General features: G+C 42.7%; 42 protein-coding genes, 2 rRNA genes and 5 pseudogenes (1 of these 49 running past the window's edge). 31 read left to right on the forward strand and 18 right to left on the reverse strand.

The window, feature by feature from the left end; all coding sequences use genetic code 11:
- A 23S ribosomal RNA gene (locus BDE27_RS18540) occupies window positions 1-2,338 on the forward strand; the annotation flags it as partial.
- 79 nt (window positions 2,339-2,417) lie between these two features.
- Window positions 2,418-2,533 (forward strand): 5S ribosomal RNA (gene rrf, locus BDE27_RS18545).
- A gap of 365 nt (window positions 2,534-2,898) precedes the next feature.
- On the opposite strand, the gene BDE27_RS18555 is transcribed toward rrf, so the two are convergent.
- Window positions 2,899-3,081: a hypothetical protein gene (locus BDE27_RS18555; RefSeq protein WP_099133997.1), complete on the reverse strand. Its 183-nt coding sequence runs from the start codon at window positions 3,079-3,081 to the stop codon at window positions 2,899-2,901.
- Between the two features lie 74 nt (window positions 3,082-3,155).
- Here BDE27_RS18555 and metA point away from each other — a divergent pair, with 74 nt between their 5' ends.
- Complete coding sequence (gene metA / locus BDE27_RS18560; protein ID WP_099133998.1) at window positions 3,156-4,097, forward strand: homoserine O-acetyltransferase MetA; 942 nt, start codon at window positions 3,156-3,158, stop codon at window positions 4,095-4,097.
- A 1,246-nt stretch (window positions 4,098-5,343) separates the two neighbouring features.
- Here the strand turns inward: metA and BDE27_RS18570 are convergent.
- Window positions 5,344-6,324 carry a hypothetical protein gene (locus BDE27_RS18570; protein WP_143707544.1) on the reverse strand — a complete coding sequence of 327 codons (981 nt, stop codon included), beginning with the start codon at window positions 6,322-6,324 and terminating at the stop codon, window positions 5,344-5,346.
- Window positions 6,325-6,892: 568 nt separating this feature from the next.
- Window positions 6,893-7,474: pseudogene (locus BDE27_RS18575) on the reverse strand (tyrosine-type recombinase/integrase); the annotation flags it as partial.
- A 304-nt stretch (window positions 7,475-7,778) separates the two neighbouring features.
- Between BDE27_RS18575 and aceB the strand changes: the two are divergent.
- The 5 genes and pseudogenes from aceB to BDE27_RS18600 form a co-directional block, all read left to right on the forward strand.
- Window positions 7,779-9,374 (forward strand): malate synthase A, encoded by a 1,596-nt coding sequence (gene aceB, locus BDE27_RS18580; RefSeq protein WP_222941659.1) that lies wholly within the window; start codon window positions 7,779-7,781, stop codon window positions 9,372-9,374.
- A gap of 57 nt (window positions 9,375-9,431) precedes the next feature.
- Window positions 9,432-10,739, forward strand: coding sequence for an isocitrate lyase (gene aceA, locus BDE27_RS18585; protein ID WP_099134000.1), 1,308 nt, complete (start codon window positions 9,432-9,434; stop codon window positions 10,737-10,739).
- A gap of 85 nt (window positions 10,740-10,824) precedes the next feature.
- Window positions 10,825-12,555 (forward strand): bifunctional isocitrate dehydrogenase kinase/phosphatase, encoded by a 1,731-nt coding sequence (aceK, locus tag BDE27_RS18590; RefSeq protein WP_099134001.1) that lies wholly within the window; start codon window positions 10,825-10,827, stop codon window positions 12,553-12,555.
- Between the two features lie 158 nt (window positions 12,556-12,713).
- Window positions 12,714-13,274, forward strand: a complete 561-nt coding sequence (locus BDE27_RS18595; protein WP_099134002.1) for a hypothetical protein — start codon at window positions 12,714-12,716, stop codon at window positions 13,272-13,274.
- 156 nt (window positions 13,275-13,430) lie between these two features.
- A pseudogene (locus BDE27_RS18600) lies at window positions 13,431-13,623 on the forward strand (IS1 family transposase); the annotation flags it as partial.
- A gap of 100 nt (window positions 13,624-13,723) precedes the next feature.
- Here the strand turns inward: BDE27_RS18600 and BDE27_RS18610 are convergent.
- A pseudogene (locus tag BDE27_RS18610) lies at window positions 13,724-14,124 on the reverse strand (IS1 family transposase); the annotation flags it as partial.
- Between the two features lie 186 nt (window positions 14,125-14,310).
- On the opposite strand from BDE27_RS18610, the pseudogene BDE27_RS18615 reads away from it, so the two are divergent.
- Together BDE27_RS18615 and BDE27_RS18620 are read left to right on the forward strand one after the other, a co-directional pair.
- A pseudogene (locus BDE27_RS18615) lies at window positions 14,311-14,795 on the forward strand (IS6 family transposase).
- Window positions 14,796-15,191: 396 nt separating this feature from the next.
- Window positions 15,192-15,758: a hypothetical protein gene (locus BDE27_RS18620; RefSeq protein ID WP_099134005.1), complete on the forward strand. Its 567-nt coding sequence runs from the start codon at window positions 15,192-15,194 to the stop codon at window positions 15,756-15,758.
- A gap of 79 nt (window positions 15,759-15,837) precedes the next feature.
- Here the strand turns inward: BDE27_RS18620 and BDE27_RS18625 are convergent, their stop codons facing one another.
- On the reverse strand, window positions 15,838-16,401 hold the full coding sequence (locus tag BDE27_RS18625) for an IS6 family transposase (protein ID WP_099134006.1): 564 nt from the start codon (window positions 16,399-16,401) through the stop codon (window positions 15,838-15,840).
- Between the two features lie 787 nt (window positions 16,402-17,188).
- Between BDE27_RS18625 and BDE27_RS20245 the strand changes: the two genes are divergently transcribed.
- Both BDE27_RS20245 and BDE27_RS20250 read left to right on the forward strand, forming a co-directional pair.
- Entirely contained in the window at window positions 17,189-17,737 is a 549-nt protein-coding gene (locus BDE27_RS20245; RefSeq protein WP_274540015.1) for a 3-phosphoshikimate 1-carboxyvinyltransferase, read from the forward strand.
- The gene (locus BDE27_RS20250) at window positions 17,715-18,200 is read left to right on the forward strand and encodes a 3-phosphoshikimate 1-carboxyvinyltransferase (RefSeq protein WP_208638617.1); all 486 of its coding nucleotides are present in this window, start codon (window positions 17,715-17,717) and stop codon (window positions 18,198-18,200) included. Before BDE27_RS20245 ends, BDE27_RS20250 begins: the two co-directional genes overlap by 23 nt.
- 163 nt (window positions 18,201-18,363) lie before the next feature.
- Here the strand turns inward: BDE27_RS20250 and BDE27_RS18635 are convergent.
- From BDE27_RS18635 to lysC, 4 genes and pseudogenes are all read right to left on the reverse strand, one after another.
- Window positions 18,364-19,061, reverse strand: a protein-coding gene (locus BDE27_RS18635; protein WP_244208842.1) for an IS1 family transposase whose coding sequence is annotated in 2 segments (ribosomal slippage) — window positions 18,364-18,812 and window positions 18,812-19,061 — 699 coding nt in all. Because the reading frame shifts where the segments join, the coding sequence is not laid out codon by codon here.
- Window positions 19,062-19,177: 116 nt separating this feature from the next.
- Window positions 19,178-19,405, reverse strand: a pseudogene (locus tag BDE27_RS18640) (dihydroxy-acid dehydratase domain-containing protein); the annotation flags it as partial.
- Window positions 19,406-19,437: 32 nt separating this feature from the next.
- On the reverse strand, window positions 19,438-20,268 hold the full coding sequence (iclR, locus tag BDE27_RS18645) for a glyoxylate bypass operon transcriptional repressor IclR (RefSeq protein ID WP_099131477.1): 831 nt from the start codon (window positions 20,266-20,268) through the stop codon (window positions 19,438-19,440).
- A gap of 207 nt (window positions 20,269-20,475) precedes the next feature.
- Entirely contained in the window at window positions 20,476-21,849 is a 1,374-nt protein-coding gene (gene lysC / locus BDE27_RS18650; RefSeq protein ID WP_099131478.1) for a lysine-sensitive aspartokinase 3, read from the reverse strand.
- Window positions 21,850-22,125: 276 nt separating this feature from the next.
- On the opposite strand from lysC, the gene pgi reads away from it, so the two are divergent.
- The 3 genes from pgi to ubiA all read left to right on the forward strand — a co-directional run bounded on the left by pgi (window position 22,126) and on the right by ubiA (window position 25,364).
- Window positions 22,126-23,772, forward strand: coding sequence for a glucose-6-phosphate isomerase (gene pgi / locus BDE27_RS18655; protein WP_099131479.1), 1,647 nt, complete (start codon window positions 22,126-22,128; stop codon window positions 23,770-23,772).
- A 183-nt stretch (window positions 23,773-23,955) separates the two neighbouring features.
- Complete coding sequence (ubiC, locus tag BDE27_RS18660) at window positions 23,956-24,462, forward strand: chorismate lyase (RefSeq protein WP_099131480.1); 507 nt, start codon at window positions 23,956-23,958, stop codon at window positions 24,460-24,462.
- A gap of 47 nt (window positions 24,463-24,509) precedes the next feature.
- Window positions 24,510-25,364, forward strand: coding sequence for a 4-hydroxybenzoate octaprenyltransferase (gene ubiA / locus BDE27_RS18665; protein WP_099131481.1), 855 nt, complete (start codon window positions 24,510-24,512; stop codon window positions 25,362-25,364).
- A 64-nt stretch (window positions 25,365-25,428) separates the two neighbouring features.
- Here the strand turns inward: ubiA and plsB are convergent, their stop codons facing one another.
- A complete protein-coding gene (gene plsB / locus BDE27_RS18670; RefSeq protein WP_099131482.1) occupies window positions 25,429-27,897 on the reverse strand; it encodes a glycerol-3-phosphate 1-O-acyltransferase PlsB in 2,469 nt (822 codons plus the stop codon).
- Between the two features lie 136 nt (window positions 27,898-28,033).
- On the opposite strand from plsB, the gene BDE27_RS18675 reads away from it, so the two are divergent.
- Together BDE27_RS18675 and lexA are read left to right on the forward strand one after the other, a co-directional pair.
- The gene (locus BDE27_RS18675) at window positions 28,034-28,405 is read left to right on the forward strand and encodes a diacylglycerol kinase (RefSeq protein WP_099131483.1); all 372 of its coding nucleotides are present in this window, start codon (window positions 28,034-28,036) and stop codon (window positions 28,403-28,405) included.
- Window positions 28,406-28,523: 118 nt separating this feature from the next.
- Window positions 28,524-29,138, forward strand: coding sequence for a transcriptional repressor LexA (gene lexA / locus BDE27_RS18680; protein ID WP_099131484.1), 615 nt, complete (start codon window positions 28,524-28,526; stop codon window positions 29,136-29,138).
- 149 nt (window positions 29,139-29,287) lie between these two features.
- Here the strand turns inward: lexA and zur are convergent, their stop codons facing one another.
- Window positions 29,288-29,800 carry a zinc uptake transcriptional repressor Zur gene (zur, locus tag BDE27_RS18685; RefSeq protein ID WP_099131485.1) on the reverse strand — a complete coding sequence of 171 codons (513 nt, stop codon included), beginning with the start codon at window positions 29,798-29,800 and terminating at the stop codon, window positions 29,288-29,290.
- A 560-nt stretch (window positions 29,801-30,360) separates the two neighbouring features.
- Between zur and BDE27_RS18690 the strand changes: the two genes are divergently transcribed.
- The 3 genes from BDE27_RS18690 (at window position 30,361) to dusA (ending at window position 33,671) form a co-directional block, all read left to right on the forward strand.
- Window positions 30,361-31,419, forward strand: a complete 1,059-nt coding sequence (locus BDE27_RS18690) for a DUF1266 domain-containing protein (protein WP_244208843.1) — start codon at window positions 30,361-30,363, stop codon at window positions 31,417-31,419.
- Window positions 31,420-31,491: 72 nt separating this feature from the next.
- Window positions 31,492-32,505, forward strand: coding sequence for a PDDEXK family nuclease (locus BDE27_RS18695; protein WP_099131487.1), 1,014 nt, complete (start codon window positions 31,492-31,494; stop codon window positions 32,503-32,505).
- A 191-nt stretch (window positions 32,506-32,696) separates the two neighbouring features.
- Window positions 32,697-33,671: a tRNA dihydrouridine(20/20a) synthase DusA gene (dusA, locus tag BDE27_RS18700; RefSeq protein WP_099131488.1), complete on the forward strand. Its 975-nt coding sequence runs from the start codon at window positions 32,697-32,699 to the stop codon at window positions 33,669-33,671.
- Between the two features lie 25 nt (window positions 33,672-33,696).
- Here dusA and BDE27_RS18705 read toward each other — a convergent pair whose 3' ends face one another.
- Complete coding sequence (locus tag BDE27_RS18705) at window positions 33,697-34,680, reverse strand: quinone oxidoreductase (protein WP_099131489.1); 984 nt, start codon at window positions 34,678-34,680, stop codon at window positions 33,697-33,699.
- Between the two features lie 182 nt (window positions 34,681-34,862).
- Between BDE27_RS18705 and dnaB the strand changes: the two genes are divergently transcribed.
- The 5 genes from dnaB to BDE27_RS18730 all read left to right on the forward strand — a co-directional run bounded on the left by dnaB (window position 34,863) and on the right by BDE27_RS18730 (window position 41,012).
- Window positions 34,863-36,272, forward strand: a complete 1,410-nt coding sequence (dnaB, locus tag BDE27_RS18710) for a replicative DNA helicase (protein WP_099131490.1) — start codon at window positions 34,863-34,865, stop codon at window positions 36,270-36,272.
- 102 nt (window positions 36,273-36,374) lie between these two features.
- Entirely contained in the window at window positions 36,375-37,454 is a 1,080-nt protein-coding gene (gene alr / locus BDE27_RS18715; protein WP_099131491.1) for an alanine racemase, read from the forward strand.
- Between the two features lie 65 nt (window positions 37,455-37,519).
- Window positions 37,520-38,716, forward strand: coding sequence for an amino acid aminotransferase (locus BDE27_RS18720; protein ID WP_099131492.1), 1,197 nt, complete (start codon window positions 37,520-37,522; stop codon window positions 38,714-38,716).
- A gap of 440 nt (window positions 38,717-39,156) precedes the next feature.
- A complete protein-coding gene (locus BDE27_RS18725) occupies window positions 39,157-39,888 on the forward strand; it encodes an RNA ligase family protein (RefSeq protein WP_099131493.1) in 732 nt (243 codons plus the stop codon).
- Entirely contained in the window at window positions 39,885-41,012 is a 1,128-nt protein-coding gene (locus BDE27_RS18730; protein WP_099131494.1) for an AAA family ATPase, read from the forward strand. Before BDE27_RS18725 ends, BDE27_RS18730 begins: the two co-directional genes overlap by 4 nt.
- Before the next feature lie 124 nt (window positions 41,013-41,136).
- On the opposite strand, the gene BDE27_RS18735 is transcribed toward BDE27_RS18730, so the two are convergent.
- The 3 genes from BDE27_RS18735 to uvrA form a co-directional block, all read right to left on the reverse strand.
- Window positions 41,137-41,703 (reverse strand): disulfide bond formation protein B, encoded by a 567-nt coding sequence (locus tag BDE27_RS18735; protein WP_099131495.1) that lies wholly within the window; start codon window positions 41,701-41,703, stop codon window positions 41,137-41,139.
- Between the two features lie 12 nt (window positions 41,704-41,715).
- The gene (locus BDE27_RS19550) at window positions 41,716-41,874 is read right to left on the reverse strand and encodes a DUF5993 family protein (RefSeq protein WP_167450638.1); all 159 of its coding nucleotides are present in this window, start codon (window positions 41,872-41,874) and stop codon (window positions 41,716-41,718) included.
- Between the two features lie 256 nt (window positions 41,875-42,130).
- A complete protein-coding gene (gene uvrA, locus BDE27_RS18740; RefSeq protein ID WP_099131496.1) occupies window positions 42,131-44,962 on the reverse strand; it encodes an excinuclease ABC subunit UvrA in 2,832 nt (943 codons plus the stop codon).
- Between the two features lie 249 nt (window positions 44,963-45,211).
- Here uvrA and BDE27_RS18745 point away from each other — a divergent pair, with 249 nt between their 5' ends.
- Window positions 45,212-45,727, forward strand: coding sequence for a single-stranded DNA-binding protein (locus BDE27_RS18745; RefSeq protein ID WP_099131497.1), 516 nt, complete (start codon window positions 45,212-45,214; stop codon window positions 45,725-45,727).
- Window positions 45,728-45,838: 111 nt separating this feature from the next.
- On the opposite strand, the gene BDE27_RS18750 is transcribed toward BDE27_RS18745, so the two are convergent.
- Together BDE27_RS18750 and glk are read right to left on the reverse strand one after the other, a co-directional pair.
- The gene (locus BDE27_RS18750) at window positions 45,839-46,621 is read right to left on the reverse strand and encodes an aminoglycoside adenylyltransferase family protein (RefSeq protein ID WP_208638618.1); all 783 of its coding nucleotides are present in this window, start codon (window positions 46,619-46,621) and stop codon (window positions 45,839-45,841) included.
- A gap of 187 nt (window positions 46,622-46,808) precedes the next feature.
- Complete coding sequence (gene glk / locus BDE27_RS18755; protein WP_099131499.1) at window positions 46,809-47,777, reverse strand: glucokinase; 969 nt, start codon at window positions 47,775-47,777, stop codon at window positions 46,809-46,811.
- A gap of 742 nt (window positions 47,778-48,519) precedes the next feature.
- Here glk and BDE27_RS18760 point away from each other — a divergent pair.
- The 3 genes from BDE27_RS18760 to BDE27_RS18770 all read left to right on the forward strand — a co-directional run bounded on the left by BDE27_RS18760 (window position 48,520) and on the right by BDE27_RS18770 (window position 52,733).
- Window positions 48,520-49,866: an NCS2 family permease gene (locus BDE27_RS18760; RefSeq protein ID WP_099131500.1), complete on the forward strand. Its 1,347-nt coding sequence runs from the start codon at window positions 48,520-48,522 to the stop codon at window positions 49,864-49,866.
- Window positions 49,867-50,162: 296 nt separating this feature from the next.
- Window positions 50,163-51,812 carry a Na+/H+ antiporter gene (locus BDE27_RS18765; protein WP_099131501.1) on the forward strand — a complete coding sequence of 550 codons (1,650 nt, stop codon included), beginning with the start codon at window positions 50,163-50,165 and terminating at the stop codon, window positions 51,810-51,812.
- Window positions 51,813-51,833: 21 nt separating this feature from the next.
- A complete protein-coding gene (locus tag BDE27_RS18770) occupies window positions 51,834-52,733 on the forward strand; it encodes a carboxylate/amino acid/amine transporter (protein WP_099131502.1) in 900 nt (299 codons plus the stop codon).
- Here BDE27_RS18770 and metR read toward each other — a convergent pair.
- Window positions 52,618-53,574: an HTH-type transcriptional regulator MetR gene (gene metR, locus BDE27_RS18775; RefSeq protein WP_120211394.1), complete on the reverse strand. Its 957-nt coding sequence runs from the start codon at window positions 53,572-53,574 to the stop codon at window positions 52,618-52,620. The two genes, BDE27_RS18770 and metR, sit on opposite strands and share 116 nt — an antisense overlap.
- 108 nt (window positions 53,575-53,682) lie before the next feature.
- Here metR and metE point away from each other — a divergent pair, with 108 nt between their 5' ends.
- Together metE and BDE27_RS18785 are read left to right on the forward strand one after the other, a co-directional pair.
- Window positions 53,683-55,962: a 5-methyltetrahydropteroyltriglutamate--homocysteine S-methyltransferase gene (metE, locus tag BDE27_RS18780; RefSeq protein WP_099131503.1), complete on the forward strand. Its 2,280-nt coding sequence runs from the start codon at window positions 53,683-53,685 to the stop codon at window positions 55,960-55,962.
- Window positions 55,963-56,353: 391 nt separating this feature from the next.
- Window positions 56,354-57,671, forward strand: partial view of a GntP family permease gene (locus BDE27_RS18785; RefSeq protein ID WP_099131504.1) — the 5' portion only. Its footprint extends 68 nt past the window's final position; the window shows 1,318 of its 1,386 coding nt (coding positions 1-1,318); its start codon is at window positions 56,354-56,356; its stop codon lies off the right edge, out of view.

A 57,671-nucleotide genomic window follows, 5' to 3' on the forward strand; every position in this document is an offset into this window, starting at 1 on the left:
TGGGTCAGCGACTTATATTCTGTAGCAAGTTAACCGCATAGGGGAGCCGCAGGGAAACCGAGTCTTAACTGGGCGTTAAGTTGCAGGGTATAGACCCGAAACCCGGTGATCTAAGCCATGGGGGCAGGTTGAAGGTTGGGTAAACACTAACTGGAGGACCGAACCGACTAATGTTGAAAAAATTAGCGGATGACTTGTGGCTGGGGTGAAAGGCCAATCAAACCGGGAGATAGCTGGTTCTCCCCGAAAGCTATTTAGGTAGCGCCTCGTGAAGTCATCTTCGGGGGTAGAGCACTGTTTCGGCTAGGGGTCCATCCCGACTTACCAACCCGATGCAAACTGCGAATACCGAAGAATGTTATCACGGGAGACACACGGCGGGTGGCTAACGTCCGTCGTGAAGAGGGAAACAACCCAGACCCGCCAGCTAAGGTCCCGAAGTCATGGTTAAGTGGGAAACGAAGTGGGAAGGCTCAGACAGCCAGGATGTTGGCTTAGAAGCAGCCCATCATTTTAAAGAAAGCGTAATAGCTCACTGGTCGAGTCGGCCTGCGCGGAAGATGTAACGGGGCTAAACCATGCACCGAAGCTGCGGCAGCGACACGAATGTGTTGTTGGGTAGGGGAGCGTTCTGTAAGCCGGTGAAGGTGAACTGTGAGGTTTGCTGGAGGTATCAGAAGTGCGAATGCTGACATAAGTAACGATAAAGCGGGTGAAAAACCCGCTCGCCGGAAGACCAAGGGTTCCTGTCCAACGTTAATCGGGGCAGGGTGAGTCGACCCCTAAGGCGAGGCTGAAAAGCGTAGTCGATGGGAAACAGGTTAATATTCCTGTACTGGCCATAATTGCGATGGGGGGACGGAGAAGGCTAGGCAAGCCGGGCGACGGTCGTCCCGGTTTAAGTGTGTAGGTGGGATAACTTGGCAAATCCGGTTATCCAAGACACTGAGGCACGATGACGAGGCATTACGGTGCTGAAGTTGCTGATGCCCCGCTCCAGGAAAAGCCCCTAAGCGTCAGATTATGGTCAATCGTACCCCAAACCGACACAGGTGGTCAGGTAGAGAATACTCAGGCGCTTGAGAGAACTCGGGTGAAGGAACTAGGCAAAATGGTGCCGTAACTTCGGGAGAAGGCACGCTGGCGTTAGGTGAAGAAACACGCTTTCGGAGCCGAGGCCAGTCGCAGATACCAGCTGGCTGCAACTGTTTAATAAAAACACAGCACTGTGCAAACACGAAAGTGGACGTATACGGTGTGACGCCTGCCCGGTGCTGGAAGGTTAATTGATGGGGTTAGCCGCAAGGCGACGCTCTTGATCGAAGCCCCAGTAAACGGCGGCCGTAACTATAACGGTCCTAAGGTAGCGAAATTCCTTGTCGGGTAAGTTCCGACCTGCACGAATGGCGTAATGATGGCCAGGCTGTCTCCACCCGAGACTCAGTGAAATTGAACTCGCTGTGAAGATGCAGTGTACCCGCGGCAAGACGGAAAGACCCCGTGAACCTTTACTATAGCTTGACACTGAACCTTGAGCCTTGATGTGTAGGATAGGTGGGAGGCTGTGAAATGTGGACGCCAGTCTGCATGGAGCCATCCTTGAAATACCACCCTTGAATGTTTGATGTTCTAACGTCGGCCCGTTATCCGGGTTGCGGACAGTGTCTGGTGGGTAGTTTGACTGGGGCGGTCTCCTCCCAAAGCGTAACGGAGGAGCACGAAGGTTAGCTAATCACGGTCGGACATCGTGAGGTTAGTGCAATGGCATAAGCTAGCTTGACTGCGAGAGTGACGGCTCGAGCAGGTGCGAAAGCAGGTCATAGTGATCCGGTGGTTCTGTATGGAAGGGCCATCGCTCAACGGATAAAAGGTACTCCGGGGATAACAGGCTGATACCGCCCAAGAGTTCATATCGACGGCGGTGTTTGGCACCTCGATGTCGGCTCATCACATCCTGGGGCTGAAGTAGGTCCCAAGGGTATGGCTGTTCGCCATTTAAAGTGGTACGCGAGCTGGGTTTAGAACGTCGTGAGACAGTTCGGTCCCTATCTGCCGTGGGCGTTGGAAGATTGCAAGGGGCTGCTCCTAGTACGAGAGGACCGGAGTGGACGCACCACTGGTGTTCGGGTTGTCATGCCAATGGCACTGCCCGGTAGCTAAGTGCGGAAGAGATAACCGCTGAAAGCATCTAAGCGGGAAACTTGCCTTAAGATGAGTCTTCCCTTGTCCCTAGAGGACACTGAAGGAACGTTCGAGACGAGGACGTAGATAGGCCGGGTGTGTAAGCGTTGCGAGACGTTGAGCTAACCGGTACTAATGACCCGTGCGGCTTAACCTGACAACACCGAAGGTGTTTTGGGGTTTGAGAGAGAAGTTTCAGAGAAAGCAGGCTTGTTCGGGATTGAAAACAGAATTTGTCTGGCGGCAACAGCGCGGTGGTCCCACCTGATCCCATGCCGAACTCAGCAGTGAAACGCCGTAGCGCCGATGGTAGTGTGGGGTCTCCCCATGTGAGAGTAGGACACTGCCAGACATTCAATCAGTCAGAGAAGCCATCCGTTACCGGATGGCTTTTTTGCGTTTAATTTTTTTAGGGTATTTGGTTATTTTTACGTGTATAAGCGGCCAATATCGCCCTTTCTGATAATTTCAGGTAATCTTTCATTGTCTTGGCGGCTTGTTCATTTTTTCCTGAATTATCTGCTATCGTTCCAGCTATATCATAAGCAATATCATGCCAATTCCAGTCTGTTCCTGATGAGCGACTATCACCGTTATAGATAATTTCATGAGTTGGTTGTCTTAAGTTATCCTGAACAACTCAGGGAACAGAATTATCAGGTGTTTAAAGATTGTCTAAATTATCAAGTTATGAATCTTGCCTATCTTTAATTTTATTTATGAAATATTGATATTGATATTGATATTGATATTGATATTGATATTGATATTGATATTGATCACGATATTTATCACATCGTATTGTGACGATACCACCTTAATTTTTTCTTCCTTATTCTGATTACCATTTTCTATATAATAAAATGAAATAATTTCAATTTGAGTACAATAACTCGACATTTACCTTCCGTTTGGGGTAAATTTGGCTATCTAGAAGTCTAAATGCATAAGTTAAATAGTCGAGGTTTTAAGCAATGCCAATTCGTGTACCAGATGAATTACCTGCGGTGAACGCTCTTCGCAATGAAAACATTTTTGTTATGACGTCAACACGGGCCAATATTCAGAATATTCGTCCATTGAAGGTATTGCTCCTCAACCTAATGCCAAAGAAGATAGAAACAGAAAACCAGTTTATTCGGCTATTATCTAACACACCGCTTCAAATCGACATTCAATTGCTACGTATTGATAGCCGCCAATGTAAAAATACGCCTGCTGAACATTTAGATACCTTTTATTGTGATTTTGATTCAATAAAAGATCAAAATTTCGATGGACTGATTGTCACGGGCGCCCCTTTAGGACTCGTTGAATTTGAGGATGTGGTTTATTGGAGTGAAGTTGAAAAAGTAGTGACTTGGGCAAAAGAACATGTTACCTCGACACTTTTTGTCTGTTGGGCGGTTCAAGCTGCGTTAAAAGTGCTTTATCATCTTCCTAAATATACACTGAAAACTAAACTATCTGGTGTTTATCTCCATTCAACTTTAGATTCTTTAGCATTATTAACCCGTGGCTTTGACGAAACATTTTTTGCCCCTCACTCGCGTTTTGCCGATTTTCCTGAGTCTCTAATTCGTGAACATACGGATTTAGATATTTTAGCCAGTTCAGAAGAGGCAGGAGCTTATTTATTTGCCAGTAAAGACAAACGATTAGTATTTGTGACAGGGCACCCTGAATATGATGTAGGTACATTAGCTGCGGAATATTGGCGTGATCGTAATGCTGGTTTGGAACCAAAGTTGCCAGTCAATTATTTTCCAAATAACGATCCAGCAAATAAACCAGTTGCGTCTTGGCGTAGTCATGGTCATTTACTATTTTCAAATTGGTTGAATTATTATGTTTACCAGATTACGCCATATGATCTAACTATAAAGGATATAATACTAACTAATTCATATGATTAGGTTGATTTATATTTGCTTAAATATGTGAATATTTATACAAGTTTTTATACATAATTCGCTAAACAAATACATAAGCTCGTTATAAGGTGAGAACATTAAGAACGCTGTGAAGAGACTGATAACAAATTTCGTCGGTAGTGAGTGGGTTAGTACGTTTAACGCTCCGAGCTATAGAGGGTTGCGACGTATTTCGTCGGAAGCTATTGAGGTAACAGCCAACTGATAGCCCTGCCAGTAAGAAGATGTCCCCGTTACTGTGATCACCTGACCTTTCTGTAACAACATCACCGATAGCGCCATCTCATCAAAGCCCACAACACGCAGCGGGTAATCACTGCGCTTATCGCTCTGTAGCGACTATCGAGGGTGTATTCTTCTTCTGTCTTCGTGCCATTTTCCACCGCCTATAGATGAACTGGTTTTTCAACCATGATAATAATCAATAAGTTAAATCACTGCGAACGTAATACGTATGGAGTCAGTTACATTCAGCAAAAGGTATCATCGAAATGGTGATACCCACTTTAAAGATGGTCACGATTTTGACCATGTTGTTTTATAAGGCCTTTACTATGACGGCTTAAATTCAAGCCCTCCTGTGTTGTGATTTCCACCATAGTTGGCTAACTCATTGATTTATCCGAGGCCGTCACTTTGACACAACCATTGCGGAAATCCCAATGGTTAATTTATGTGCTGGGCAAACGTTATAAATTCATTGTTTTTCAGCGTATTACTTGGACATAACGGGCTGTGCAAGCAAACGCAAAATCTGGCGTCTGATTAAATATCAATGGGTTATCACCTAAGCCCGAATTCGGGCTTTGCTCTGCCGTCAGATTGGTCAGTAGCCATTAAGTTACATCAGGAAAAATCCCGCATGTACCAAAATCAGAGCCACCTGCATAGCGGGTGGTTTGCTCTAGCCCTATAAGGGCATGTTACCGACTGCGCCTAAATGACGCGGCTTTCTCTTCGTTCAAGCTAAGTGTCTTTGCTTCTTTGGCTTACCCCTTGATATCTCTTATTTCTGTCAGAGAACCAGAATTCCATTGCGGGATAGAAAAAGATGGTTTGAATTTAAATTATGATAAAAATCAATATGTTATGATAAATTGGATTTGAAATCCCTTTTAACCCCTTGAAAGTATTTCCTGCCTGGTGCAGGTTTAGTTATATGTCATCGTTCCGTTTGAAACGGAGTCAGCGGAAACGAACTCAGAGACTCATAGAGTTGCGAAATACCTTAACGCCGTGGACTTGGTGTTCTGACATGAGAACGAAGAGTCTCCAAAATATCATCAATATCCTCACTGCTGGGATTATCGTATACAGGACGTATGGGTGAAACTGGCCGTTGTAGTGACAGTGGAGTTTGTGGCCTGGATGGTGGCCTCGGAGCACCCGGTGGTTGTATAGATAGTGGTGGTCGTTCATAAGGATAAGGAGATAAACTTCTTTGTCGTGTATTCAAACCAGATGGATCGGGCTGGGAAGATGTATTTTCTAATAGAGAATGTAATGTTGAGAAGCTTTCTTGAGTAGCAGGTTGCTGATATGGGGTAGGACGTTGTGAAGTCGAAGAAGGCTGTCTCCTAATAGGGCCACTAGGTTGAAGTTGAACGGTTTGTAAAAAATTCGAAGTCCCCGGCATATCCCCATGTTGATAAGCCGTAATGCGGCTCTGCTGTATTGATAGAGGAGTATCCGTAAGCAATTGTGTCGCCACAGGATCACGCGGTCGGGCAGAGTGCTGTAAAGCGGCATTTGTTGATGCTACTGGATTATAGCGTTGATTTTGTCTTTGCCTCCTCATTGGATCAATCATTTGGTTGGTCGAAATTTGTGACGGTCTGAATGTATAGGATTGATGGCTTATTTGGTTTTGATTGGCTTGTTGGGATCGGCGCTGTATTTCTTGAATAATATCGGTAAAACGTTCAGATGACACTATACGACTTAATATATCTCGTCGATAGCGATCTATGTTTAAATCACAAGAATGCGGGAGCAAGATATACATGCCTCTCTTTCCAGTTGCAGGCGGTGTAATACAGATAAAACCTAATTGGCCTAGCCAGCGACTAGCCGCTTGCGGGGTGACATTGGCTATAAGGTGAAGAGGAGTCTTGTTCTTTATTCTCAATGAGGTGTATCCGTTTGGTTGCCGATATTCAGTGATCAATCCTAGATGAGTCACTTTTTCAAAAAAATCTCTACAGGACATAGGCTCCTCTCATGAAAAAGTAAAAATACAAATACTAAATTAAAGTTATGCTCATTTCTTCTCAACAACAAGCGAATAATATTTAACAATTAATTAGCATTTGAAATTAAATAAAATATTTCTTTGTTCGCTCTCTGAGTGGATGACAGAACATATCAATGAGCCTCTGAGCAGTTGAAATTAGCATCAACTAACGCCGATTTTTATTGTTTATTCTGGCTTTCAGGAACTGCCAAATTTCAGGAGAGTAAAGGACTGCTATCAGGGCCAAAAAGATCAGGCGGAATTTAAGCTCAAGGCTACTCACAAGAATACCTAATATAAAGAATGCTGATGCCATCCCTCTAATCTCACCGAAAATATCTTTTATTATCTAGATGGATGCGCGTTTAACCCATTGCAGAAACATCTATATCATCCTTGTTCGTTGTGGTACAGATATGGCACAGATATTTAAATAATTGTACCAACTCAATATATAGTCATGACATCAATTTATTGACTCATGTATAGTCTGTCTATTTGGAGAACATTCAGATGGCAAAGATATTGATAATTGGTATCATGACCGAGTTCTACAGCCAAACACAATCAAGACTGTTAATAAGTTACTGTAATAAGGAGTGTGAGTATTTGTATTTATAGATCTCCATAATTGACCTAACTCATTATCGGTTAAAAACCTATCGATTTTATTTTGTACCTTACCTACATCTGGAATGATTAAATCATCCAAAGCATTACTAATAGCGAATTTCCTTACACGGCAGAATTTTAAAGCTTGTTTGCATAATTGGAATATACTTCCAGCAGAAACAGGGGATTTCTTTTTTATATTATCAAAACATTGAAGCCAATAGCGCGTTTCACAGTCTGATAATGCCATGTTCCCAATATTGGGATAAATATATTTATTTAGTTGAGCTATATGTTTATCAATACCTACGCGGTTGTCTTTTCCGTAGTTGTCTATTCAATACTCGATAGCATCTTTTACAGTGACTGGCTTTAATGATTCTTGCATATCTAAGCCAAACTGTAACTTTGGATCTTTACCAGAAGCCAACCAGTTACGACATTTATCCCGCGTTTCACGAGCTTGCTTGAGAGGCATATCAGGATAGCGTCCCTTTCTTTTCCGTGTAGATTTTTAAGTTTTAAATAAAAATGAGAGGCTGCTGAAGCGAGACACTTCTCATTTTGTTAATTTTCCTTCCGTTGTTGTCGTTCAATAGCCATTCGTTATTTTTCATGCATAACAAAAACTTAACACTGTTGTGTGCGAGTTTTTTGGAATTTATTTCCCTGCTTTTTTTATCCTTAATGCGTCTTAATTAATTGATTCTACAGTGATAATTTTAATTATTAAAAATAATGGAAACTGTTTTTGATTTATTTTTTCAATTGATTACTCTTAAGCGGATGAGTGTTTAAAAGTGAAAAATGGGGAAATTATGCAGCAGGTACTAGCAACAAAATTAACTTTTATTAAATCTTTTGGAGAAACGGAGAAACAGGTGTTATCACCTGAATCTATTCGATTTTTAGAGGATTTAATTATCGAATTTTCCGACAGACGTACAAAATTATTGGATGAGCGTGTACATTGGCAGGAAAAGATAGATAACGGTTCATTACCTGACTTTATTTCGGAAACAGCTTCCATTAGAAATGGAGATTGGAAAATTCAGGGAATACCGGATGATCTCAAAGATCGTCGGGTTGAAATAACGGGGCCTGTGGAGCGCAAGATGGTCATCAATGCCTTAAATGCAAATGTAAAAGTATTTATGGCAGATTTTGAGGATTCATTAGCGCCTGAATGGGATAAGGTTATCAATGGACAAATTAACTTACGGGATGCCGTCAATGGGACGATCTCATATACCAATGAGCAGGGTAAGCGTTATGAGTTGAAAGCAGAGCCCGCAGTATTGATTGCCCGGGTTAGAGGGTTGCACCTGTCAGAAAAACATATCCTCTACAAGAACGAACCGATTTCTGGTGGGCTGTTTGATTTTGCTCTCTATTTCTACTTGAATCATAAGAAGTTACTGCAAAAAGGCAGCGGCCCTTATTTTTATCTACCCAAAATACAAAGCTACCATGAAGCGCAATGGTGGAGTGATGTTTTCAGTTTTACAGAATCACGTTTCAATTTGCCAACAGGTACGATTAAGGCAACGGTTTTGATTGAAACATTACCAGCTGTATTCCAGATGGATGAAATTCTGTATCACTTACGTCATCACATCGTTGGCCTGAATTGTGGGCGCTGGGATTATATTTTTAGTTATATCAAGACACTGAAAAATCATGCTGATCGCGTTTTGCCGGATCGTCAATCCGTTACGATGACACAACCTTTCTTGAGTGCTTACTCTCGCTTGCTGATTAAAACCTGTCATAAACGTGGTGCATTTGCAATGGGAGGAATGTCGGCATTTATTCCTAGTAAAGATCCTGTGCAAAATCAGCAAGTTTTGGACAAAGTCAGAGCGGATAAAGCGCTGGAAGCCAATAATGGCCATGATGGCACATGGGTTGCGCATCCAGGGCTTGCGGATATTGTCATGGAGATCTTTGACGCAAAACTGGAAGAGCGTCAAAACCAATTAACAGTTTTGCGCGAAGAAGATAATGCGATTACGGCTGAACAATTGCTTGCGCCTTGTGTGGGAGAAAGAACAGAAGAGGGAATGCGCGCAAATATTCGTGTTGCAGTTCAGTACATAGAGGCTTGGATTTCGGGGAATGGATGTGTACCGATTTACGGTTTGATGGAAGATGCTGCTACGGCAGAGATTTCCCGAACTTCTATTTGGCAATGGATTCGCCATGAAAAATCACTCTCCAATGGCAAAAAAGTGACAAAAGAACTGTTCAGAGAAATGTTAAAAGAAGAATTAGCTGTTATTAGACAGGAAGTTGGGGAGCAGCGCTTTAATCAAGGGCGATTTATGGAAGCTTCTGATTTGATGGAAAGAATTACCACTCAGGACAACTTAATTGATTTCCTAACATTACCTGGTTATCAGTTATTAGACTAACTTAAAGACAATAATGGCAAAAATATCCGATTAATTAAGAATAGGAAGTAGAACATCATGACCATGTCCCGGAAACAACAAATCGCTCAACTAGAACAAGAGTGGCAACAACCGCGTTGGAAAGGTATTACTCGTCCGTATAGTGCTGAAGATGTCGTTAAATTGCGTGGTTCGATTAATCCTGAACATACTTTAGCGCAAATGGGGGCGAAAAAGTTATGGAGCTTGCTGAATGGTAACTCGAAAAAAGGTTATGTGAACGCGCTTGGGGCGCTGACTGGCGGCCAGGCACTTCAGCAAGCTAAAGCAGGTATTGAGGCGGTTTATCTTTCCGGCTGGCAAGTGGCGGCAGATGCAAATACGGCAGCCAGTATGTATCCTGATCAATCATTGTATCCCGTTGATTCTGTTCCTAATGTAATCAGGCGTATCAATAATAGCTTCCGTCGTGCAGATCAGATCCAATGGTCAAATGGTATCGATCCAGATAGTCAAGAATATATTGACTATTTCCTGCCGATTGTCGCAGATGCGGAGGCAGGGTTTGGCGGGGTACTTAACGCATTTGAATTGATGAAAGCGATGATCGAGGCTGGTGCTGCCGCAGTACATTTTGAAGATCAACTGGCAGCGGTGAAAAAATGTGGACACATGGGTGGCAAAGTCCTGGTTCCGACGCAAGAGGCTATTCAGAAGCTGATAGCTGCACGCTTGGCGGCTGATGTATCCGGTGTACCAACCTTGTTAATTGCGCGTACCGATGCAGATGCAGCAGATTTATTGACTTCAGATTGTGATCCTTATGACAAAGCCTTCATTACTGGTAAGCGAACCTGTGAAGGTTTCTATTGTACACGTGCTGGCATTGAACAAGCTATTAGCCGTGGATTGGCTTATGCTCCTTACGCCGATGTTGTCTGGTGCGAAACCTCTACACCGGATATTGAAGCGGCTCGTTGTTTTGCTGAAGCCGTCCATGCTAAATATCCTGGCAAGTTGTTAGCTTATAACTGTTCACCTTCTTTCAATTGGAAAAAGAATCTGGATGATAAAACGATCGCCAGTTTCCAAGATCAGTTATCTGCTATGGGATATAAATTCCAGTTTATTACACTTGCGGGTATACATAGCATGTGGTTCAACATGTTTGATTTGGCCTACGATTATGCACGTGGTGAAGGAATGAAACATTATGTTGAAAAAGTTCAGGAACAAGAATTTGCTGCTCTTGAGCGTGGTTATACCTTCTCCTCACATCAGCAGGAAGTGGGAACGGGATATTTTGATAAAGTGACCACTATTATTCAGGGAGAGAGTTCTTCTGTTACTGCATTAACCGGATCGACAGAAGAACAACAATTCTAATTTTATTATATTGATGGAAATAATAAACGATAGGGGGAATTCTAAAAAGAATACCCCTTTACGTGTCGGATAAGGGTGGCTAAATATGGAAATAGATCTCGCACATTTAATTGCACAAACCATTTTGCAGGGATTTGATGCGCAATATGGTCGATTTCTGGAAGTCACTTCTGGGGCACAACAACGTTTTGAACAGGCTGACTGGCAGGCTGTGCAACAGGCCATGAAAAAGAGGATTAACTTGTATGATCATCATGTTGGATTGGTGGTGGAGCAATTGAAGCGCATTCATACTCCATTACAATATGATGAAGATTACATTGCCGAAGTTAAAGTGGTTTATACCCGTTTATTGCCTGACTATCCGCGTTTTGAAATTGCAGAAAGTTTTTTTAATTCGGTTTATTGTCGTTTTTTTAAACATCGTAATTTGAAACCAGAAAATCTCTATATCTTTTCTTCTCAACCCTCTTCGCGTTTTCGCCATATTTCTCGCCCATTATCACGGGATTTTTTTCCTAATGGGAATCTCGCATCCATGTTGCGAACCATCTTAAATGATTTGCCACTGCGTCTTAAATGGGAGGATTTGGATCGGGATATTGGTTATATCACGCAATATTTACAGAATACATTTTCCCAATGCGATTTATTATATTCCACGTTCCAAATTGCTAATGAACTGTTTTATCGTAATAAGGCAGCCTGGTTGGTAGGAAAAATCAGGATGGGGACGACGGTTTATCCCTTTTTGTTGCCGATTCATCACAATGAATCAGGAGGAATTTTTGTCGATACTTGTCTGACCAACTACGATGATGCCAGTATTGTTTTTGGTTTTGCCCGCTCCTATTTTATGGTTTACGCACCTTTGCCCGCAGCTTTAGTTGAGTGGTTGCGTGAAATTCTTCCGACGAAATCCACGGCAGAGTTATACATGGCGATAGGCTGTCAAAAGCACGGTAAAACAGAATACTACCGTGAATATCTGACATTCATTAATTCCACTCAAGAACAGTTTACGATTGCGCCCGGTGTGAAGGGCATGGTGATGCTGGTTTTCACTTTCCCGTCATTTGATCGTGTATTTAAAGTGATTAAAGACAAATTTGCGCCACAGAAAGAGGTTTCTCAAGAGCGTGTTCAAGAATGCTACCGTCTGGTAAAAGAGCATGATCGTGTTGGAAGAATGGCAGATACCCAGGAATTCGAAAACTTTGTCATTGATAAATGCCATATTAGCCCTGAGTTAATGGAAGAATTGCAAAAAGAGATACCAGAAAAGTTAGAAGATTTTGGAGATAAGCTCTTGATAAAGCATCTTTATATGGAGCGTAAAATGATGCCGTTAAACATTTATATGGAACAGGTCAATGAGGCACAATTGAAGGATGTGATTGAGGAATACGGAAATGCCATTAAACAATTGGCTGCTGCAAATATTTTCCCAGGTGACATGTTGTTTAAAAATTTTGGTGTTACACGCCACGGAAGGGTGATTTTCTACGATTATGATGAAATCTGTTACATGACCGAAGTGAATTTTCGGGATATTCCTCCGCCACGTTACCCAGAAGATGAGTTGGCTAGTGAACCTTGGTACAGTGTTGCTATTAACGATGTTTTTCCCGAAGAATTTCGGCATTTTCTATGTACTGACAAACGTATTAAGTATTATTTTGAAGAAAGTCACAGTGATCTATTTAAGGCAGATTATTGGCGAACTTTGCAAGAGAGAATTAAAAAAGGATATATAGAAGATGTTTTTGCTTATCGTCGTAGACAGCGATTTAGCCAGCGTACTGAAATGAACTAAATAAGAAATATAAGTCGTGATATTACAAGTGATATAGATAAAAATAGCGGTCATATGATGTTATTTTAAAATGACTGGCGATTTATTTATTAGTTTGTAATGGTATGATTTGAGTTGCGGAGATTAAGTTTTTTTTTAAAACATTTAGGGAGGAAATAATGGCTCAGGTCATTTTATACGGTGATATTTTACATCTTAAAAACAATCATGCTGATGGCAGTTATCTTGATGTTTATGGACAAGCAATTTCACTCGGTGAAAAGTATAATGTTGTTACTTCTGTTTCACCAAATCGTGATACTGGCTCAGGTTCATGGCAGATTTTATCGGCAGAAGGTAAAAGTTTAGGAACGGAAGTTTATAGTAGTGATACGGTATTTTTATTAAATTTCTATAGAAATAATGGAGGATATCTGAGAGTCAGTGGTAATGCTCCGTCACCAGAGCTCTATAATGTTTACACTGCGGATAAACCTGTACATGCCCTCGATACTGCAATATGGTATCTCTTTTCAGATACAACCGATGGATTTGATGGTAAAGTCCGTGAAGGTAATACTATTCGTTTACTGAATAAATTTAACCATGCACATGGCGGATTCCTTGATACTTGTTGGTTTGCAAATCAGCCTGGTGCTGTCTATGAAGTTCATACTTCTCTATTATCAGATAGAGATAATGGCACGGGTACATGGATATTATCGAAAGCTATTAATTAATAGTGAAATTGAAAGTGATTTTATTTTCTAATGGTGTTGATTAATTCGAAGAAATAATAGATAAGCAATGATAAATTTTCCCAATGCGGAAATTTTTCAATCTTAAATTTCCGCATTAAAGTTTGGATAAAACGACTATGCTTTTATTCCTGCAATGTGAGTAGTAAGAAAAATCAACGCTGGCTCTGGTATGTTTGGGAACCTCGCCTCAAGCGAGTTGTGGCGCATGTTTTTGGTGATTGAACTTCCTGAAGAAAAACATATTGTTGGAAAACATTATACCCAACGTATAGAAAGAACCAATTTGATATTCCGTACCCGTTTAAAAAGACTGAATCGAAGGACGATGGGCTATTCCAAATCAAAGGAGATACACGACAAGGTGATAGGGCGTTTCATCGAACGTGAATACTCTTCTTTATAGGGTGATCTAACTATTGGAGTCATGACCGTTTCATACGCGGCTCCCAGGCATACCAGAGCCAGCGTTGATTTTTCTTACTCCCCACAAACGACCACTGCTCATCCACTTCATAAATAAGATGAATGTCATCCCCGTCAAGAGGAAGCGTCGTCACGTTCCGGGGGTTGAGTTTTTAAGCGTTTTCATCACAGTAGCTGTTGCCACCTTCAATACGCGGGCCGTGTCACGGATGCCGCTGTTATTCATCGCCATCTCAATAAGCTGCTCTTTGACTCCCGGTTTGCAAGCTTGATAGGTGTATGCCAACTGAAAGACTTTATTGCAGGCATAGCAGCGGTAGCGGGGATAACCTCTATGACCTTTTCCATGTCCTTTGACCTCTTCTGGTTTGTGACAATAATGACAATCAACTTCTACTTTAGCCATGTTCCACCACGAAATACCGGAAGATTATCATAGCAACTAACTATTTAATACATGACCGACTTTTTCCTTATAGAGCACGTTATCCGGTTCTGTTGCATTAAGGGAAGAGCAGGTAATATGCGATCTTTTACAGAGTGAGTTGCCCGTGTCTTTAATTCGAAAGCCTTCAAGCGGTTACATTATCCTATCAAGATCATTGCTCAGTGGATGGCAGAGCGCGGTATTGAGGCAGACCATTCCACGCTGTATCACTGGGTTATCCGATTGACTCCATTACGGGATAAGGCATTCCGTCGGCGTAAACGTCCTACAGGACAGCGCTGGCGCGTTGCGCTTCTTTCGTAAGGCGATGCCACCCTGCTGAGCCTGAGGTCGTGACCCTTGATAAAAGTGGGGCGAACACCGCCGCACTGGCTACGCTCAACGCCGATAAACCCGAAGAAGAAACCCTCACTATCAGGCAGAGCAAATACCTCAATAATCTCATTGAGCAAGATCATCGAAACATTAAACGTAGGATACGGCCGATGTTAGGCTTCAAATCGTTTCGCCGGGTTCAAACGATTTTAGCGGGGATAGAGTTCGTTTCGATGCTGCGTAAAGGGCAATACTTACAACCCGAAGATAAGACATTGTCGCCGGCAAGGCGGTTTTATCGATTGACTACGTAAATAGTAATCAACCCCACATTTACTCAGACTTTCTCTGTTAATGCGACAGAACCAAATTATGAATGAGGTGCGGAATGACGGGTTTACAAAACTACGGCTCGACGATTTGCCACACAACTCCTGAAAAATACTGCTACTCTTTGTTATGCAAGGTATTTTCGCCTTTTTTCTAATGATGTTGGAACCTACTATGGGCAAACAAAACTTGACAATCAAGACGGTAGCTTATTATATGAATGCAATATTAAATAATATATCCAGTTTTGTGATCTGCTAACAAGAAAGAAAATTCTCGAAAATATAAATAAGATTATATTCATAAATAATGGCGATTTATTGAGTGTAGATAATTAAATAGGTAATTTTAAAGATGAAAACTATTAGAGGACTTACATAATGGCAGACAATAGGCAACTGAGTGCCACAGTATTTGTTAAATATGCTGAATATGGCTCAATAACGGGTCATGCTGCAATGCTGATTGGCGCAATTAATTCAGATGATCTTCATGATTACATAAATAATCAAGTAGATTTTAATCCCAAAAGACCTATCCAACAAGGAATTAGACAACAAAAATTTTGGGAAGATGCATATTTCAATTATGAAGGAACTTTTCAGGAATTTCAAGAAGCGTATCATGTCTATTATAGGTTGTATGGTTTGGATGTAGATAAAATGCTGAATGCAAGAAGAGCAATAAATCATACGAATGTGCATTACAATTTTTTAATTAAGAATTGTGCGACAATAATTGCCCGAATTTTAAAAGCCGGAGGGGTAGATCAATTCTTGAGTCCATTCAATAAAATATTTTATGGACATAATTTGTATTGGACACCTAAAGATATTGCTCAATTATGCGATAAATTAAAAAATATCAATATGGCAACAAAACACAAGTATGAAAACTGTCCGAAAAAACGTAATAACATTCGTAGCGTTCTGGCTGGTTTCAGATAATAAAATTTCTGTTATACTCTTCGCTTGGTTCTGTCGTATTAACAGAGAAAGTCTGTACGGAGGTGGGAATGATTACTATTTATGCAGTCAATCGATAAAACCGCCTTGCCGGCGACAATGTCTTATCTTCGGGTTGTAAGTATTGCCCTTTACGCAGCATCGAAACGAGCGCTATCCCCGCTAAAATCGTTTGGGCCCGGCGAAACGATTTGAAGCCTAACATTGGTCGTATCCGACGTTTGACGTGGCGATGGTCTTGCTCAATGCGGTTATTCAGGTATTTATTTTGACGGATTTCAATCCCCTGCTGAGGCGATCCTTCCGCATTGAGGAGGGTGAGCGCGGCGGTATCGACTGCCCGGTAAAGGTATTTCCACTGACCTTTCACTTTGATATAGGTTTCATCCATCCGCCACCGGGGGCCAACGGGCTTTTTGCGAGGTCGGAAAGCCTTGCCGAGCAGGGGCACCAGACGTAACACCCAGCGATGTATCGTGGAATGGTCGATCTCAATGCCGCGCTCTGCCATCATCTCTTCGAGATTGCGTAGGCTTAGGGCATAGGCCAAGTACCAACGGACGCACTGGGCGATGATATCAACGGGATAATGCAACCGTTTGAAGGCTTTTCGTATCAACGACATTGACGACACGCTTATCAACAAATAAGTGAGATATTACCGAGGCTTTGCTTATTGCAACAGAACCATTCCTACCACAGTGAAAACAATCTGCTAGCGTTCCCAGATATAAGCCACAATTTGTGTAGAGGTATACATCAAATCTACCGTTTCATTATCAGTTAATTTAATAAGTTAATTAATAGGCAAATGGCTTTTAGAACCGCAATTTTCAGAGATGAGTTTCTCCTGAGAGAAGCAATTTTTAAGATGACTACTCAGGTGCTTTCATAAATGAATTTATTAAATTTTAAAGATGTATATAAGCTGTTTAATATCTGAAAAGTACAATTGTTAGGGCTTACATGATAATAAAACAAGGAGGTCATATTTTAATTCCATCTTGCAAAATTAAAAAAAATTAAAGTTTAATAATATGGTTAGATTACATAAAAATGCATTTCATATTTGGTTTTATAAACACTCACTTACCAAAAATCGGGGTATTTAATTTTTCTGAAATATTATTATTATGAAAGAAAAAGTAAAGTTATGTTGTCATTAAAATATCTGGCTGCCAGCTTGGCTGATGGTAAGTCAATTATTAATAATGACTTACGTTGTCTGTAAACCAGTACAATGAAGGAAGCATGTCGCAGTATTGGAGCCAGAATTATTGAGGAGCCGAGAAGATTAATTATTTATGGAACTGGTGGTAAAATTAGCCCTGAAAAAAAGTCATTGATGCTCTCGGTTCGGGCTGGTCTTCCGTGTAATAACCGTCCTTGCTTGCCACAGTGAAACTCCCGCTGTGATATCGGGTGATGCAACTCTCAGAACTCGTGTGATGGAACCTTTACTGAATTCACTTGTTGAATTGGGTGGAAACATCACCAGTGTTCATATGAACGGAAAAGCACCTTTCATCAATTGGGGAGGGTATATTGGTGGTGAATACGAAATCGAAGGAAACATTAGTTCCCAGTTTATTACAGCAATCCTTTTCGCAGTCCCTCTTGCTAAAAAAAGTACTACAGTAAAAATCAAAGGAGAGATCCTATCATTATCCTATATTCGACAGGCATTAGAAGTTCTTGCAATAGCCGGAATCAAATTTAAGCATAATGAAAATTTCTCCCAAATTACGGTGTTCCCTGGTGAATATAGTCCTGCTGAATATATAATAACAGGCGATTACACTTCGTGTTCTTATCTGGTTGCAGTGGCGACTTTATTTCCATGTGATTTGACACTTAAAAATATCAATAGTAAGAGCTTACAAGGTGAGCAGGCTATTCTGGCCTTTGTTGAAGAAATGGGAGTAGAAGTTATTAGAAATGATCAAAAAAAACGAAATTAGGTTGATTAATAGAAAAGGTTTACTAACTGGAAACTATGAATTTAATGTCAGTAACTGCCCTAATATTGTACCTACATTAGCTTCAATAGGAATTTATGTCAACGGCTGTTTCAGAGTTACCGGAGGATCTATAACCCGTCTTCATAAATCGCCAAGAATAAAAGCAATGGTAAACGAGTTACTAAAATTGGGTGTTAAAATTAACCCCTTGATTATAAATGATGTTTATGATGGTTTCGAAATTCATGGAGCATCATCCTATTCTGGAAATTGTAGACTTTCTAGTTGGGGGGATCATCGTATTTTTATGTCTTTATTTGTAGCGTCATTACGTTGTAAACAAGCTAATTATATTGATGGTTATGAAGATGTCCATTGTTCATTCCCATCTTTCTTTAAAGAATTTGAGCAACTTGGTATTACATTCAAAGAAATGATTTACCAATCTGAGTCAGCTTATTAATTTTATTAAGGGTATCAATATGAATATCACAAAAAAAATGTACGAACAGGGTTATGTTGTAATACCTGAAATAATAGGCAAAAAAGAGATTGAAGCTATCAGAGATTTTTATAAAAAAACCTCTGAAATAAATAATCTTTCAACTCTTGGTTATGACTACAATTTATTGATAGTGATGAATGTTCAGATAATATCCTATAACTCTGTCATGCATTTCTATGGATTTTGAAAAAGATAATGTTTTTCGCGTCAGTCTTGCCAAATGCTGACGAAGGTTCAGATTATGCCTCTCTATACGTTGGGTATAACGCTTACTGACCACATGCAGTTTCCCTGCCAATGCTTTTTCATAACTTTTCCAGCCATCTGTCATATAAATAACGATATTGAAAGGTGCCAGCAAGGCCATCAGGCGCATTAATATTTTCTTTGTCCTTGAACCAAAAACATGTGCGATCACTTTTCGTCTTGTCCTGTCGTAGGCGTAAAAGAGCCAGCGCGGCGGTTTCTTTGACTTCACGTACGACCATTGTTCATCCATTTCACAGCAGATAATTACTTCGGTGCCGGGTGCAATGGCTTCTGTTACCGATTTGGGTTTGAGCTTTTTAAGTGGCGAAGCACGGTATTTAGGCCAATCCCCATCACCCGCGCTGTCGCCCGACATCCCATGCCATTCATGGCCATATCGACGATTTGCTTATGGGTTCCGGGGCGACATGCGGCATAAGTGAACTCAAGTTGCCAGGAATGACGGCAGGATTGGCAAAGATAACGCTGATGACCAGAACGTGAGCGCCCATTGCGATGGATCCCTTTAAACGCACGACAAGCGGGGCAGGTTACATCAATCTTTGCCATTTGAATGTTCTCCAAATAGAAAGATTATACATGATCAATAAATTGATATCACAACCTGCTGTTCGAATGACTAATGCCACTCCGCGGCATCATTTAACGCCCACGTAATGGGGGGCGGGGTGGACAAAAGAAGCGCCTGGTAAATGTAGTCCCATGATTTCTATCACCATTTGGTTGGAATTGGCGGTGCCGTAAAAAGAGCAGGTTCTTACACTGTGATAGGAGGCTGCTTCAGCTTCCAGTAGCGTTTGGCGGTCAACTTTACCTTCAACATAAAGCTGGCGAATACGAACTTTTTCTTTGTTTGGCAGCCCACTGGTCATTGGCCCAGCGGGAACAAAACAAATCAGCTTTTTAGCCGGGATCTTAGCAAAAATTACTTAATTCCACCGTATTCTCGGCTAATTGCTTTTGCTGCCCGCATAACAAGAGCACCAAGTTCAGTTACTCGATCATTAGAGATACGTGATACTGGGCCGGAGATGGAAATAGCGGCAAAGGCTTCATGATGTTCATCATAGATACAGGCAGCAATACAGCGCAATCCTAACGCATGTTCTTCATCATCAAATGAAAAACCTTGCTTGCGGATCTGTTGGAGATTTTCTGTTAATGCTGCGGCGGTGGTACAGGTATGTTGGGTATAAGCGTGCATCCCTTTTTTATGTAGCAATTGGAGGCGTTTTTGTTCAGATAGGGTAGACAATAAAGCTTTTCCAGCGCCGGAAGCGTGCATCGGTAGCTTACCGCCAATAGGCGCGGACATTCTCATCAGCGCATTACACTGCACTTGATCGACAATCACGGCTTCATATTCATCAAGATTTAGGATGGCTAGGTTGACGGTTTCACCGGAATCTTCCATTAATTGACGTAATATTGGATGAACCAGCACCATCAGATTACGGCTCTGTAAGAAACTACTACCAACGACAAAAGCATGGGAAGCGATCACCCATAACCCTAAATCACCTATCTGGCGGACAAAACCATGTTGCTGCAAGGTGGTCAAAAGACGGTGAGTAGTGGAGTTGGGTAGACCGGCTTGTATCGCCAGATCAGTCAAGGTAACACCAACAGGCGAATCGGAAATATATTCCAAAAGTGTCAGCCCTCGGCTTAAAGATTGAACCTGACCGTTTGCAGCGGTACTGTTTGTCGTCATCTTAGTCTTTTTTGTGCGTTTGCTAGCAACGGCTGTGCTCATAAGATTCCCTCTGAGTAATAGTCTGTTTGCAGCAATAGGAGCTGCGATAGACACAAAATGGAATTTATTTTCGTTTTCTTATTATGGCTGATAAAGAGGGGAAAAACACATCCGATGTGTTGTGGGTTGCTTAACTATCCTCTTTGCAAGATCAAGAAAACCCGCTTCTTATACGGGTTTTCTGGCACGATGTTTGACTTTATTTTGTTATTCTTCGAACAAACTCTGATGCAATGTCTGAATGACTTGTTCCGCATCGTTACCAGGAACGAGCAGACAGACATTATGGCTGCTTGCACCACAGCTAATCATACGAATATTAAATGGTTCCAACACGCCAAAAATCCCTTTTCCCAAGCCTTTTGCCCGTGAAAGTTCATTACCGATAATCGCCACCAAAGCCATATCTTCTTCGACTTCCACACGGCACAATTTAGAAAGTTCAGTTAGTAACGCATTGGTCAGCAGGTTGCCATTAGTGCTGGTGGAACCTTTGGTATCCAGCGTCAGGGCGATACTGACTTCTGATGTGGTAATCAAATCTACTGAAATATTGTGGCGTGACAGTAGGGTAAAAACTTCTGCCAGAAAGCCCCTGGCATGTAGCATTTTCAGGCTATGTAATGTCAGTAAAGTTTGTTTGCGGCGCAAGGCCAATGCACGAAACAGTGGGGGATTTCCTGTTTTATCACAGACTACTGTACCGCCTGCCTGTGGTTCTTTGCTGGAGCCGACAAATACCGGAATACCACAGCGAACAGCCGGTAGTAGTGTGGCAGGATGGAGGATTTTGGCACCGAAGGTTGCCATTTCTGCTGCTTCATCAAAAGCAATTTTATTGATGCGTTTGGCTGTAGGAACAATACGGGGATCAGTAGTGTAGATGCCTGGAACATCTGTCCAGATATCCACACGCTGTAAACCAAGTGCTTCACCCAGTAAGGCTGCGGTATAATCACTGCCACCTCGCCCCAGCGTAGTTGTACGACCTTTTTCTTCTCTGCCAATAAACCCCTGAGTGATGACGATTGTATCGTTCAGGCGAGGATGAAGGTGTTCCATTGTCAAAGTATGGATCTGGAGTATATTTGGCTCTGCCCGCCCAAAGTTATCATTGGTTCGCATGATCCGACGAATATCAAACCATTCGGCGCCCATATTGCGTTGACGTAGCAACTCTACAAACAATAAGGTGGACATGACTTCGCCATGGCTAACCAATTCATCTGTTAATGCTTCTGAAGTAGCGAGCGATGCTGCTTCTGACAGCATCTCAATATTTTCCAGCAGACGATCAATTTCCTCACGGATCACATCGGCTTCATTCAATCGGTCAATAATGGCGTATTGAATGTCACGGATCTGTTTTAGGTAGTTCTCCCGTTTGTCACTCTCGCAGCCAGCTGCTAATGCAACCAGCAAATTGGTTACGCCCGCGGACGCTGACAGAACGATCACACGGACATTTGTGTCCGCCAAAATAATGTCGGCGCAATTATTCATGGCATCAAAATCTGCCACACTAGTACCACCAAATTTTGCTACTACATACTGCGAGTTAGGAGATGAAACAGCACACATGGATGATAACCTTTTGTTCGGAGAATAGTTCAGAGAATAGGCTTTTAGAAATATCGGGTTAGGCGTACGGAGTCAATGTTTGACGATGAAGCATAAATAATTTTCATGATGGAAAGGAAATTATCGTTTTTGCCTATCTCAACAATTAAGACTGGAAATCATGAACTATTTTGACCAATATCAGTAATTACAAGGAAAAGGAGATTAATCACAGAATTAAGCCGTTACAATCTGTGCATTCCTATTGTTATTGACAGTTGATAGAGAGCATTATTCATGAAAAGCATCAACCCCAGCCAGACCGAAGCCTGGAAAGCATTGCAACAGCATTTTGAGCAAATGAAAAATGTGCATTTGCGGGATCTGTTTGAACAGGATAAAAAACGATTTACGGCATTTTCTGCGACATTTGATCAGCAAATTCTGGTGGATTACGCCAAAAACCGCATTACCGCAGAAACACTGGAGAAATTACAAGCATTGGCGCAAGAAACTGATTTAGCCAGCGCAATTCGCAGTATGTTCTCTGGTGAGAAAATCAATCGTACTGAAGATCGTGCGGTGCTGCATATTGCCCTACGTAACCGTAGTAATACCCCGATTATGGTGGATGGGGAAGATGTGATGCCGCAAGTCAATGCGGTGCTGGCGAAAATGAAATCATTCAGTGAACGTATCATCGGTGGCGAGTGGAGAGGCTATACAGGCAAAGCCATTACAGATGTCGTCAATATTGGCATTGGTGGCTCTGATCTTGGCCCTTATATGGTGACTGAGGCACTGAAAGCGTATAAGAATCACCTGAATATGCATTTTGTTTCTAATGTTGATGGAACCCACATTGCCGAAACGCTAAAGAACTTGGATCCAGAAACTACCTTGTTCTTGGTTGCTTCTAAGACGTTTACTACGCAAGAAACGATGACTAACGCGCATTCTGCCCGTCATTGGTTCCTGCAAAGTGCTATTGATGAAGCGCATATCGCGAAACATTTTGCGGCATTATCTACCAATGAACATGAAGTGAAAAAATTTGGTATCGATACCCAAAACATGTTTGAGTTTTGGGATTGGGTAGGGGGGCGCTATTCGCTCTGGTCTGCAATTGGCTTATCTATTGCGCTTTCCATTGGTTATGAAAATTTCGAACAGCTGCTGAGCGGCGCTCATGCAATGGATAAACATTTTGAGCAAACTACCTTCGAGCAGAACATACCTGTTTTGCTGGCACTGATCGGCATCTGGTACAACAATTTCTTTGGTGCAGAAACTGAAGCGATTCTGCCCTATGATCAATACATGCACCGTTTTGCAGCCTACTTCCAACAAGGCAACATGGAATCAAATGGTAAGTACGTCGATCGTGATGGCAATCCGGTAAATTACCAGACAGGACCGATTATCTGGGGTGAGCCTGGCACCAATGGTCAACATGCGTTCTACCAGCTTATCCATCAGGGAACTAAATTGATCCCGTGTGATTTTATTGCACCAGCAATGAGCCATAATCCAGTGAGCGATCACCATAGCAAACTGCTCTCCAACTTCTTTGCACAAACGGAAGCATTGGCATTTGGTAAAACACAGGCTCAAGTGGAAGCTGAATTTGCACAAGCAGGAAAAAATGCTGAAGACGTGGCGAATGTTGTGCCATTCAAAGTGTTTGAAGGTAATCGCCCGACCAACTCCATTTTATTACGTGAAATTACCCCATTCAGTTTGGGAGCATTAATTGCGATGTATGAACATAAAATCTTTGTTCAGGGCGCCATTCTGAATATCTTCTCATTTGATCAGTGGGGCGTAGAATTGGGCAAACAATTGGCGAACCGTATCCTGCCTGAACTGCACGACGCAGAAGCTGTAACTAGCCATGACAGCTCCACAAATGGCCTGATTAATCAATTCAAAGCGTGGCGTTAATCTGAACTTTCATATTATCTAATCTTTTCTCACCTTAATAACTGTTGTTATTAAGGTGAGTTTTTTTGTGATTTACATAATTTGTTATCAACTTTTAATTTTATTGGTCTGCAACATGATATCCTCACTCCCCATTCGTTGTGCTGTCGGGGAAATTGATATTCCCCGCAATGGGAAAATGATATGGCAGATGACACAATATTAAATTCAACCCCCATCCACTGGTTATCATCAAATGAGACTGACCTTCTGCCTGAATCTGTTTTAGGTTGGCTGATGGAAGTAGGCTCAATGACACGTCGCTTTGAACAACATTGTCAGCAGGTATCGGTTGCTCCTTTCCGGGAAGGTTTTATCACTCTGGCAGAGTTAAATGATGAAAGTGAGCACTTACCTGTAAGTGAAAAATATTGGTTACGTGAAATTGTCTTGTATGGGGATAATATCCCGTGGCTTTTGGGACATACAGTTATTCCTGGGGAAACACTCACTGGCCCAGATAGAAAATTGGTTGATGTAGGCACTGTTCCACTTGGACGTTATCTTTTTAGTGGTAATAATTTAACACGGGATTATATTCAAATAGGCCGACAGGGGGATCGTTGGGCACGCCGTTCTTTATTGAGGTTGTCGGGTAAGCCACTGCTGCTCACAGAGGTTTTTTTACTGAATTCACCTGTATATAAATAGAATTAAGATCAACAGAACTAAAGGGGAGAAATAGATTGAAGGTCAGTATGACGCGGGATAAATGGCATGCTTATTGCCGTTTAATGCGTATCGATAAACCCATTGGCACATTATTACTATTATGGCCAACATATTGGGCATTGTGGATTGCCGCAAAAGGTATGCCAGATTTGCACATAGGGTTAGTATTTACTCTCGGTGTGTTTTTTATGCGTGCTGCGGGATGTTGCATTAATGATTTCGCAGACAGAAAATTTGATGGGTATGTAGAACGGACAAAATCTCGTCCTCTTCCCAGTGGCGATATTACCGAAAAAGAAAGCAAAATCTTGTTTGCCACACTGATACTCATTTCTTTCGCACTGGTTCTGACACTGAATAAAATGACGATTGCATTGTCAGTCGTTGGGCTGGCACTGGCGTGGGTTTACCCTTTTGTCAAGCGCGTTAGTCACTTGCCACAAGTTGTGTTAGGTGCTGCTTACGGCTGGTCAATTCCTATGGCGTTTGCCGCAGTCAGTGAATCTTTACCTTTAGAATGCTGGCTATTATTTTTAGCCAACATCATTTGGTCTGTAATTTATGATACGCAGTATGCAATGGTTGATCGTGACGATGACTTGAAAATCGGGGTGAAATCGACAGCCGTACTTTTCGGACGTTTTGATAAACTAATCATTGGCATTCTGCAATTCATCATGCTGGGCATTTTGGTTTTAGTTGGCGGGATGGTGAATCTGGGGGGAATATATTATTGGACGGTATTATTGGCAACAGCACTATTCGTTTATCAGCATAAATTGCTCACAAATAGGGAAAGGTCTGGCTGTTTTCAAGCGTTTATGAACAACAACTATGTCGGTTTAGTTCTATTCCTCGGCGTTTTTTTTAGCTATGTCTAATAGGGTGTAGCTTTAATATAACGGGCGGTAATCCGCCCGTTAATTTCTGACCTGTTTGGTGTCGTTATTGCTGTTCTTGTGTTACCTGTGCAGGTTCATTTTGTTCTGGTGGCATACTAACACTTTCAATCGTCAAGCGAATTTCAGGTGACATCAGCTCACTCAATACATGATAGAGTTCCTGGGCACTGGTTGTAATCATATCGCCGCTGTCTTGAATATAACTTTCTTCGCGCAGCGTATTGACCGAACAAGCAAAAACTGCCTTGTCGAAGAACTCCGGCGCATTGATGCCATGCAGAACTGACAGACGTTGTGCCAGCATCCGGCTCTCTTTTTCCAGTACACCACGGCTGATTTCAGGTGTGGCATTCAACAAAGAGAGTGTAATGGCATAACGTTGCAGCGTTTCCCTGATGCCAGCTGCCAGCAATTGCAGTGGGCGAATACGCGCAGGATTTAGCACCAGCATTCCTTGCTCTTTGTTGCAGATAAGGCCTTGGCGTGCCAGCTCATCAATCAAGGTATTGACGACGTCAGGGAGTGTTTCTTTGCTGTAACGCATGAAAAGTTCCTGCTTGATCAGCGGATAAATCAACGCTACCTGTCTGAGCAATTCACTGCGACTAATGCGGCGGTGATGCATAATAATACTGGTAATCAGGGATGGCAGGATCAATAAGTGCTGGATATTATTACGATAATAAGTCATCAATACCGCGCTTTCACGTGGCAGGATAATAATATCTCCCAGACTATCTTTCTCGACTTCAAACTTATTCATCATAAGAGCATGATCTAACAACTCTTCTGCGGTTTGGTTTGGCACTGTGATATCGTCAGTGTAAGGCACATTACGCAGTAATTGCAGATAGCAATCCAACTGCTCAATAAGTTGTTCACGAGTAAGTGCTCGCTGACGTGATGACAACAATGCTGTAGTGCATAAATTAATAGCATTAGCGGCGGCAGCATTATTGATATTGACCATAATATTGTCAGCCAGTTTACTGACTGTTGGCGTCAGCCATGTTGGACGCTGAGATTCTATTGGATCAATGGAATCACGCCACTCTGGTACATGCTGATTCAGGTATTGTGTCAACGGGATCGGTTCACCAAAATTCACGTAACCTTGTCCCAGATTACGTAATTTGCGCAACCCTCGAACCATCTGGAAAAAGCCTTCTTTTTCCTTGGTTGCACCGCGCAGCTCTTTGGCATATGTTGCCACTTCCATCACATGTTCATAACCGATATAGATCGGCACAATCGTGATTGGACGAGATTCTCCCCGCAGCATAGCTTGCAAGGTCATGGAGAGCGTCCCCGTTTTGGGATCAAGCAAACGACCAGTACGGGAGCGTCCTCCTTCGACAAAGTATTCAACCGAATAACCGCGGGTAAACAACTCACCGAGGTATTCACGAAAGATGGTTGAATAGAGCTTATTGCCTTTAAACGTACGGCGGATAAAGAACGCACCAAGACGACGGAATATCGGACCAGCAGGCCAGAAATTCAGGTTAATGCCCGCAGCAATGTGTGGTGGAACCAGCCCTTGGTGATAGAGCACATAAGAGAGCAGAAGATAGTCCATATGGCTGCGATGGCATGGAACATAAACCAGTTCATGACCATCCTGTGCCAACTGGCGAACTCGTTCGGCGTTATGAACATTGATGCCTTGATACAAACGGTTCCAGGTCCAACTTAAAACCCGATCGGTCAAGCGTACGGTTTCATAGGAGAAATTTGCAGCAATCTCTTCCAACATATTGATGGCGTTCTGCTTTGCCTTTTCGGGAGAGATTTTCTTGCTACGGGCTTCATCAGCAATCGCTTTTTCTATTGCTTTTGATGTCAGTAACTTGTTGAACAGATCCTGTCTGGCAGGCAAACGAGGCCCAACCGCCGCAAGACGCTGGCGGGAATAGTGCATCCGAGCCACACGGGCGAGTTTATTGGCGATGATATTATCTGTACCATGCTCGTCGGCCATACGGCGTAAAGACACAGGTGTGGAGAAACGGACAAAACTATCCCGTCCAAGCCATAAGATCGCAAAAAACTTCTGCACGCCATTTAGCAAGCGTAATTGTGGGGTTGTATGCCCTTCTTGCCCTTCGCGTCCTGGGGAACGGCCAAACATGACGGAAACGGGCACCATCTGGATATCCAGATCGGGATTATTGTGATGCAAGTCCAGATAAGAGTGGAAAATTCTCACAGATTCATGTTTTGGCGCATAACAACGGAACACACGTGGACCATTATCGATAAAGACACAACTGGGAAGCTGTGTATCACCAATTTCCAAAGGGTTCAACGGATCGGGCAGATCTTGCGCCAGACATTGTTGACGTAGAGTCAATAAGTCTGTTTTTGATCGATACGGCAGTATATACAAAATAGGCCGAGTCGTATCAAGACGCAGTTCTGCAATAGGATCCGTAGGGATTAGTTTACTTTTTACTAATAATTTTAGTGGTAAATTCAATAACTTATAATATATTTTACGCCAACCTGACATAACTGCTTTAAGCCTCTTGTTAGCAATGCATCGCAAGGATACCAGAAACAAGTTTTGAGATCTGTGTAAATAAGACAATAATAAGAGCTAAAAGTTATATATCCATACAATCATGAAGTTCATTAAAGAAATTTTTATGGCAAATCAATCAACAGGTTTAAGCCGTATCATTAAAGCGGCTGGGTATTCGGTGAAAGGAATCAAGGCTGCATGGCAAAATGAAGCGGCATTTCGGCAGGAAGCAATTGCTGCCATACTTGCGATCATTATTGCATTTTCTTTAGATTTTGGCTTACATGAGAGACTCCTCCTGATTGGCTCTGTTATGCTGGTGGTCATTGTCGAAATCCTCAATAGTGCCATAGAAGCAGTCGTGGATCGCGTCGGTAGTGAATATCATGAATTATCAGGTCGAGCGAAAGATATGGGGTCTGCAGCTGTGTTGCTTACCATACTTTTGGCGTTGTTTATTTGGGGAATGATCTTTTGGTCGCATTTTATGCACTGAGGTAGTGTGTGTTTTCATCAGATACGTTATTTAGCTGCTTTTACATGCTGACAGGTTCCCAATTCGACTTTACCTGTATATACTCACAGTCTGACTGTATAAACAAACAGGGGGCGAAATGAAAGCATTAACTGCCAGGCAGCAGCAAGTCTATGACTTGGTGCGTGATCATATTTCGCAAACGGGTATGCCACCAACACGTGCTGAAATTGCAGCGCGACTTGGTTTTCGTTCACCTAACGCAGCAGAAGAGCATTTAAAGGCACTTGCGCGTAAAGGGGTGATAGAGATTATCTCTGGTGCGTCCAGAGGTATCCGTTTGCTGCTTGAAGAAGATGAAGGGGCAGGATTGCCGTTGATCGGTCGTGTTGCTGCTGGGGAACCACTACTGGCTCAGGAACACATCGAAAGTCACTATAAGGTTGATCCTGAATTATTCAAACCAAGCGCTGACTTTCTGTTACGTGTCAGTGGGATGTCCATGAAAGACATTGGGATTATGGACGGAGATTTACTGGCTGTACATAAAACACAGGATGTTCATAATGGGCAAGTCATTGTGGCGCGCATTGAAGATGAAGTCACAGTAAAACGCTTCAAACAAACAGGAAATAAAATTGAACTGATTGCTGAAAATCCGGAATTTAAACCCATTGTTGTTGATTTGAGCGAGCAGAATTTCACTATTGAAGGATTGGCAGTCGGCGTTATTCGTAGCGGGGACTGGTTCTGATTGTAAAGGCGGATAATTGCAGTTTGCCATTCTGGGGCGGTCATTTTTCCCAGAACCCGTTAAACTTAAGTTTAACGGGAACTTGAAAAATATAAGATTATATTAGCTATGACCGCCTCATTGCCCAATTTGGCTTCGAGTGTTTTTTCTTATTTCTTTTTATTTTCTTCAACCGAATGATTGTGCTGGCATATATCGCGCTCTGTACAGGATTCAATCTCATGGCAGGAAGAACACATGCCATGCACTTCTATCACGCTATTTCGCAAATGAAATCCCGTACCTTGCGCTAACTGTTGAATAGCTGATTCAATATCCTTTGCATCCTTTTCGGTTACTGAACCACAAAATTCACAGATAAACATTGCCGAAGTATGGTATGGCTCTTCAAAATGATGGCAAAGCACATAGCTATTTGTAGATTCTATTTTGTGAATAAAACCTTGTTCAAGCAGAAACTCCAATCCACGATAAACGGTTGGAGGCTTGGCTTGTGGCTCGACTTCACGCAATAAATCCAGCAAATCATAAGCGCTTATCGCGCTAGGCTGTTCAGTGATTAAACGAAGAATTTCAAGGCGTTGAGGTGTCAAACGAACCCCTCTTGACAGGCAGATTGTTTCAGCCTGTGCCAGTAACTTTTTTTGATTGATAGTTTTCATTACACCTCTCACACCTAACACGATGCTAATGACTTTAATGTTATCATGTTTTTTAACCTGAGAGTGGGATCGATATGATGTTCAGTTCTCGTCTGATGTGTAACATACCTGTGAAGAAAAGTGGTTAACTTGTCATGATGGGATACTTGAAAATAAAATTAATCCGTGGATAAGAACAATAAAATGGGCTGAAAAACGGAGAAAATAAAACTGAAAATATTGGATAATATCTGAGGGTTTAAGTTAATTTATCTGGATAATTATATTGAAAATTAAAATTATATGTTGTTTGAATATGTCACTCTTCATAATTAACACTGTAAATAGTATTCTCCATTACTAATATTAGGCATGGTTTATAATGATTAATAATAAAAGCGGTTTATTCTAATGGTTCTACTTAGGAAAGAAAAAGATTTTAACATTAAAGAATTCAAAATACATCTTACTTAATTAATGGATTAAAAATGAAAGAATTATTGCAAAACCACCCGAATAATAGAAGGTTTCCTGTTAATGGTTTTCGGATAATCAAAAATATCCTCAAGGAAAGAAAAAGTGTGACATTTCTTAAGCCTATTCAGGCAGTTGGTTTAAGTGCTCTTTATATTGCAACACTTTTGTTAGGGATATTATCGACCGGAATAACGATACTGATCTTTGATGATAATAACGTATCTTCAAAGGGATATATACTTTGGGCTAGCTTGATTGGCTTGAGCTTACTTGGTATATATCTCTCCACTTACAGTTTCCAACGCATCAAAAATCTCCCTATTACCGAACAGAAACGTTATTACTTACAGGCAAAGTATTCTGTTTTGCCGGAAGAAAAGCGTCAGGCATTGCGTTTGCATATCGTTAGTTGTTATTACGATGGTTTTTGGACAGAAACATTAGAACATTACCCTTTAAAAAGCCGTGTTTCTCGCGATAATTACCAATACCGTATCTTGCCCTTATCTGATGCAGAGCCTCATCAGTCTCAAGTCTATACAGATTGGGGAATACTTAATGAAAAAGATTATTGGAAAGTACTGCATGACTTATGGGCAGGAATGCACTCAGAGCGTTTTGCGGTTGATGCGGTTTTTACCGATGGAGAAATGTTTAAGGTACTTGGCAGTTTAATTGAAGAGCCAGAGGAATATGTACAGCAATGTTCTCGATCAATTAATGAACGTCCGCCCGTTTTACTTTGGGGATTTGATCTCTGGCGAGCGATTGTTTTGAGCCGAAATTGTTTTGCTGCGGGTTATATTAGTGAAGAAACGGCGTGGAAAAATATACTAAAAACAGCCGATTATGTTTATGAAATTTTTGGCAGCTTCGATGAATTCCACACGAATTATCGGTTAGGTAATGCCTATTGGAGCCGGAATTTTGACACAGCGAAAGGACGCCTGAAAGCGTTTTGGTTTTATAAGGAACATTGTGACTGGCCGATGGCTCAATTACCTTGGCCAAACCCGAAAGGTATCTTTATGGAACAATATATGAAAGATGGTTTTGCTAATGCGGTCAATTCCATATTGCGCGATCAACAAATGGAAGATTCACTCGACGACGAAGTCATGGATGAGGATAGTAGCCATACTGCAATTCGTGTATTGCATTAATAACATGTAGGGATAGGTATGTATACTATATGGCACAAAGGAACGATTTAAAAAAATAATATGAGTACAAACATGGCAATATATGAATTAACACAGGATAGGTTAATAGAAGTTGAAATGACTTCATTTGAGGCAGAGAAGCTGAAAGAACGACAAGACATTCAGCGTCTTTTAAAATCACAAATTGGAGCCATTAGTCCAGATACATTAGTGATTGCAGAAGAATATAGTCATTTTGTTGGTTCTAATCGCCGCCTTGATTTACTTGGTATCGATAAGTCTGCCAATCTCGTCGTCATAGAGCTTAAGCGGGATGACGATGGTGGTCATATGGAACTTCAGGCGATTCGGTACGCAGCTATGGTTTCGAATCTAACGTGGGAGCAGGCTGTTAGTGCCTACAGGGAATTTTTGAGTCAAACGGGACAGGATATTGATGCTGAAAGTTCGTTGTTGGATTTTCTGGCCTGGGACTCTCCACAGCATAGTGATTTTGCTAAAGAAACACGTATCGTTTTAGCTGCTTTTGGTTTTTCTAAAGAGATTACGACATCGGTTTTGTGGATGAATGATATAGGAATGGATATAACTTGTGTTCGTCTTCAACCTTTTCGAGTAAATGAAAAACTTTTATTGAATGTTGAGCAAATTATTCCTCTTCCCGAAGCGGTAGATTACCAGATAAAGGTACGCCATAAAAATCGGGAAAAGAGAGTTGTTAGCAATGAAAAAGATCACTCATCACTTAATCTGTATGTTAATGGAATACCTTACCAGCAAGGATTCCGTAAGTCAGATATTGGTTTTTATACAGTTAAAGCACTTGAGGAGCATCAATTAATTGATGAGTCTGGTTTTAGCTATCTCCGAAATAATAAAGCTTGTTCGTTTCAATTGCTGAAAAAATATGAAGAAATTAAAGGAACTGGAGATAAATACAAAAAATATCGCACTCAGTTAGAGCCTGAGTTTGATTATCAAGGTGAGGGGTACTACATCGCTCGAAATTGGAGCCTTTCTAGTACAAATCGATTTATTAATGAAATTCAAGAGAAATTCTCGTCACTACACTTTGAATGGAGCTAATTCAAGTATTCATTTTTGGTTGAGTTTGAAGCGATCCTTTTCGCTCTGTATAATCGCTCGCCTTGGATAATTTGGGGGGAGTTTGTGCTCCCCCCTTAATATCTCCTAATGGCTGAATAAGCCGAAATAAACCAGAATATAAAGTGGCGATATCGGCGCTATCTTTTTGATTTTTAAACGAGGTTTGTGATATGCACCCATCATCCCGCTTCTCCGTTGCGCCCATGCTCGACTGGACTGACCGCCATTGTCGTTACTTTCATCGTTTATTGAGTAAGGAAGCGCTGCTTTACACGGAAATGGTTACAACGGGGGCGATTATTCATGGCAAAGGGGATTATCTGGCCTATAACGAGCAAGAGCATCCATTGGCACTGCAATTGGGGGGCAGTGATCCTCAGGCATTAGCACAGTGTGCTAGGATCGCGCAGGAAAGAGGCTATAATGAGATCAATCTGAATGTGGGTTGTCCTTCTGATCGTGTGCAGAATGGCCGTTTTGGTGCTTGCCTGATGGGAGAAGCAGCGCTGGTAGCTGATTGTATTAAAGCAATGCAGGATATAGTGGATATTCCTGTTACCGTTAAAACCCGCATCGGAATTGATGAACAGGATAGCTACGAGTTTCTGTGTGATTTCATTGATACTGTCGTGAAAAACAGCGATTGCGATAATTTTATTATCCATGCACGTAAAGCGTGGCTGTCTGGTTTAAGCCCGAAAGAAAACCGTGAAATTCCACCTTTAGATTACCCGCGAGTCTATCAATTGAAACGGGATTTCCCTCAATTGACGCTTTCAATTAATGGCGGCATTAAATCACTGGAAGAAGCCAAACAACATTTGCAGTATATGGATGGTGTGATGGTTGGGCGAGAGGCCTACCAAAATCCATCTATTCTGGCACATGTAGATCATGAATTGTTCGACCAAACAGTTCCAGTGACCAATACGGTTGAGGCCGTTAAAGCGTTTTATCCTTATATCGAACAAGAACTATCCAAAGGCACTTATTTAGGGCATATCACCCGCCATATTTTAGGCATTTTCCAGGGGATACCTGGGGCACGTCAGTGGCGTCGTCATTTAAGTGAAAACGCCCATAAGCAGGGCGCTGATATTATGGTTGTTGAAAAAGCGTTGAAAATGGTGACAGAGCGGATGTAAATCCGCTCAGGAATTTTGTCTGAAATTATGGAATCAATAAGTTGGAACCGTGGGTTGCACGGTTTTCCAGCGTCTGGTGTGCTCTTACTGCTTCTCTCAATGGAAATTTCTGGTTTTCTGGTACATCCACATTGATTTTGCCGCTGGCAATTAAAGCAAACAATGTCTTGCTGGCTTCTGCCAACTCTTCGCGGGTGGTGATATAGTCATTAAGAGAAGGGCGGGTGAGAAACAGTGAACCTTTCTGATTGAGGATACCCAAATTTACTCCAGTTACCGGCCCTGAAGCGTTACCAAAACTGACCATCAAACCTTGTCGTTTCAGGCAATCCAGTGAATCCAGCCATGTCTCTTTACCAACAGAATCGTATACGACACCAACTTTTTCTCCGCCAGTAATAGCCAGGACACGTTCCACAATATTCTCGCGACGATAGTTGATGGTTTGCCATGCTCCTGCTGCTTTGGCGAGTGCCGCTTTTTCATCTGAACCTACTGTGCCAATCAATTTCGCACCCAATGCTTTTGCCCATTGGCAGGCAATCAAACCAACACCACCAGCGGCAGCATGAAATAGAATTGTTTCTCCTGGCAGGAGCTTATGTGTTAAATTGAACAGATAATAAACAGTCAGACCTTTTAAAAATGACGCAGCAGCTTGTTCGAACGAGATCTCATCCGGCAACAGCGCTAATTTACTTTCAGAAACGTTGTGTATTTCACTGTAAGCACCTAAGGCTGACTGGGCATAAACCACACGATCACCGACTTTAATTGATGTCACATTGGAGCCAACTTTAGTGACAATGCCTGCGGCTTCTGTTCCCAAGCCACAGGGCAGGCTGGCGGGTGGATATAAGCCACTGCGTATGTAGGTATCGATATAATTAATGCCGATAGCTTTGTTTGCGACTTGTACTTCATCGGGAGCAAGGTCAGCAGGTGTAAATTCACAATATCGGAGTACTTCTGGGCCGCCAATAGCGGATAATTCGATGTGTTTTGCCATGGTAACTCTCTCATTATGTTAGAAATATTGGGAACAGCCTCGCACGTTTGCAATGAAATAGCTGTAAATAGCGTTAATGTATCTGAAATCATTACAGACTATATATAATTACTCAAGGCTGTTTTCATGGCGTATACTGATACCCTATTTCGTTTTTTGTTTAGTGGATTGATGCGATATACATGGCTGGAAAAAAACCAACTAACAACAGTATGGCTGAACCAAAAGATCGCCAAGTGGAAGGGCTGAAACTTCCACCACACTCTTTGGAAGCAGAGCAATCCGTGTTAGGCGGTTTGATGCTGGATAATGAACGTTGGGATAGTGTATCCGAACGGGTTACCAGCAATGACTTTTTTAGCCGACCACACAGGCGTATTTTCTCTGAAATGCAGCGTTTGCTCGAAACAGGCAAACCTATCGACCTGATCACATTATCGGAATCTCTTGAACAGAATGGCGAACTCGATAATGTCGGAGGGTTTGCCTATCTTGCTGAATTGTCGAAAAATACCCCAAGTGCCGCGAATATCAATGCTTATGCTGATATTGTCCGAGAACGTGCGGTAGTACGCGATATGATCGCGGTAGCCAATGAAATTGCCGATGCAGGATATGATCCACAAGGGCGAACCAGCGAAGAGCTGTTGGATTTGGCTGAATCACGTGTATTCCAGATCGCAGAAAATCGGGCAAATAAAGACGAGGGCCCGAAAGGCATTGAACAGATCTTGGAAGAAACCGTTGAACGAATTGAGCAACTCTATCAGCGCCCGCATGATGGCGTAACAGGCGTTTCTACCGGCTATCAAGATCTGGATAAGAAAACAGCAGGATTGCAAAAATCAGATTTAGTTATCGTAGCGGCGCGTCCTTCAATGGGTAAAACGACTTTTGCGATGAACCTGTGTGAAAACGCGGCAATGATGCAGGATAAGCCTGTTTTGATTTTCAGCCTTGAGATGCCAGGCAATCAGATTATGATGCGTATGCTGGCGTCCCTGTCCCGCGTAGACCAAACACGTATTCGTACTGGTCAGCTTGATGATGAGGATTGGGCTCGAATTTCCAGCACGATGGGAATTTTGCTGGAAAAACGCAATATGTATATCGATGACTCATCCGGTTTGACGCCAACAGAAGTACGTTCCCGTGCGCGACGAGTTTTCCGCGAACACGGTGGGCTCAGTTTGATTATGATCGACTACCTGCAATTGATGCGAGTACCTTCTTTATCTGACAACCGAACACTGGAAATAGCGGAAATATCCCGCTCACTGAAAGCACTGGCAAAAGAACTTCAGGTGCCGGTTGTTGCGCTCTCCCAGCTTAACCGTAGTTTGGAACAGCGAGCCGATAAGCGTCCGGTTAACTCTGATCTGCGTGAATCAGGCTCTATCGAACAGGATGCTGATTTGATCATGTTTATCTATCGTGACGAGGTTTATCACGATAATAGTGAACTGAAAGGAGTGGCGGAAATCATTCTTGGTAAACAGCGTAACGGCCCTATAGGCACAGTAAGGCTGACATTTAATGGTCAATGGTCACGATTCGATAATTATGCTGGGCCGAGTTACAGTGACGAATAAATCCAAGTGCCTATCGTTCGTGTTCAAATGACTTCAATAATCAGCATCGAAGATAGGCTGTTATTATCAAACCTGACTGAAAAATTATAAAAAGGGGATGGAATGAAAGCGGCAACTGCTGTTATCGACCGCCGCGCTCTGCGACACAATTTGCAACAGGTGAGAGTACAAGCTCCTGATAGTAAACTAATTGCAGTTGTGAAAGCAAACGCCTATGGACATGGTTTATTAGAAACTGCGTACACAATGGAAGATGCTGATTGCTTTGGTGTCGCTCGTATTGGGGAAGCGTTTGCCCTGCGCAGTGGCGGGATCGTCAAGCCAATCTTGCTATTAGAAGGTTTTTTTGAAGCGGCGGATCTCCCCGTTTTAGTCGTCAATCATATTGAAACCGTGGTGCATAGCATTGAGCAGCTTGAAATATTGGAGCAGGCGGATTTGTCCCATCCGATTAAAGTGTGGATGAAACTCGATACAGGAATGCACCGTCTGGGTATCAGGATCGATGAAGCAGATGCATTTTATCAACGTCTGAGCCGCTGTCGTAATGTTGAGCAACCCGTTAATATCATCAGTCATTTTAGCCGTGCAGATGAGCCTACAATTGAAACGACCCAGCAACAAATTGAGCGCTTTATGGCATTTATTGTGGATAAAGCTGGCGAGAAATCCATCTCTGCATCAGGGGGGATTTTATTATGGCCAAAGGCGCATTTGGACTGGGTTCGTCCCGGCATCATGATGTATGGTGCTTCACCAATGGCAGATAAAACCGCTGCCGATTTTAATTTACTCCCTGCTATGACACTCAAATCCAGCTTAATCGCCGTACGTAAACACAAAGCGGGGGAAGCGGTAGGATATGGAGGTACGTGGAGCAGTGAACGAGACACATGTCTTGGCGTTGTGGCAATGGGATATGGTGATGGCTATCCCCGCAGTGCACCTGTCGGTACGCCAGTATTTATCAATGGTCGGGAAGTGCCACTTGTTGGTCGTGTATCTATGGATATGATTACTGTGGATCTGGGACCAACATGCCAGGATAAAGTTGGGGATGAAGTTATCCTTTGGGGGAATGCCCTGCCAGTTGAAAAAATTGCGGAGCATTCGGGGATCAGCGCATATGAGCTGATTACGAAACTGACCTCACGTGTTGCGATGGAATATCTAGACGAATAATCAGGGTAAGTTATATTGTCTTTTATCTCATCTTTTGTATCACTTGTAGCAGGGAATATAACGTCATGTTTCAAAATGTTGATGCGTACGCGGGCGATCCTATCCTGTCGTTAATGGAAGAATTTAAAAACGATCCCCGCACAGAAAAAATTAATTTGGGCATCGGGCTGTATTACGATGAACAGGGAATAACCCCAAAATTGCAGGCTGTTGCAACTGCTGAAGAACAAATGAAGGCTTTGCCACAGTCTGCTTCTCTTTACCTCCCAATGGAAGGATTGCTTGCCTATCGCACGGCAGTTCAGGAATTGCTGTTTGGCAAAGAGCACTCACTGTTAAATCAGCAACGTATTGCCACCATTCAAACATTGGGTGGCTCCGGCGCATTAAAAGTAGGGGCTGATTTTTTACACCGTTATTTCCCTGATTCTGAAGTATGGTGCAGTGATCCGACGTGGGAAAATCATGCCGCTATTTTTGCCGGAGCAGGCATCAAAGTGAATTATTACCCTTATTTTGATGATAAAACCAAAGGGGTAAAATTTGACGAAATGCTGGCAACATTCAAGCAATTACCAACAAAAAGTATTATTTTGATGCATCCTTGTTGCCATAACCCAACGGGTTCTGATCTCACCAATGACCAATGGGATCAGGTGATTCAGGTTGCGAAAGAGCGGGAATTGCTTCCTTTCCTTGATATCGCTTATCAGGGATTTGCCGATGGCATGGAAGAAGATGCTTACGCAATCCGTGCAATGGCAAATGCGGGGCTGCCTTGTTTGGTCAGCAACTCATTCTCGAAAATTTTCTCGCTGTATGGTGAGCGCGTTGGTGGTTTATCGGTTATCAGTGATGATGCAAAAGTAACTGAGTGTGTCTTGGGACAATTGAAAGCAGCGGTGCGCCGCATTTACTCCAGCCCTCCAAATTTTGGGGCGCAGATTGTTGCTAGGGTGTTAAGTAACCCCGAATTAAAAAACCAATGGTTGGATGAGGTTGAACGGATGCGCTTGCGTATTCTGGAAATGCGGACAGTATTGGTAAATGCCCTACAACAGGCACTGCCAGAGAAGAACTTTGATCATTTACTGAAACAGCGTGGAATGTTCAGTTATACCGGATTCAGTCAGGCACAAGTTGATAGATTACGTGAAGAATTTGGTGTCTATCTGGTCGGTTCTGGCCGCGTTTGCATGGCTGGCGTGAATTATCACAACGTGCAACGCATTGCGGAGGCGTTTGCTGCGGTGAGTCAGTAATTTTATTGCCTGCACGCAAAGAAAATTAGAAAAACGATTGATAATTACAATTGTTAACCATTCCAAGCCGTTCAGTGAGCGGCTTTATAGAATATCTCGTATAATGAGATGAAGTGGTCTGCCATATTACAGTTATGGCTACTGTAGCCAAAAATAGAAGATTTTTATTGGTTATTTGTGGTCCAAGCCTGTTCGTTGTGTCAATTTATTACAGATTCATATACAGTAGCCACCTGAAATTTTAATACTTTCCTGTGACTTCAATATTAAACTCAATCGAATATCTAACTTAACTTTTTCCCATGAAAAGGTTAACTGAATGGAAATAAATAAAATGTAATACCAACTCTTGAACTCTTTCATCAGTTATTCAGATGAATATTAATCTGTAAAAGCACTATTGTTTTTATTGGGATAATTATCAAAAGAGTTAACGCATTATGGATATGCAATCAAGAAAGTATGGTAGAACGTTCCATTACCCGTTCTCGCCAGGCACGACTAGTGATGATCGTATTAATCATCATTGGTGGCACGATATGAAAAAAATTAAGCAGCTTATTTATACCGAAAAGTTGGATGGTGAGAATAATTGTTTGAATCGCTATGGTGTATTTGCCCGTTCACATGCTGCACCAACACAATCGGCATGGACCCAACAAATTCGTCAGCGTTGGCAGTTGCTTAAAGATGATTTAGGTGATATCGAGATCTTTGGTGAAAATCTTTATGCCATTCACTCCATTGAATATCGCCATCTTGAAGAATATTTCTTTGTGTTTGCTGTGCGTATTAAAGATTATTGGCTCAGTTGGGAAGACGTTAAATTTTATGCTGCATTATTCGATTTTCCGACTGTGCCTGAAATCAATCTTCCTGAAATACAGAACGAATCGGCATTTATGCAAAATATTATTGAAACGGCAAAGCAGGGGAGTTGCTTTTCTTCGTTGGATACACAAACAGGGAAGCCATGCTCAATGGAAGGCATTGTCAGCCGAGATGCAGGCGAGTATTTGGTGACTGATTTTCCGCATCATGTTTTTAAATATGTACGAAAAAATCACGTCAAGACGAATATTCATTGGAAGCGGCATTGGCAAAGGGCACCTTTATATTTCGAGCATCTTTCTGGTTCAGATAGATATAGTGAAAAAGGAGAAAGGGAATGAATTGGGTATTCAGCCACCATAAATCATGGGATTATTTATCTTCAGCTTTCTCTTTTATCACTGATATGGAGGGGGTTCAACAAGATCCTATTCATCATGCCGAAGGTGATGTTGCGATCCACACTCAAATGGTATTGACTGCATTGGCGCAATTGCCTGAATATTCATTATTGGTTCCAGAAGAACAGGAAATTCTTTGGGCGGCAGCATTGTTACACGATGTAGAGAAACGCAATACGACGCGGGTAAATTGGGATGGGCGCATTATTTCTCCGGGACACGCGCGCAAGGGAGAGTTAACAACCAGGCAAATTCTGTTTCAGCAAATACCAACGCCATTTGCAATACGGGAACAGATAGCTGCGCTTGTACGTTTTCATGGCTTACCATTGTGGTTAATGGAAAAGCCTAACCCACAAAAGGTATTATTGGCAGCATCATTACGTGTCGATACTTATTTACTCGCCTTATTGGCAAAAGCGGATGTATTGGGACGCATATGCCATGATGTACAGGAATTGTTGGGACGTATTGAACTATTTGAACTTTACTGCCGTGAACAAGGCTGCTGGAGGGAGGCACGGGTATTTTCTTCCAGCGATGCTCGTTTCCATTATTTTTCTACGGAGAGTGAACAACCCAATTATCAGCCTTATGATAACTATGGCAGTCAGGTAACTTTGTTGTGTGGATTACCGGGCATGGGTAAAGACCATTTTATCCAGCGGCATGGTGAAGGCATGCCCGTGATTAGCTTGGATATGATTCGTCGCAAGCACCAAATTAGCCCGGAAGATAAGAGTGCCAATGGTTGGGTTGTACAGCAAGCAAAGCAGCAAGCCAGAAATAAGTTACGTGGTGGGCAAGATTTTGTTTGGAATGCTACAAATTTGACAAGGCAGATGCGCCAGCAACTGATCAAATTGTTTGTGAGTTATGATGCCAGAGTTAGGCTTGTTTATATTGAACAAGACTATCAACTCTGGCGGCAACAGAATCGCAATCGTCAATATGCTGTACCGGATAAAGTGATGGATCGGATGCTTAGTAAGTTGGAGGTTCCGACACCTGAAGAGGCGCATGAAGTCTGCTATTTCGTTGATTCGAAGATGTTAAATCGATAACTGCGGAATATGTTGCTGGGGATTTTGGTGAAAAGAAGCTGATTGAAAACATTCAGTTGAAAAAAACAGAAGGCGGCTGGAATATATGCGGCCTTCTGTTTTAATGGTTCAATATAAATAAAGATTACTTTTGCAATAACTGATAGAACGCTGGGTTGTCATCACATTGCCCGCCACCACATTCTAGTATGGTGGAAACCAGATTGGCTGCAATCAAAAATGCGAACAATCCCATGACAATTTTACCTAATGTTGGTGGTGTGTATCTTGCTGAATCAACATTGCCTGCTTTCAGAGGCATGAGAGCTGCGATGGCAATAATAGTCAGAATAGATAGAATTGCAGCCCAGGTATAAAAATGCAGGCCGAAGAAAGTTGAACCATATCCCATATCTCCCGGCATGATATGGAGAGAAACCTGACGCATGGCAATGAAACCAGTCACAATACAGCCAAGCAGTGAAAGGCTATAATGGGCATTTTTTATGCCGAAATAAATATTAAACAAAAATCCAAAACCAATCATGATAATGCCTGCTCGCTGCAATAAACATAATGGGCAAGGAAGTTCAAAGCGTGCTAATTGATAATAAAATGCGACTATCAAAACCACACTAATACCGAACAGGCCCAGAATATTTAAGGCCATTGCAAGGTTAATATTACGCGGTGCTGACATTGTATTATTCATTACGATCCCCTATTAGAAAGAAAGGTTCAATGCATCAGTTGCATGATATTTAAACCAAAATACCGTGATGATGAATAAAGCAAACCAAAGGGTATACGTCAGCTTTTTCTTACCGGTAATGACGGTGATGATGATAACAAGCGCAATTAAGAACGGTAAAAACATATACATGTTTAATCTCCATTATAAGTTTAAAGCATATGTAATGCTATTATGGCATTAATGCTCCGGCAATGTGAGCATCAATAATATTAGATCAACAATACAATACTAATTCACGAAAGATTGTTTCACCTGATTTGACTGTAAGAAAAGGCTTTATTGCCCGTAGTAAATTGAATTTGATTAATAATTGGCTAGAGAATAAATAATAAACTCCCCACGGTGTGAGGAGAATTATAGATAATTTAGTTTTAAAATTAATAAATTAATCTCGTTCAAGTATTGGTTTCAAAAAACGAGCAGTGTGAGATTTATCACATTGAATGACTTCTTCTGGAGTTCCTGATACCAATATTTCACCGCCACCGTTACCACCTTCAGGGCCAAGGTCGACAATCCAGTCAGCGGTTTTAATTACATCCAGATTATGTTCGATGACGACAATAGTATTTCCTTGATCCCGCAATTGGTGCAGAACGGACAGTAGTTGCTGAATATCGGCGAAATGCAGGCCGGTTGTTGGCTCATCAAGGATATACAGTGTCTGGCCTGTACCCCGTTTAGATAATTCCCGTGCCAGTTTTACCCGTTGAGCTTCCCCGCCAGAAAGTGTCGTTGCAGATTGCCCCAGACGAATATAGGAAAGACCGACATCTATCAAAGTTTGCAACTTACGGGAAAGAGCAGGAACGGCATCAAAAAACTCACGAGCCTCTTCGATGGTCATATTCAGCACTTCATTAATATTCTTGCCCTTATATTTGATTTCCAGCGTTTCGCGATTGTAACGCTTGCCCTTACATTGATCGCAAGGCACATAAACATCAGGCAAGAAATGCATCTCAACTTTAATGACCCCATCGCCCTGACAGGCTTCGCAACGTCCGCCCTTGACGTTGAAGCTGAAACGCCCCGGTGTATAACCACGGGCACGGGACTCAGGAACGCCAGAGAATAACTCTCTGACAGGCGTAAATATACCAGTATAAGTGGCAGGATTTGAGCGCGGGGTTCTGCCAATCGGGCTTTGGTCGATATCGATCACTTTGTCAAAGTGCTCAAGACCCTGGATATCGATATAAGGAGCCGGATTAATATTTGTTGCTCCATTTAACTGACGCTGTGCAATAGGGAACAACGTATCATTGATCAACGTTGATTTGCCGGAACCAGAAACCCCTGTGATGCAAGTAAACAGGCCAACAGGTAAATTTAATGTCACCTTTTTCAAGTTATTGCCTTTTGCACCAATCAATTTCAGCATTTTATCTGGATTAGCAGGCACGCGCTGCTCTGGAATAGCAATTTTACGTTCACCACTGAGGAATTTTCCTGTGAGCGATTTTGGGCTTTCCATGATAGCGGTAATCGTTCCTTCGGCAACAATCTCGCCACCATGTACGCCCGCTCCTGGCCCGATATCAATAATATGGTCAGCCGCACGGATAGCATCTTCGTCATGTTCGACAACGATAACTGTGTTGCCCAAATTGCGCAGGTGCAGCAATGTTTCCAGCAAACGCTCATTATCCCTTTGATGCAGGCCAATGGAAGGCTCATCCAGCACATACATCACACCGACAAGACCTGCACCAATCTGGCTCGCCAAACGGATACGCTGGGCTTCCCCACCTGAAAGAGTTTCTGCCGAACGGGAGAGTGTCAGGTAATTTAATCCAACATTAACCAAGAATTTCAGGCGGTCACGGATCTCTTTCAGGACTTTTTCGGCAATTTGGGCGCGTTGTCCACTCAGTTTTATATTTTGGAAAAACGCCATCGCATGACCGATGCTGAAATCCGAAATTTGTGGCAGCGTAGTATCTTCGATAAAGACATAACGTGCTTCCTTACGCAATCGTGTTCCGTCGCAGGAAATGCAAGATCGATTGCTGATATATTTTGCCAACTCTTCCCGTACTGCGGTGGATTCTGTCTCTTTATAGCGGCGTTCCATATTATGCAGCACACCTTCGAACGGATGGTGACGAACCGTCACATCACCACGATCATTGGTATATTTAAATTCGATTGATTCTTTACCTGAACCGTATAAAACCACTTTCTGAATGGTTGGGGTTAATTGATTAAACGGTGTTTCGATATCGAATTTGTAGTGTTCTGCCAGTGATCTCAGCATCTGGAAGTAATAGAAATTACGGCGATCCCAACCACGGATCGCACCTCCGGCAAGGGAGATACCTTCATTCTGGACAACTCGTTCCGGGTCAAAAAATTGCTGAACCCCTAATCCATCACAAGTAGGGCAAGCACCAGCGGGATTGTTGAAGGAAAAAAGACGAGGTTCCAACTCGCTCATACTATAGCCACAGATTGGACAGGCAAAATTGGCGGAGAAAACCAGTTCTTCGGCCTGTGTATCATCCATATTGGCAATGACGGCAGTACCACCGGAAAGCGCCAATGCAGTTTCGAATGATTCCGCTAATCGCTGGGCGAGGTCAGTACGCACTTTAAAACGGTCGATGACGACTTCGATAGTGTGTTTTTTCTGTAATTCGAGTTTTGGTGGATCGGAAAGGTCACACACTTCACCATCAATACGGGCGCGGATATAGCCTTGTGCAGCGAGATTATCCAGCAGTTTGGTATGTTCGCCCTTACGTTCGTTGACGACGGGAGCCAGTAACATCAGACGTTGGCCTTCTGGCAGCGCCAAGACGTTATCTACCATCTGGCTGATCGTTTGCGCCGCCAGCGTGATATTGTGGTCAGGACAGCGTGGTTCACCTACTCGTGCAAATAGCAGACGGAGATAATCGTGAATTTCAGTTATCGTTCCCACCGTAGAGCGTGGGTTATGGGAAGTAGACTTTTGTTCAATGGAAATGGCTGGGGATAGCCCCTCAATATGATCGACATCCGGTTTTTCCATCAGCGACAAAAACTGGCGTGCATAGGCTGAGAGGGATTCAACATAGCGACGTTGCCCTTCCGCATACAGGGTATCGAAAGCTAAAGATGACTTACCGGAGCCAGATAGCCCAGTAATGACTATCAGCTTGTCACGGGGAATTATTAAATTGATATTCTTAAGATTATGGGTGCGGGCGCCCCGAACTTCGATGTTATCCATATCTACTTCCCAGATTATTGATAGAGCAAAACTCATAAACGCGTTATTATTGCACAAACATTGCTGAGCGGATATACAGTATTTAATAGGCAATCGTGTTGTAATCATGACAATGTAAAGTACGATGCGCTTCGCAAAGTATAATATAACGGCTCTCTGTTTAAACTTATCCCTCGCATGGTAAACTACTTTGCTTATAATTAGAGAAATCCGTTTTTAGCAAAATTCATTTCATCAGGAGTATTTCCAATGGCCAGCAGAGGCATAAACAAAGTTATTTTAGTGGGTAATTTGGGACAGGACCCAGAAGTTCGCTATATGCCGAATGGCGGTGCAGTTACCAACATTACTCTGGCAACGTCTGAGAGCTGGCGTGATAAGCAAACCGGTGAGATGAGAGAAAAAACTGAATGGCATCGTGTCGTGTTTTTCGGCAAATTGGCAGAAGTCGCCGGTGAGTATCTGCGCAAAGGTTCCCAAGTTTATATTGAAGGTTCTTTGCAGACCCGCAAATGGCAGGATCAGAACGGTCAGGATCGTTACACCACGGAAATTGTAGTCAATCCTATCGGTGGGGTAATGCAGATGCTGGGCAACCGCAGTGGCGCAGCCCAGGATGCGCCAACACAAGGCGGTTGGGGGCAACCACAGCAGCCGCAAGCTTCTCAGCAATTCAGTGGCGGTGCTCCATCTCGTCCAGCGCAGTCTCCTATGCCACAGAGCAATGAACCACCAATGGATTTCGATGATGATATTCCATTCTGAGTGGACTGAAAAAGCGGCTTGATATCTGGTCAGAGCTAGTCGTTATTTTGCAATCTGTAGTCGTTTAAATTTGATCTGGCAATTGTTCGTTTTGTTTCAGTGATTGTCAGATCAAGTCTGAGTCAATACACATAGATTCGTTAGTACACAATCGTGCAGCAAACTTACTGTGAGCTGGAGTTCTTGCTGGCGATTTAGCCAATCTTCTTCATACCCTCGCAAATAGGTCTCCCGCGCATCGGTTAAAACTGTGGCCTGTATAGCTGGAAGACGAGCAGCCGCCCAATCGGCAGCAATATCCTTAGGGACAAACTCTCCAGTCACTAATGTCCGCCACATACGCGCCAGCGTTAGCAGAACATTGCGTTCATCTCCCTGTAGCGTCTCAATTAAATTCGGCAGGATATCCTTAATAGCTCGGTGAATGTCTGATTTCGGAACAGCTGGTAGAAGACTGCTTGCGTTAGGGCCGACCAGAGGTATTGCTTCCTGTCGTGATTGAGCCAACACCAAGGTAAGTTCTGGATCACAAACCGGCTTGGGAATTTCTCCCACCTCATATTCGTGACGTAGCCACTCGCCGTAAATGAATTCACTCCGGGCAGGGTAAAGCGATGCGGCGAGATCGGCGCGCAATAAAACAATCAGTTCAACAGGGCGACGTCCATCAGGATCAGAAGGATATCGGCCCGATATCATCATTAAATCGGCAGCAAGACATTTCCGAACCTCAGGTGTCATCGGTTGGTCAATGATCACAAGCAAATCTACGTCGCTGTGGGGGCGAAGGCCACCAACCACAGCCGAACCATGAAGGTAGACAGCTACGAGCGATTCCGCTAATCGCTTCTGGACGATCAACAACGCCTTATCTGCTTCGGAAGGAATAGCCACTAAACAGCTCACTCATCTTGGATAATGTTTCTGAGGATATTATCTCTTCATGCGGTTCCGTCAACTAGGTTTCCGAATACCAGAAAAACCTTACTCATAAAATACTCATGCTAAATATTGCTCAAAATTATTACCAGAAAATCAAACAAACAACTAGCATGAGCGAATATAAATATTTCGGATTTATTTACCCAATTGCTTTGCCCAGCAATTGGCGAATATAAGATCCCGCACCCAATAATCCCGGTTTATCATGGGTAATCAGATACACAGGAATATCTTTTAAATAGTCTGTAAATCTGCCTTTGTTTTCAAACCCTTGTCGGAAACCTGATTTTTGGAAGAAATCAAAGAAACGTGGGACGATCCCACCTGCAATGTAAACACCGCCAAATGCACCAATATTCAGCGCTAAATTCCCACCAAAACGTCCTAACGCGGTACAGAAAAGTTCTAACGCCTGTTTGCAGATAGGACAATTTCCATTCAGCGCACGGTCAGAAATATCGCGAGGGGTAAGATCTTCGGCGATTTGACCGTTGAGTTTTATCAGGGAACGATAAATATTCACCAAACCAGGGCCGGAAAGGACCCGTTCGGCGGAGACATGACCATATTCTTCGCGTAGTACGCTCAACATATGATCTTCTTCCGTACTATCTGGCGCGAATTCTACGTGACCACCTTCACCAGGTAAGCTCATCCATTGGCTGCCTGTATGAACAAGATGCGCGACTCCTAACCCAGTTCCTGCACCGTAAACCGCAATAGGGCGTTTAGCCTGAGGTTGCTTTCCACCAATCTGAATTACATCATCTGCTCCCAGAACCGGAATGGCGAGGGAAACGGCAGTAAAATCGTTAATCACCTCAAAACGTTCCCATCCCAGCGATGCTTTCATTTGGCTAACAGAAAAACGCCAACTGTGGTTGGTCATACTGATCACATCATCCGTCACCGGACAGGCAATAGCGATACAGCCATATTTGACTTCACAGTTCTGCTGTTTTAAATATTGGCGGATAACAATTTCGAGCGATTCATAATGCGCGCAGGGATAGAATTCGACCGCGCTCAATAGCCCGGTATCTACATCACATAATGCCAGACGTGCATTTGTACCGCCGATATCACCTACCAGAGCATAAGTTGTCATGGTTTATCTCCTTAATTCTTACAGAAATCCTAATGAACCAGTCAAAAGTCGAATTGAGGGGATTTTACACAAGGTCAGGCCTAAAGGCCGCATAAAAATGTGTTGATATGGTGCAGAAGTTAGATAATTTTTCATCGGACGTATATCCTTTAGCTTTCGAGTTACTGTTTTATTGGTTGTGTGCTTTCACCCTGTCAATGATGCGATATGACTGGGGAATTGTTCCTTTGACATTGAATTGTAACTTGAAAGCCTTGGGTGATAGATAATGGATATTTTTGATATGGTTTATATCAATGACATCGCAGATTTGCACAAAATATAGACGATTGCAATATTTCCTACGGCAAAACATTCTTGTCCTCAATCAGTAGTACCACCAGAAAGTTGTGCAAAAACTGTTTAAGGCACATTATGCATATCTTCGTCATTATTGAGTAAATATGCATCAATGTTAACCAATTACCCTGTGAATATACAGAATACAGAGCATGAGTTTTATCATCTTCGATATGATTATTGCTTGATTCTTATCCCTGATTCACTGGATAATCGTCCGCCTCAAATTTTCTCACAGTTTCTTTACTCAAAGAGACAAACGATTGCGCAAACGAATGGCTGAACAAATGAACACGGCATTGATTTTTATTATCTTGTGACGTAATCGTTTTCGTTTGAAGAGGTGAAGAAATAGAACGAGCGCTTTTTAAAGCGATATATTTAATAGAAGCAGGGGAAAAACATGTCTGGTATGCAGGCACCAACTCAATGCAAACTCGATAGGTATTTTAAGATTACTGAACGCGGATCGACGGTACGTCAGGAAGTTCTCGCTGGTTTAACGACATTTTTGGCAATGGTCTATTCCGTTATTGTGGTACCAGGGATGCTTGGGCAAGCCGGATTTCCTCATACCGCCGTGTTTATTTCTGTTTGTCTGGTGACCGGTATCGGTTCGTTATTGATGGGGTTGTGGGTTAATTTGCCAATGGCTATTGGTTGTGCGATCTCGTTGACTGCATTTACCGCATTTAGCCTGGTATTAGGGCAACAGGTAAGCATTCCCGTGGCTCTCGGTGCGGTTTTTCTGATGGGATGTTTGTTTACGTTAATTTCAGTAACGGGTGTGCGAGCGTGGATTTTGCGTAATATGCCAATGGGTATCGCACATGGAACAGGTATTGGCATCGGGTTGTTTTTATTGTTGATTGCAGCCAATGGCGTTGGTTTGGTGGTTAAGAACCCAAACGCTGGCTTGCCTGTGTCCTTTGGTTCATTGACGTCATTTCCCGTGGTGATGACGTTATTGGGGCTGGCGGGAATTATCGGTCTGGAACGGAAGAAGGTGCCGGGAGGTATCTTGCTGATGATTATCGCAATTTCTATTATCGGCTTGATTTTTGATCCAGCCGTTAAATATCAAGGATTCTTTAAATTTCCTACACTGGGGGAAGATGGCCTGTCCCTGATGTTCAGTATGGATATTATGGGAGCCTTACAGCCTATTGTATTACCCAGTGTTTTGGCGTTGGTAATGACAGCGATATTTGATGCGACGGGGACGATCCGGGCTGTGGCGGGACAAGCAAATTTATTGGATAAGAGAGGCCAGATTATCAATGGCGGCAAGGCACTGACAGCAGATTCTGTCAGTAGTATTTTTGCTGGGGTTATTGGTTCTTCCCCCGCAGCGGTTTATATTGAGTCTGCCGCAGGAACCGCTGCTGGTGGTAAAACGGGTTTAACGGCTTCCGTTGTCGGTATTTTATTCCTATTGATTTTATTTCTGTCTCCGCTGTCGTATTTAGTTCCTGGCTATGCTACGGCTCCTGCCTTGATGTATGTCGGATTACTGATGCTGAGTAATGTGCGAAAGCTGAATTTTGATGATTTTGTTGATGCAATGTCAGGTTTACTGTGTGCTGTATTTATTGTGCTAACTTGTAATATCGTCACAGGCATTATGCTGGGTTTCAGTGCACTGGTTGTTGGGCGTATTTTTTCGGGTGAATGGCGTAAATTGAATATTGGTACGGTTATACTTGCCATTGTATTAGTGATATTTTATGCCGGCAATTGGGCCATCTAATTAAAATAGGATGTGCAAACAATTGGAGTTTGCACATCCCTTCTATATCCCTCTATTCCATTATTAGCCATATTGTGACTGCCAGGCACATTCTAAAATCTGCTAATTTTTCAACACACACTCAAACCGATAAGCATAAAATAGAAAAATGAATCAATGCTTATTGATTCACAATGTGATTGCTTTTTGATTTTATTTAATAACTGTAATATTTATGGTTATTAGCGCTATTATTAACAGTAAAAAACAGTCACAATCTTTCCACTGACGGATTTTTGGCAATTTGTAAGGGTAACATGGAAATATTCTTTACTATCTTGATCTTGATTTTGGTGGTGTCAGTTTCTGGTGTTCTTACTAAAATGATTCCGTTCCGTATCCCCTTGCCGATAGTGCAAATAGCAATGGGAGCGTTGCTGGCTTGGCCTCATTTTGGTTTACACGTTACTTTCGATCCTGAGCTATTCCTCGTATTACTTATCCCTCCTTTATTATTTGTTGATGGTTGGAAAACACCGACTAGAGAGTTTTTCCAGCATGGGCGTGAAATCGTCATTTTAGTTTTAGTATTGGTATTAGTGACGGTTATTGGCATTGGTTATTTGATCTATTGGTTATTACCGAGTATCCCACTTATTGCTGCTTTTGCACTGGCGGCGGTATTATCCCCAACAGATGCGGTGGCATTGTCATCAATTGTTGGAAAAGGGCGTATTCCTAAGAATATGATGAGCGTGCTGGAAGGGGAAGCATTAATGAATGATGCTTCGGGTCTGGTGGCTCTGAAATTTGCCGTGGCAATTGCCATGGGCACGATGGTCTTTACTGTCACTGGCGCAACGGTGGAGTTTTTCAAGGTTGCGATTGGTGGTTTGTTGTCGGGTATTGCTATCACATGGTTATACAGTAAATCACTGAGATTGATGAGTCGCTGGAGTGGGGATGATCCTGCAACTCAAATCATGTTTATGATGCTGTTACCGTTTGCTTCTTATATGATTGCTGAACATATCGGTGTATCAGGGATTCTGGCTGCGGTTGCTGCAGGTATGACTATCAGTAAGGCAGGAGTGATCCGCAATGCACCACTGGATATGCGTCTGCGTGCCGATAATGTATGGGGAATGCTGGCTTTTGTCTTTAATGGCCTGGTGTTTATCATGCTGGGGCTGCAATTGCCGGGCATTTGGGAAACATCGGTAGCTCAAGCTGAGCTTGACCCAAATGTTGAAACCTGGATGCTGTTCGCTGCTGTTGGCATCATTTACGTTGCACTGGTATTACTGCGATTCAGTTGGTTATGGCTGATGAAAAATACCAGCAAAATGCTGATAAAGAAAAAACCGCTTCACTTTGCCTCTTATACGACCCGTGAGTTATGGTTGGCTTCATTTGCGGGGGTTCGTGGGGCAATTACGCTGGCAGGTGCATTGTCGGTGCCATTGTTTTTGCCAGATGGTGATCCATTCCCCGCACGTTATCAGTTGATTTTCATTTCTGCGGGTGTGATTTTGTTCTCCCTTTTTGTTGGGGTTATCGCTTTGCCTTTGCTGCTGCGTGGTATGAAAGTCGGTGATAAGCTGGCAGATCTTAATGAAATCAGAATGGCAAAATCGGCAATGGCTGAAGTTGCTATTGTCAGTATGAATAAGATGGAAGAGCGTCTGTCGGCCAGCACTGAAGAAAAACTGGATGCAGAAGTTATTAGTGAAATTGCTTCTCGCGTTACCGGTTATTTACGGCGCCGTACTGCGGGGACGGATGAAATCGAGCATAACCTGATGGTTGAAGATTTGGAACGTCGCTTCCGTTTGACGGCATTAAGGGCTGAACGAGGAGAGTTATATCACCTGCGTGCAACCCGTAAAATTAGTAATGAAACACTACAAACGTTGCTGCATGATCTTGATTTGCTAGAAGCGCTTTTAGTGGAGAAAGATCAATAAAAGGTAAAAGACCAATAAATTATGTGGCTGTTAACGATCACAACATTTTTGTGGGCCGCCTCATTTAGCCTGATTGGCGCTTATCTCGCTGGTCAGGTTGATAGCTGGTTTTCAGTTCTTGTCAGGGTAATGTTGGCAGCAATGGTTTTTTTACCATTTTTGCGCTGGCGTGGATTATCTCTGAAAGTTATTTCACTGTATATGGCCGTGGGTGCCTGTCAGCTTGGTGTGATGTATTTGTTTGTATTTCATGCCTATCATTACCTGACTGTGGCAGAATTTTTGCTGTTTACCATCATGACGCCGCTCTATGTCACATTAGTTTATGATCTGATGGGGCGCCAGCGATTACGCTGGGGTTATGCCTTGAGTTCTTTATTGGCAGTGGTTGGTGCAGCGATTATTCGCTATGACCGATTGAGTGAATCTTTCTGGATTGGCTTGCTGTTAGTGCAATTGGCAAATATTTTCTTTGCGATTGGTCAGGTCGGTTATAAGCGTTTGATGGAGATTCATCCGATCCCGCAACGAGTGGCATTTTCATGGTTCTACCTAGGCGCTTGTGTTGTTGCCATCATCGGCTGGCTAATGTTTGGTGATTCACAAAAATTGCCAACAACTCAGCTACAGTGGGGCGTTTTGATTTGGCTGGGTGTTGGGGCGTCGGGGATTGGCTACTTTATGTGGAACTATGGTGCCACCCAAGTGGATGCCGGAACACTGGCAATTATGAATAATATGTTGGTTCCGGCGGGGTTATTGGTCAATTTTGCAATTTGGCAGCAGCATCCTAATTGGCTGAGCTTTACCATTGGAGGCAGCCTGATTGTTGCGTCACTTTGGGTGCATCGCCGTTGGATACTGAAACCCGTTTCACAAACGGCAAATTGTCCACCGCGTGCTGGCGCGCAGAACGAATAAAGGTATCAATAGCGGGTTGGTGCTGCTCCCCTTCTCGGTTGGCAGCGTACAATCTGCTCCATAATCCCTCTCCCAATGTTTGGGTTACAATTAACCCTTGTCTTTCGAATGTTTCCACCGCCCAGTGTGGTAACGCGGCAATACCCAATCGGGCGGCAACCATCTGGATCAGCAATAGCGTATTGTCGACAGTTTTTAATGTTGGGGTAATATCCGCAGGCTGGAGAAAACGTCGCCAGATATCCATCCGTTGGCGTTGGACCGGATAAATCAGCAAAGTTTCAGCGGCGAGATCTTGTGGACGGATATCGCGTTTATTTGCCAGTGGATGATCCGGCGCGATCACCAACTTCACTTCATAATCAAACAGCGGCGTATAGTGCAGATTACTGTCTGCAATAATGTCAGATGTCAGGACAATATCCAGCTCGCGTTTTTGCAGTGCAGGTTGAGGATCAAATGTCACGCCAGATTTAAAGTCCACATTAACCTGCGGCCAACTTTCACGAAAACGCTTAAGTGCTGGTGTCAGCCATTGAATACAGCTATGGCACTCAATGGCAATGCGTAAGTTTGTCTCTTCCGGCTCATGGCATTGACGTAAGGAAGCTGTCACCAAAGGTAAGACTTGCTCTGCCAACTTTAATAACACTTCTCCTTGAGGCGTTAACTTCAAGGGTTGGCTTTTACGAATGAATAACTTAAATCCCAGCCGATGTTCTAATTCACTGAACTGATGAGAAAGGGCAGATTGTGTCTGATGCAAATAATTTGCTGCTGCTGCGAGTGAGCCACAATGGTTCAGTGCTTGTAGTGTTTTTAAGTGTTTTAGTTCGATCATGAAAAACCTTCAAGATGATAATGAATAATTTGCGCTTGTGGTTTATACACTACCTGTTGATTATAGAAGTGTAAACATCTAGACGGCTAAAAATTTACGGGTGACGACATGACAGTTTTGAATCATACATTAGGTTTTCCACGTATCGGATTGAAAAGAGAACTAAAAAAGGCGCAAGAAAACTATTGGGCAGGCAAAATTTCTCAACAGGAATTGCTGGAGACAGGCCGAGAATTGCGTGCACATCACTGGCAACAACAAAAAGAAGCGGGCGTTGATTTAGTCCCCGTTGGTGATTTTGCCTGGTATGACCAAGTATTGACTACAAGCCTGTTACTGGGCAATGTTCCACCGCGTCATCAAAATGAAGATGGCAATATTGATCTGGATACCCTGTTCCGTATCGCTCGTGGTCGGGCACCAACAGGTACACCTGCGGCTGCTTCGGAAATGACGAAATGGTTCAACACAAATTATCACTATATTGTGCCTGAATTTCAGGAAGGGCAGGAATTTAAGTTGGGTTGGACCCAATTATTGGACGAAGTTGATGAAGCTTTGGCACAGGGGCACAACGTAAAACCTGTTCTTTTGGGACCTGTGACCTATTTATGGCTCGGTAAGGTGAAAGGCAAAGTTTTTGATCGCTTGTCTCTATTAAAAGATATCCTGCCGGTATACCAGCAAGTTCTGGCAGAACTGGCAAAACGTGGCATTGAATGGGTACAGATTGATGAACCGGCTCTGGTACTGGAATTACCAGAAGAATGGCTGGCGGCATTCTCAACGGCTTATCAAGCACTTGAGGGACAGGTGAAATTGTTGCTGACGACCTATTTCGATAGCATCGGTCACAATCTGGAGATAATTAAATCGCTGCCAGTGCAAGGATTGCATGTTGATTTGGTTGCAGGAAGGGATTCTCTTGAGAATTTGGATAACTCTCTGCCGGAAGATTGGTTGCTTTCATTGGGAGTAATTAATGGCCGCAATGTTTGGCGAGCTGATTTGAGTGAGAAATATCAGCTTGTTGCACCATTGATTGGTAAGAGAAATGTGTGGATCGGCACTTCCTGTTCATTGCTTCATAGCCCCATTGATCTGAATGATGAAACAGGGTTGGATGAAGAAGTGAAAAGCTGGTTTGCCTTTGCATTGCAAAAATGTGCGGAACTTTCTTTGTTATCACAAGCATTGAATGCGCCAGAAAGCAATAAACAGGCTGAGCTGGATGCTTATAGTGCCCCAATTCGCGCTCGTCGCAGTTCCACAAGGGTGAATAATCCAGCGGTTGCTGGGCGCATTGCGGCAATTAAGCCACAGGATAGTGAACGTAATCAGGTATATCCTGAACGTGCTAAGCTCCAGCGTCAACGTTATAACTTACCGCTGTGGCCAACAACAACCATAGGTTCATTCCCGCAAACAACGGAAATTCGTAGCCTGCGTCTCGATTTCAAAAAGGGTCGGGTGGATAGTACGCACTACCGAGCCAATATCAGTGAGCATATCAAACAGGCGATCCAAGAGCAGGAGCGTTTAGGGCTGGATGTATTGGTACATGGTGAAGCTGAACGTAACGACATGGTGGAATATTTCGGTGAACACTTTGACGGTTATGTCTTTACTCAAAATGGTTGGGTGCAGAGTTATGGCTCCCGTTGCGTGAAACCACCGGTAATCATTGGCGATATTAGCCGTCCAGAGGCGATAACGGTAAACTGGGCGACATACGCGCAATCTTTGACTGATAAGCCAGTCAAAGGCATGTTGACGGGGCCTGTGACCATTCTCTGTTGGTCATTCCCAAGGGAAGATATCAGCCGTGAAACCATCGCTAAACAGATCGCACTGGCTTTGCGTGATGAAGTTGATGATTTGCAGAAGGCAGGCATTGGTATTATCCAGATTGATGAACCTGCATTGCGTGAAGGCTTGCCATTGCGCAGAGAAGAGTGGCAGGAATATCTGGAATGGGCGGTGGATGCTTTTAAATTGAGCGCAGCAATTGCGAAAGATGATACCCAAATCCACACTCATATGTGTTATTGCGAGTTCAATGACATCATGCCGTCAATTGCAGCACTGGATGCGGATGTGATCACTATTGAAACCTCACGCTCGGATATGGAATTGCTGGATTCGTTTGAAGATTTCGCATATCCGAATGAGATAGGGCCTGGTGTGTATGACATTCACTCACCAAACGTCCCTAGTGTTGAATGGATTGAGGCGTTGCTACGCAAAGCGGCTGATCGTATTCCAGTCGAGCGTTTGTGGGTGAACCCTGACTGTGGCTTGAAAACTCGCGGTTGGACGGAAACCAGACAAGCGTTGGCAAACATGGTTGAAGCGGCAAAACGCTTGCGCTCTTCATTAAACAGTTAACTTAAAGTTTAATCGATCAGTTTAAGTTTAAATGAGCTGAAAATACCCGCCACAGTTAGTGCAATGTGGCGGGTGAAAAAGAAGTTTATTTCCCTGGCAGGTTAATTTTCAACAGATCCGTGCCAACAGATTTTAAATTTAGAGTTTCTAAATAGCTGTTCTCATAATAGTCAGGCGATTTTCATTTTTCATCTCAACTATCCTCTCTCATTGTCACTGCCCTGATTCATAAAAAATAATTATTTTCTCCCTTATGCAATGCATTTTTGTGGATTGTTTTATAAAACAGATGCTATCTAAAATTTTCCTTGGAAAAATATCGATTTCTGATAGCGAAAAGCATAACAAATATGGCATGTTCCAATTTATCCATTTTTAATGAGGTTTTGTGATGGAGTTTTATATTCCAATTATTGGGTTGGGAGTGGCGGTATTTACGCTGGTTTTTCTGGTCTTGCGGACTCGCGTTCATGTCCTTATTGCTATGCTAATTGCGGCAATAATCGCCGGAATATCAGGCGGCTTGACTATAGGTAATGTCGTTGAGGTGATCACCAAAGGATTTGGTTCGACATTAGGCAACATCGGTATCGTGATTGGATTGGGATGCATGATGGGGAGAATATTAGAAGTATCGGGAGCAACAGAACAGATCGCTTATAGCCTGATTAAATGGTTAGGTAAAAGGCGCGAAGAGTGGGCTTTGGCGATTACCGGTTATATTGTCAGTATCCCCATATTTGTGAATTCAGCTTTTGTGATCCTCTATCCGCTGGTGAAGGCATTGGCGAAGAAAGGTAAACGCAATGTATTGTCCCTTGGGGTTGCTCTGGCGGGAGGGTTAGTGGTGACTCACCATATCGTTCCTCCAACACCTGGGCCGCTTGGTGTCGCCGGAATATTCGGGGTGAGTATCGGCCAAATGATGCTGGCTGGTATGATACTGGCAGTGCCCTGTGTCATAGGGATTACCTGCTATGCAAAGTGGTTGGAGATTAAATATCCTGAATATCAACTTGGTGATACAGAAAAAAATGCAGAAAATTTGCCACAAGTACATCAGCGTTATATGGAAGAAAAAGAGCAAAAATCACTTCCAAGCCTATTTCTTTCTCTTTTACCCATCGTCGTGCCAATTGTCCTGATTTTTATTGGTGTAATTAGTGGAATGATACTGAGAACTGATGAGTTTGCTGGTCAGGAGAACGCTGTCTATTTTCAGATTTTTGATTTTCTAGGATCACCCATTATTGCGCTAGCAATCAGTGTATTACTGGCGGTTTATACCTTAATGCCAAACGTCAGTAAGCATGAAGTGATAGAACATCTGGAAACAGGGTTAAAAACTGTAGGCATTATTTTGTTGGTGTCAGGAGCGGGAGGAGCATTAGGCGCAGTGTTGAACGAAGGCTCAACAGGGACGATATTAGCGCATTATATTGCCAGCCTGCCCATAACACCGGTTTTGATCCCATTTATCATTGCAACGCTCATACGCATAATTCAAGGCTCTGGTACAGTGGCAATGATAACTGCGGCTTCTATTTCTGCGCCGGTTATCAAGCAGATACCGGATGTTAATATGTTGGTGGCGGCTCAAGCTGCGATGATGGGTACACTGTTTTTCAGTTACTTCAATGACTGTTTTTTCTGGGTGGTTAACCGGATGATGGGCATTAAAAGTGCGAGGCAGCAGATTATCGTCTGGT

This window comes from Xenorhabdus ehlersii, assembly GCF_003610465.1.
Lineage (GTDB): Bacteria > Pseudomonadota > Gammaproteobacteria > Enterobacterales > Enterobacteriaceae > Xenorhabdus > Xenorhabdus ehlersii.

Coding starts and splice junctions, on each gene's coding strand:
- dusA (WP_099131488.1), top strand. CDS start 32,697: ATGCACCCATCATCCCGCTTCTCCGTTGCGCCCATGCTCGACTGGACT.
- BDE27_RS18735 (WP_099131495.1), bottom strand. CDS start 41,703: ATGAATAATACAATGTCAGCACCGCGTAATATTAACCTTGCAATGGCC.
- glk (WP_099131499.1), bottom strand. CDS start 47,777: ATGACAACTTATGCTCTGGTAGGTGATATCGGCGGTACAAATGCACGT.
- BDE27_RS18770 (WP_099131502.1), top strand. CDS start 51,834: ATGTGGCTGTTAACGATCACAACATTTTTGTGGGCCGCCTCATTTAGC.
- iclR (WP_099131477.1), bottom strand. CDS start 20,268: ATGAGCACAGCCGTTGCTAGCAAACGCACAAAAAAGACTAAGATGACG.
- BDE27_RS18760 (WP_099131500.1), top strand. CDS start 48,520: ATGTCTGGTATGCAGGCACCAACTCAATGCAAACTCGATAGGTATTTT.
- lexA (WP_099131484.1), top strand. CDS start 28,524: ATGAAAGCATTAACTGCCAGGCAGCAGCAAGTCTATGACTTGGTGCGT.
- BDE27_RS18745 (WP_099131497.1), top strand. CDS start 45,212: ATGGCCAGCAGAGGCATAAACAAAGTTATTTTAGTGGGTAATTTGGGA.
- BDE27_RS18620 (WP_099134005.1), top strand. CDS start 15,192: ATGGCAGACAATAGGCAACTGAGTGCCACAGTATTTGTTAAATATGCT.
- BDE27_RS19550 (WP_167450638.1), bottom strand. CDS start 41,874: ATGTATATGTTTTTACCGTTCTTAATTGCGCTTGTTATCATCATCACC.
- BDE27_RS18595 (WP_099134002.1), top strand. CDS start 12,714: ATGGCTCAGGTCATTTTATACGGTGATATTTTACATCTTAAAAACAAT.
- metE (WP_099131503.1), top strand. CDS start 53,683: ATGACAGTTTTGAATCATACATTAGGTTTTCCACGTATCGGATTGAAA.
- BDE27_RS18570 (WP_143707544.1), bottom strand. CDS start 6,324: ATGTCCTGTAGAGATTTTTTTGAAAAAGTGACTCATCTAGGATTGATC.
- aceA (WP_099134000.1), top strand. CDS start 9,432: ATGACCATGTCCCGGAAACAACAAATCGCTCAACTAGAACAAGAGTGG.
- BDE27_RS18705 (WP_099131489.1), bottom strand. CDS start 34,680: ATGGCAAAACACATCGAATTATCCGCTATTGGCGGCCCAGAAGTACTC.
- aceK (WP_099134001.1), top strand. CDS start 10,825: ATGGAAATAGATCTCGCACATTTAATTGCACAAACCATTTTGCAGGGA.
- BDE27_RS18730 (WP_099131494.1), top strand. CDS start 39,885: ATGAATTGGGTATTCAGCCACCATAAATCATGGGATTATTTATCTTCA.
- metR (WP_120211394.1), bottom strand. CDS start 53,574: ATGATCGAACTAAAACACTTAAAAACACTACAAGCACTGAACCATTGT.
- BDE27_RS18720 (WP_099131492.1), top strand. CDS start 37,520: ATGTTTCAAAATGTTGATGCGTACGCGGGCGATCCTATCCTGTCGTTA.
- plsB (WP_099131482.1), bottom strand. CDS start 27,897: ATGTCAGGTTGGCGTAAAATATATTATAAGTTATTGAATTTACCACTA.
- BDE27_RS18765 (WP_099131501.1), top strand. CDS start 50,163: ATGGAAATATTCTTTACTATCTTGATCTTGATTTTGGTGGTGTCAGTT.
- uvrA (WP_099131496.1), bottom strand. CDS start 44,962: ATGGATAACATCGAAGTTCGGGGCGCCCGCACCCATAATCTTAAGAAT.
- BDE27_RS20250 (WP_208638617.1), top strand. CDS start 17,715: ATGATCAAAAAAAACGAAATTAGGTTGATTAATAGAAAAGGTTTACTA.
- lysC (WP_099131478.1), bottom strand. CDS start 21,849: ATGTGTGCTGTTTCATCTCCTAACTCGCAGTATGTAGTAGCAAAATTT.
- aceB (WP_222941659.1), top strand. CDS start 7,779: ATGCAGCAGGTACTAGCAACAAAATTAACTTTTATTAAATCTTTTGGA.
- pgi (WP_099131479.1), top strand. CDS start 22,126: ATGAAAAGCATCAACCCCAGCCAGACCGAAGCCTGGAAAGCATTGCAA.
- ubiA (WP_099131481.1), top strand. CDS start 24,510: ATGACGCGGGATAAATGGCATGCTTATTGCCGTTTAATGCGTATCGAT.
- alr (WP_099131491.1), top strand. CDS start 36,375: ATGAAAGCGGCAACTGCTGTTATCGACCGCCGCGCTCTGCGACACAAT.
- BDE27_RS18725 (WP_099131493.1), top strand. CDS start 39,157: ATGGATATGCAATCAAGAAAGTATGGTAGAACGTTCCATTACCCGTTC.
- BDE27_RS18675 (WP_099131483.1), top strand. CDS start 28,034: ATGGCAAATCAATCAACAGGTTTAAGCCGTATCATTAAAGCGGCTGGG.
- dnaB (WP_099131490.1), top strand. CDS start 34,863: ATGGCTGGAAAAAAACCAACTAACAACAGTATGGCTGAACCAAAAGAT.
- BDE27_RS18555 (WP_099133997.1), bottom strand. CDS start 3,081: ATGTCGAGTTATTGTACTCAAATTGAAATTATTTCATTTTATTATATA.
- metA (WP_099133998.1), top strand. CDS start 3,156: ATGCCAATTCGTGTACCAGATGAATTACCTGCGGTGAACGCTCTTCGC.
- zur (WP_099131485.1), bottom strand. CDS start 29,800: ATGAAAACTATCAATCAAAAAAAGTTACTGGCACAGGCTGAAACAATC.
- ubiC (WP_099131480.1), top strand. CDS start 23,956: ATGGCAGATGACACAATATTAAATTCAACCCCCATCCACTGGTTATCA.
- BDE27_RS18695 (WP_099131487.1), top strand. CDS start 31,492: ATGGCAATATATGAATTAACACAGGATAGGTTAATAGAAGTTGAAATG.
- BDE27_RS18625 (WP_099134006.1), bottom strand. CDS start 16,401: ATGTCGTTGATACGAAAAGCCTTCAAACGGTTGCATTATCCCGTTGAT.